This window comes from Lysinibacillus sp. NPDC093190 (assembly GCF_050280425.1).
In the GTDB taxonomy this organism is placed as follows: domain Bacteria; phylum Bacillota; class Bacilli; order Bacillales_A; family Planococcaceae; genus Lysinibacillus.
The window spans coordinates 230,686-288,356 of sequence record NZ_JBNNVG010000001.1; the positions used below are offsets into that span (position 1 = coordinate 230,686).

The window sequence follows — 57,671 nt, forward strand, 5'->3', positions numbered from 1 at the left end:
TACAAGGCCGTATTGTTTCTGTAACAAGTAAAGATGGCGTTATTTACTACGTATTAGACAATGACAAAAAATTAACAGATAAAGATTTTACCGTAATCAGCGAATAAAGGTGGAGAAGAATGATGGATAAGTTTTCACTTCATCGTGTACCATTGCATCCATCTATTCGCCAGACACAACCTAAGCCAATAAACGCACAGCAATCGTTTAAAGCTCATTTACAAGAAGCTACCAATCAACAAGAGTTAAAAGTGAGCAAGCATGCGCATGAACGCATTATCGAGCGTAAGATAGCGATTTCTGATCAAGAATGGCAGGCTGTATCGGACAAGGTATTTGAAGCGCACTCAAAAGGTGTCAAACAACCATTAGTCTTGATGGATCAAGCAGCTTTAATTGTCAGTGCTAAAAACGCAACTGTCATTACAGCGATGGACCGCACGGAAGCAAAGCAGCAAATATTTACAAATATTGATGGCACAATCGTGCTGTAAAGGCTGGACCTGTAATAGGAGGCCTAGGTGTGCTGATTGATAGAAGCATACAATTAATAGACGAAGGGAGAACGACATTATGTTACGTTCTATGTATTCTGGTATTTCAGGTTTAAAAAACTTCCAAACGAAGCTGGATGTAATTGGGAATAATATTGCTAACGTTAATACAGTTGGTTTTAAAAAGGGGCGTGTTAATTTTAAAGACTTAATGTCTCAAACACAGGCAGGCGCATCAGGGTCTACTGCAACGCGTGGAGGTGTAAACCCGCAACAAGTAGGTTTAGGTTCACAATTAGCAGCTATCGATACTATCCACGGTGGCGGATCCTTACAAAGTACAGGGCGTGGCCTAGATTTTGCTGTTGAAGGCGATGGTTTCTTTATGGTGGCTGATGCGAATGGCGCTCCAGACGAAACTACAGGATTTATTGATGAAGATGGATTCAATAACACGTTATTTACACGTAATGGTATTTTCTACATGGACAACAATGGCTACCTAGTTAATGCCGATGGGAAATATTTAGTTGGTGTAACGGCTGGCGATGAGATTGTTATTGAGAAGGATGATACAGGTATTGCACCGGATGATGCACCAAATGTATCTGGAGATGATGGTGAAAACTTATTTGATGATGCTGGGGAGTTAACACCTGCTGAGGGTGATTTAGGACCAATTCGTATCCCGACAACAGCTAAAGAGGTAAATATTGGAGCTGATGGTAAGGTAACTTATGTAGATTTAAATGGTGATCTACAGTGGGCTGGACAATTGGTGATGGCTAAATTCCCGAACGCTGGAGGTCTTGCTAAAGTAGGAGGCAATTACTATCAACAAACTACAAACTCGGGTGCAGCTTATGCACAAGTAGCTACAGTAGCAGGTATGGGTAAAGTTGTTCAAGGAGCGGTAGAAATGTCTAACGTAGACCTTTCAGAGGAGTTTACAGAGATGATTGTTGCACAACGTGGTTTCCAAGCAAATACACGTATTATCACAACTTCTGATGAAGTTCTTCAAGAGCTTGTAAATTTAAAACGCTAAGTAATTTGTAAGTAAGAAATACCAGTTAAGATTTCAAGGTGCTCAAAACTAACAACATAATTTCATATGAGGGAGGGTCGGGCCGGCTCTCTTGCTAGACCCGGCCCTATTTCAATGATTGAACTAACACGTTTAAATGGCAAAGCATTTACATTGAATGCTTTATACATAGAAACGGTCGAATCTTTTCCAGATACGACCATTACATTAACGACTGGAACAAAAATCATTGTTTTACAAAGTGAAGATGAGGTGCGACAAAAGGTAACAGCCTTTTATAAAAATATACAAATACTATCAAACCCGCATCTACGAGGTGAAGAAGATGAAGAATAACAAAATGTTAACGATGATTATCATCGTGCTAGTAGCAATCATACTTATCGGGGGTATTTGCTTTGTATTGTTTACCCAATTTAATAAACCAGCAAAGTCTCTTGAGCCAACCATTGATGAAATCGTAGAAGCTTTAGTTGAAATTCCAGAAATTACAACTAATCTAGCTGATAACAAAATTGTACGCTTTTCGTTAAAAATTCAAACATCAAGTAAAGATGCAGCTGCTGAATTAACGAAGCGTGATTTCCAAGTGAAAAATATTGTTATTGAAGAGCTTTCCGAAATGGAGCAAAAAGATTTAGAAGGTAAGCAAGGGAAGCAAGTCTTCCAAAAATCATTAAAAACAAAAATTAATGAATTGATGCAAGAGGGAGAAGTTCAGGAAGTTTATTTTACCTCCTTCATCACCCAATAAAATAGAAACTGCTTGAAATGGAGGTGGGCAAATGGCAGGAGATGTGTTATCTCAATCCGAGATAGATGCGCTGCTTTCCGCAATATCAACCGGGGAAATGTCAGCGGACGACATAAAAAAAGAGGACGAGGGGCGCAAGGTTAAAGTGTATGACTTTAAACGAGCACTACGTTTCTCAAAAGATCAAATCCGAAGTTTGACCCGAATACATGAAAATTTTGCACGATTACTGACAACTTTCTTTTCTGCACAGCTGAGAAGCTATGTGCAAATTACTGTTGCATCAGTAGACCAAATACCATTTGAAGAGTTTGTACGTTCGATTCCGAATATGACACTCATTAATGTGTTTGAAGTGCCACCATTAGATGGTAATATATTGATGGAAATAAATCCGAACATTGCCTACTCGATGTTAGATCGTTTAATGGGCGGTAGTGGGGCGAGTCATAGTAATGTAGATAACTTAACAGAAATAGAAACTAAAATTATGACAAACCTTTTTGAACGTTCATTCGACAATTTACGCGAGGCGTGGGAAAATGTTGCGGAAATTGATCCAATTTTAGTAGAGCTTGAGGTCAACCCTCAATTTTTACAAATGATTTCACCAAATGAAACGGTTGTCGTTATTTCCTTAAACACGATCATCGGTGAGACAAGCGGTATGATTAATATTTGTATTCCGCATGTTGTATTGGAGCCAATTGTTCCAAATCTTTCTGTTCGCTACTGGATGCAGACAAATACAAAAGAGATGTCTCCAGAGCAAACAAAAATGCTTGAAACACGTGTGAAACAAGCACAACTACCTGTTTCCGTTGAACTAGGTATTACAGACATTACCATTGAGGATTTCCTCACAATGCAAATTGGGGATGTCATTCAATTAGAACAAAAAATTGAAGACCCATTACTATTAAAAGTTGGAACATTACCGAAATTTACAGTTCAACCAGGAAAGCAAGGCAAAAAATTAGCAATCCAGATTATCGACCCTTTGAAAGGAGGAGACGAAGATGAGTGATGAAATGCTCTCCCAAGAAGAAATTGAAGCGTTATTAAGGGGCGAGACGTTGGAAGATAAAAACAGCGACACTGAAGCTTCAACAAATGAGGATATTAATGATTTAAAAGTAGAGGATTACCTTGATTCGTTTGCGCAAGATGCGTTAGGTGAGGTAGGGAATATATCATTTGGTAGCTCTGCCACAGCCCTTTCAGCGTTATTAGGTCAAAAAGTAGATATTACTACCCCAAGTATTTCAATGATTAACCGTAATAAATTAGAAGAGGAATTTCCTCATCCTTATGTAGCCGTACAGGTTGAATATACAATCGGGTTAACAGGTATGAATTTACTTGTTATTAAGCAATCCGATGCAGCGATTATTGCTGATTTAATGTTAGGTGGAGATGGCTTAAATCCGAAACCAGACTTAGGTGAAATTCAGCTAAGTGCTGTTCAAGAAGCTATGAATCAAATGATGGGTTCTGCAGCCACTTCAATGTCGACAGTATTTAATAAAAAAGTGGATATTTCTCCACCTACTATTGATTTAATGAATATTTCTCAAAATGAAGGACGAGAAAATATTCCTGAAGATGATTTACTCGTAAAAGTATCCTTCAGATTGAAAATTGGTAATTTAATTGATTCGAATCTAATGCAATTATTACCGCTGAAATTTAGCCAAAACATTGTGAAGTCTCTATTAGGAGAAACGGAATCAATCGAGGAACCTGTTGCTGCAACAATAGCACCTGAAGCGCCAGTAGCGCCGACGCCTGTACAACCACAGGCGTCTATGCAACCACAAGCACCTGTAACACCACCGCCTGCGCAGCCAGTATATCAACAGCAGGCAGCGCCTGTGCAGCAACCAATGTATCAAGAGCAACAACAGATTCCACAAGCAACAAGACCTATTCAACCGGTCAATGTTCAACAAGCACAGTTTGCTAGTTTTGATCCAAATGTTATCTCGCAATCTGAAGCTAGAAATTTAAATATGCTACTTGATATTCCATTGCAAGTTACTGTAGAGTTAGGACGTACAAAGCGTTCTGTAAAAGAGATATTAGAACTATCTAGTGGTTCGATTATTGAACTAGATAAATTAGCTGGTGAACCAGTTGATATTTTAGTTAATAGCCGTTTAATCGCTAAGGGTGAAGTCGTTGTTATTGACGAAAACTTCGGTGTCCGCATTACAGATGTTTTAAGTCAAGCAGAGCGTTTAAATAATTTAAGATAGTTTCAATTGGAGGAGTTAACCATGTCTAAAAGAATTTTGATTGTAGACGATGCTGCATTCATGCGCATGATGATCAAGGATATTTTATCGAAAAATGGATTTGAAGTTGTTGGAGAGGCAGCTGATGGTTTACAAGCTGTTGAAAAGTACAACGAATTAAAGCCAGACTTAGTAACAATGGATATTACCATGCCAGAAATGGACGGTATTGCTGCTCTTAAAGCAATTAAGGGTTCAGATCCAAATGCAACTGTAATTATGTGTTCAGCAATGGGACAACAAGCAATGGTAATCGATGCAATTCAAGCTGGTGCGAAAGACTTTATTGTTAAGCCTTTCCAAGCTGATCGTGTAATTGAAGCGATTCAAAAAGCTCTAGGATGATCGAATGAAAATGTTAAAATCATTTCGTCAAACGATGATTTTCGCATTTCTTGTATCCTTCCTGTTTTTGTACCCTACATCGACTCCTGTGTATGCAGACTCTAACACGAATATGGTAAACGACTGCATCACTAAAGGAGATTGTAAAGAAGATAATGCTCCAGCTGCTAAGCAAGATTCAGATTCACAAGCAGCTGGAGACATATCTGCATGGGAATACATAAAAATGGTTTTGGCGCTTATTTTTGTTGTAGCTTTATTTTATGGGTTAATGAAGTTTTTAAATAAAAGAAATTTAAACTTTCAGCGTAATCAATTAGTACAAAATTTAGGCGGTTTATCGTTAGGTGCTCAAAAGTCAGTACAACTATTACAAGTAGGTAAAACACTCTATTTAGTGGGGATCGGTGAGGATGTCCAACTATTACGTGAAATTACTGATCCTGAGGAAGTTGCAGCACTTTTAGCACTTTATAATGAACGACAAGAACTTGCAACAACATCACCGTATATTGCAGAAGTATTTTCTAAGTTTAAGAGAAAAAATAATGAGAGTTCACCAACACAGCAAAAACAAGGCTCTTTTGGTGAGCTATTTGAAAAAAAGATTTCCGAAATTAAACAGGAGCGCAGTGAAGAACTGGGGAAATGGAAGCAAAAGGAGAATGATGATAAATGAATGATGTAATCAGTGTTTTTTCCAACAGCGATCCGACCAATGTCTCTAGCGCTGTGAAGCTTCTCTTATTGTTAACAGTTCTATCACTGGCACCGAGTATTTTAATTTTGATGACATCGTTTACACGCATTGTTATAGTGCTTTCGTTTGTTCGTACTGCGTTGGCGACACAGCAAATGCCACCAAACCAGGTCATTGTAGGTCTTGCCTTGTTTTTAACTTTCTTTATCATGGCCCCAACATTTCAAGAGGTCAATAAAGAGGCATTGCAGCCATTATTTTCTGAGAAAATCGGAATTGAAGAAGCGTATGATCGTGCCAGTGTGCCGTTTAAAGAGTTTATGAGTAAGCATACAAGGCAAAAAGATCTTGATTTATTTTTAAAGTATAATAAGGCAGAAAAGCCAGCATCTGTAGAAGAAATTCCTCTTACAATGTTAGTGCCTGCTTACGCATTGAGTGAGATTAAAACAGCGTTTCAAATTGGCTTTATGATTTTTATTCCATTCCTAGTAATCGACATGATTGTCGCAAGCACTCTAATGTCGATGGGGATGATGATGTTACCACCGGTTATGATTTCATTGCCGTTTAAGATTTTATTATTTGTACTCGTTGATGGTTGGTATCTAGTGATGAAATCATTACTACAAAGTTTTTAGGGGATGATACAGTATGACAGGTGAATTGGTTATTTCAATTGCAGAGCGTGCCATTATGATTATCCTTCTAACAAGCGGTCCGCTACTATTAGTTGCTTTAATCACTGGTTTAGCGGTAAGTATTTTTCAGGCAACAACATCGATTCAAGAGCAAACATTAGCATTCGTTCCAAAAATCATCGCTGTATTAGCTGCTATCGTATTTTTCGGTCCTTGGATGTTATCACAAGTGACTAGCTATGCGAGAGACATTTTTGAGAATTTAACGCGTTATATAGGGTGAGTAGATGAATGAATTAATCCCGCATTTTACGGTTTTCTTATTAGTACTTGTGCGCGTATCGGCATTTTTTGTCACTGTGCCTTTTTTCTCGTACAGAACGATTCCGCCACAAGTTAAAATAACTCTCGCATTAGTTTTAGCTTGGATGATGTATTATACAATTGACGTCGAACCATTTGTATTTAATGGTGATTACATACTTTTAGTGATGAAAGAAGCGCTCATTGGACTGTTACTCGGTCTAGTAGGCTATATCATCATGTCGGCAATTCAAATTGCCGGAAGCTTTATAGATTTTCAAATGGGTTTTGCCATTGCCAATATTATTGACCCGCAAACAGGTGCACAAAGTCCATTGATAGGACAATTTTTTAATACGCTAGCAATACTCTTTCTTCTTGCTATAAATGGACATCATATGATTCTCGATGGAATTTATTATAGTTATCAATTCTTACCGATGAATCAAGGATTTCCTAATTTCGCAAATGACAATTATATAGAGTTTATCATTACAACATTTACAGCTGTTTTTGCGATTGCCTTTCAAATGGCGGCTCCTGTTGTAGCAACTTTGTTTTTGGTCGACTTGGCGCTAGGAATCACAGCGAAAACTGTACCACAATTAAATATATTTGTTGTTGGTTTTCCTATTAAAATTGGCGTTAGTTTTCTAGTGTTATTCACAATGATGGCTGTAATGGTTCAAGTGATACAAAAGCTAATTACAATTATGATATATGCTATGCGTGACTTAATGGCTATTTTAGGTGGTGGATAAAATGTTGCTACTGCTGGATTTAGATTTACAGTATTTTGCGGGAGAAAAAACGGAAAAGGCGACGCCCAAAAAACGACAAGATGCTCGAAAAAAAGGTCAGGTTGTCAAAAGTCAGGATATTTCCAGTGCGATTGTCATGCTCATGGTATTTATCTTTTTATATTTCTTTGCAGGTTCACTGCGAGACGATCTTTTAGCTTTTTTTAGGCAAACTTTTATTCATAACATACACGTAGAATCACTAACAATTGATAGTGTGATGCGCTTATTTACAGAAACATTGGCGCAAATGGCTTTTATTATTGTTCCAATTATGGGAATTGCATTTGTTGGAGCATTGGCAGGGAACTTGCTACAATTCGGTTTTCTATTTACATTAGAGCCGATGAAGTTTGATTTAAAAAAAATGGACCCGATCAAAGGGTTGAAAAAAATATTTTCTGTTAAAGCCATTATAGAGCTTCTAAAGTCAGTATTAAAGATTGGCTTCATCGGTGGCGTTACGACAATTATAGTTTGGACGAATTTACCAGAAGTTTTGGCGTTATCCTTTAAAAGTCCATGGATAACTCTTATTACAGTGGGTAAGCTTGTCGGTATCATGGGGATTGCTGCTTCGCTCGTCTTACTTTGTGTATCCCTTTTAGACTGGATGTATCAAAAACATGATTACGAAAAAAATCTTAAAATGTCTAAGCAAGATATTAAAGATGAATATAAAAATAGTGAGGGCGATCCGCTGATAAAATCGAAAATCAAGCAACGCCAACGCGAAATGGCGATGCGTCGAATGATGTCAGAGATTCCAAACGCCGATGTTGTCATAACAAACCCAACTCACTATGCGATTGCCCTCAAATATGATGAGGAAAGTATGGATGCCCCACGCATTGTTGCCAAGGGTACAGACTTTATCGCTCAAAAAATTAAACTGATTGCGAAAGAACATGACGTAATTATGGTTGAAAATAGACCATTAGCACGAGCAATGTACGATCAAGTAGAAATCGGCGATCAAGTACCAGAAGAGTTTTTCAAAGCAATAGCAGAAGTGCTTGCTTATGTTTATCGAATTAAGCGGAAAATTTAAAGCTTTTTGTAGGAGGGACACAAATGAAAGTTCGCGATATAGGGGTTTTAGGTGCGGTTATTTTAATCGTTGCGATGCTCATCATTCCTCTTCCTCCGTGGATGTTAAGTTTCTTAATCGTCATTAATATTACATTAGGATTAATAGTACTGTTAACAGCAATGAGTATGAAGGAAGCGTTAGACTTTTCTATTTTCCCCTCAGTTATTTTATTGTTAACTTTGTTCCGACTCGGACTGAGCGTTTCTACAACACGTGCCATTTTAGCCAAAGGTGATGCTGGTGCTGTTGTTGAAACGTTTGGTGATTTTGTAGTCGGCGGGAATGTACTAGTTGGTTTAGTTGTATTCTTAATTCTTGTGTTAATTCAGTTTATCGTTATTACAAAAGGAGCGGAGCGTGTAGCTGAAGTAGCAGCACGTTTCACACTGGATGCGATGCCGGGTAAACAAATGAGTATTGATGCTGATTTAAATGCAGGAATTATTTCTGAACGGGAAGCACGTGAACGACGCGAAAAAGTAGCGGGTGAAGCGGACTTCTATGGAGCGATGGATGGTGCCACAAAGTTCGTAAAAGGGGATGCCATTGCCTCAATGGTCATGGTTATTATCAACTTATTATTTGGTATCATCATCGGTGTTGTGCAGATGGATCTTCCGTTTGCAGATGCAGCAAATCATTTTTCTAAGTTAACGGTTGGGGATGGTATTGTCTCGCAAATTCCTGCGCTACTTATCTCTACAGCGACAGGGATTGTTGTAACACGTGCATCCTCTAAAGGTAGCCTTGGTGAAGATATTACAGGACAGTTATTTGCTCAAGCAAAACTACTTTATGTAGCGGGTGGAACAATACTTTTACTTGGATTTTTCACACCTATACCCCTCTGGATAACACTTCCAATTGGTGGTTCACTAATTGCTGGTGCTTATATGATGGATCATAAAAAACCAGAGGATGAAGAAGAATTACTTGAAATTGAGGAAGAAGTGGCAACAGACGGCATGAAGAGCCCTGAAAACGTTGTGAATTTATTAAATGTGGACCCAATCGAGTTTGAATTTGGCTATGGTTTAATACCGTTAGTAGATGCTGCTCAAGGCGGCGATTTATTAGATCGAGTCATTATGATACGTCGACAGTTAGCATTAGAATTAGGGATTGTCATTCCGGTTGTCCGTATTCGCGATAATATTCAATTACAACCAAATGAATACCGAATTAAAATAAAGGGTAACGAAATGGCACGTGGGGAACTTCTGCTTGATCATTATTTAGCAATGAGTCCAGGAGATGATGATTCCATCGAAGGAATTGACACAGTTGAACCGTCATTTGGCTTACCTGCAAAATGGATTACTGAGCAAGTTAAAGAGGATGCCGAAATGTTCGGCTACACAGTTGTTGACCCACCGAGCGTTGTGTCGACTCACTTAACAGAAATGATTCGTGCAAATGCTTATGAATTACTCGGTCGTCAAGAGACGAAGCAGTTAATTGATCATTTACGTGAAACGCATCCAATTTTAGTCGAAGAGTTGACGCCTACACCGTTATCGACTGGGGAAATTCAAAAAGTACTGGGTAAACTTCTACGAGAAAATGTTTCTGTCCGAAACTTACCAATTATTTTCGAGACGCTAGCAGACTATGCAAAATTAACGAGCGATACCGATGTATTAACTGAGTATGTCCGTCAAGCATTGGCACGTCAGATTACTTCTCAATACGTAGGGGACAGCACATCATTAAAGGTCATAACTGTTTCGGGTAGAGTAGAGAAAATGATTGCTGATAGTATTCAACAAACTGATCACGGAAATTACTTAGCGATGGATCCACAAGATTCTCAAACTGTCTTGGAGACTATTGCTGCAGAAGTAGAACGCGTTTCCTTTATGGAACAATCTGCTATTATCTTATGCTCTCCAGCAGTTCGTATGTATTTACGTCAACTAACGGAGCGTTATTTCCCGCAAATTCCAGTTCTATCATACAATGAACTTGATGCTACAGTTGAAATTCAAAGTGTTGGGGTGGTGAATGTTGAATGAAAATGAAAAAATATTATGCATCCTCCATACCAGAAGCGATGAAGCTTGTGCGTGCTGAATTAGGTGAGGACGCTGTCATCTTGAATTCAAAAGTAGTAATTACAAAAAAGTTTTTTGGAATCATTAAAAAGAAAAGTTTTGAGGTTGTTGCAGGGATTGATTCAATGGAGCCAAGTAATGCGGCTCCAGCACCTGCAGTTTTACCTATAACAACATCTAAAAAAGAAAATGTAAGGTTACAAGAGATTACGAATGCTGTGCAAGCTAAAGTACACCCAGTACAGCCACAGAATGATGCGCCCTTACATGAGGAAACCGGCATTTCTGAAGATTTGAGAAAGGAAATTGCAGATTTAAAATCTTTAATGCATTCCATGCATAAGAAGACTATCCAAGATCAATATCCCGATGAACTCTTACCCTTCATTGAATACTTAAGACAGCAGGAGCTAAGTGAGGAGCTCATCACAACGATTGGTGATGAGCTTTTTACGCATTTCAAAGAAGCGTCAGAAATCAATTTCTCTCAATGTAAGATGATTACGAAAAATTTATTGCGCAAAGAGCTAGAGGATCTCCCAATCGGGGGCTTATCCTATGAAAAAAAATATATTAATGTTTTAGGTCCAACGGGTGTCGGAAAGACTACGACCATTGCTAAAATGGCAGCTAGAGCAGTTTTAGAAAAAAAGAAAAAAATAGGATTTATCACGACAGATACTTACCGTATTGCTGCAATTGAGCAATTAAAAACGTATGCTGGACTGTTGCAGGCTCCTGTTGAAATTGCCTATAATGCAACAGATTTTGAACAAGCAATCCACCGATTGGCCCATTTAGATTTAGTGTTTATAGATACAGCAGGCCGCAATTATAAAGAGGTAAAATATGTAGACGATTTACAGCGTCTCATAAAATTTGATGATCAAGCAGAGTCCTTCTTAGTACTTGCTATGACAACGAAAGAAAAGGACATGGCAAACATTGTAGAGCAATTTAAGCAATTACCAGTTGAAAAATTCATTTTTACAAAGATTGATGAAACAAATTCTATTGGCACAATGATTAATTTAATGATTAAATATAATAAAGGACTTGCTTACTATACTAATGGTCAAGAAGTACCAGAAGATATTGAAGAGGCTGATCTAGAAGCAGTACTAAATTTATTTTTCCAAGGTGAAGAAAAATGAGAGACCAAGCTGAAACATTACGCTTGAAAATGTTGGGGCAGCAGGGCGAATTAGGTAGGGCAATTGCGGTTGTAAGCGGCAAAGGTGGGGTTGGTAAAAGTAACTTCACTATGAATTTTGCAACTACATTGGCCAATAAAGGGAAAAAAGTTGTCATCGTTGATATGGATATTGGTATGGGCAATATCAATATTTTAATTGGAAAAAATGTTTCTTATAGTTTGAAAGATTACTTGGAAGGAAATAAGTTACTAGATGAGGTAATATTTGAAGGTCCTTACGATTTAAAGTATATTTCAGGTGGGTCTGGTATGTCGGGCGTCTTAGAATGGTCAGAGGAACTGTTTGAACGACTCATTCATGCATTTGAGCAGCTTCAAAAAAACTTTGATTACATCTTCTTTGATATGGGAGCAGGGGCTACTAGCTGGTCATTAGATTTGCTAGCTTCAATAGATGAAATCATTGTTTTATCAACAGCTGAGCCAACTTCTATAACAGATGCATATTCAATGATGAAATACATTCATATGCGAGATCCAGACAAGCAGTTCTATATACTCTGTAACCGTGCTTATAGTAAAGAAGAAGGACTGGAAACCACTGAACGCCTAAAGCGTACGATGAAACGTTTTTTGGACAAAGAGGTTACGATATTAGGCTCATTACCTGAAGATTCTGTTGTGCGTAAGGCTGTGCGAGAGCAAGTACCTTTTTCACTTGCTTATCCAGACGCACTTATTACAAAAACACTTCAACTTATAGTGGCGCGTTTTATGGAACACCGTGCGGAGGAAGTTCATGCACATGATCAGTCAGCGGGTAAATTCTTAACTAAATTAAGAAGTATTTTTTCGAAAGGACGTGATTAATTGGACTTTTTACATAAAAGCAAGCTATTAGTTGTTGATGATTCTGCTTTTATGAGAAAGCTAATTAGTGACTTTTTTGTTGACAACTCGAAGGTTGAAGTAGTTGGAACAGCACGAAATGGGAAAGATGCGATAAAAAAGATTCAATCATTGCAGCCAACAGTTGTGACAATGGATATTGAGATGCCTGAAATGAATGGGCTGGATGCTTTAAAAGAAATTATGACTATATGTCCAGTACCTGTTGTTATGCTCTCTAGTACTACTCAACGAGGAGCAGAAAATGCCTTATCAGCAATTGAATTTGGGGCAGTAGATTTTGTCGCGAAGCCTAGTGGAACGATTTCTCTTGATTTACATAAAATCCAAACCGAACTTGTCCACAAGGTTGAACAAGCATCATTGGTACCTATTTCAAAATTAAAGAAACCTTCTGGTAGTAAAAGACAACAAGAACAGACATTAAAAGCGAGTACCATTAGAAAAGAATCACTTAGTGAAGGTAGAGTGACTCCTCCTGTCAATGTTTTTCCGACAAGGGCAGAACTATCAAAGCCATATGTGGAATGGAGTAAAGTAGGTCGAAAAATTGTACTGATAGGTACTTCCACTGGCGGACCTAGAGCATTACAAGAAGTAATTACAAAAATCCCAAAATCAATTCAAGCACCAATTTTAATTGTCCAGCATATGCCAGCAGGATTTACAAAATCTCTTGCTACTCGTCTGGATCAATTGAGTGAGATTACGGTAAAGGAAGCTGAGCAAGGAGATATTCTCCAAAACGGAGTGGCGTATATTGCACCTGGTGGGTATCATTTAAAACTTAGAAAAGTAGGTACCTCCTTTGGCATAGTCCTTGATAATAATGAACCACCTAGGTCTGGACATCGCCCTTCTGTAGATGTGATGTTTGAAGATGTGAGTCAATTTACAGATTTTGATAAAGTGGCAGTTATTATGACAGGTATGGGCCAAGACGGCTCTAACGGACTAAAAGCACTAAAAAGTACTGGAAATGTGATTGCAATCGCTGAGTCAGCCGAAACTTGTATAGTGTATGGTATGCCGAAAGCAGCAGTGGAAACGCAACTTGTCGATGAAGTAGCAGATGTAGATGATATTGCACAAACAATAATGAAATATTTGCCTTAAAGGGGTGTCCTCTTATGGAAGTCAATCAATATTTAGAGATGTTTATTGAAGAAAGTAAAGACCATTTACAAGCGTGTAGTGAACATTTATTAGAACTAGAAAAAAATCCTGATGATCTGGCGATTGTTGGAGAAATTTTCCGCTCCGCGCATACATTAAAAGGTATGTCTGCGACAATGGGCTTTGAAGATTTAGCGGACTTAACTCATAAAATGGAAAATGTGTTGGATGCAATCCGAAACGAGAAAATCCATGTTTCTCCTGAAATTTTAGATGTTGTCTTTGAGTCTGTAGATCATCTAGAAGAAATGGTGATGGACATTGCGAATGGTGGAGATGGAAAACGTGATGTATCTTCTACTGTTGCTCAATTAAAGCGTATTGAATTAGGTGAAGAAGCGATTCCTGAAGTAGTAGGAACTACTGAGACACCAGCTACTGCTGTAGCAAGTATGTTAGAGTATGACGGCTTCGAACAAACAGTTATTTCACAATCTGCTGAGCAAGGTTTCAATGCATTTGAAATTTCAGTGAAATTACGTGAGGACTGTCTTTTAAAAGCAGCACGAGTATTTATGGTGTTTGAGATTTTAGAAAAAGATGGGGATGTTATTAAATCAAGTCCATCTGTAGAAAAGCTTGAAGACGAACAGTTCGATCAACAATTTTACGTAGCTTTCGTAACAAAAGAATCTGCCGAAGATATGCAGAAAAAGATTATGAAAGTTTCGGAAGTCGAAGAAGTGATTGTCTCAACTATCGAACAAAAGCAATATAGTGAAAAAGAACAAGCAAATCAAGAAGTAGTAGCAACAGCTACAGTAGAAGCGGAGGCTAAATCTGCTACTACTGCACCTGTAAAAAATACTGCAGCACCGGAACCTGAAAAAGCAGCAACTCCTGCTAAGGCTGATAAAAGCCATGCGCCTGTTGGTAATAAAACAATTCGTGTTAATATCGAGCGACTTGATATATTAATGAACTTATTTGAAGAGCTTGTTATAGATCGAGGACGATTACAGTCTATTGCAACTGAGGTTAACCATGGAGAGTTAAATGAAACAGTAGAACGCATGAGTCGAGTCATGGGTGACTTACAAACTATTATTTTAACGATGCGTATGGTTCCGGTTGAAACAGTATTCAATCGCTTCCCGAAAATGATTCGTCAGTTATCTCGTGATCTAAACAAGAAAATTAACCTCGAAATTATTGGTGCTGAAACAGAACTAGATCGTACAGTAATCGATGAAATTGGGGATCCTCTTGTTCATTTAATTCGTAATTCTGTTGACCACGGTATTGAAAATCCTACGGCTCGTCTTGCTAAAGGTAAACCAGAAGAAGGAACAGTTGTACTGCGTGCTTATCATAGTGGTAACTATGTCTTTATTGAAATTGAAGATGATGGAGCAGGTATTAACCGTGAAAAAGTACTTGCGAAAGCTATTTCTAAAGGTATTGTTACACAAGAACAATCATATACAATGTCAGATAAGCAAATCAATGAGCTTATTTTAGCTTCTGGTTTCTCAACGGCAGATGTTATTTCTGACGTATCAGGCCGAGGCGTTGGATTAGACGTTGTTAAAACAACGATAGAATCATTGGGTGGAAATATTTCAATTGAATCTACACAAGATGTAGGCTCAGTATTCTCGATTCAATTACCACTAACATTATCGATTATTTCTGTCATGCTAGTAGAAATCGAAAAAGAAATTTATGCAATTCCACTTTCATCAATTATTGAAACTTCAATTATCCGTTCATCAGAAATTATGAATGCGCATAATCAAAAAGTAATCGATTTCCGTGGCAAAGTAGTACCACTAGTATTCTTAGAAGAAATCTTTGAGGTACCTCGCAAAGAACTACAGGATGACGAATTCCATTCAGTGGTCATCGTTCGCAAAGGTGAAAAGCTTGCTGGTTTAGTTGTGGATTCATTCATTGGCCAACAAGAAATTGTTCTGAAATCATTAGGAAATTACTTAACGAATATCTTTGCAATTTCAGGTGCAACAATTTTAGGTAACGGGAAAGTAGCCTTAATTGTGGATTGTAACGCACTTATTAAATAAGGTGAATGAATAAGAGAGGTGTAAACAATGACAAACGCAGTGGAACAAGAAAGTATTAAAGTAATTGTTTTCCAATTAGCCGATAAAGAATATGCGATTCCAGTGTCACATGTACAAGGGATTGAAAAACTAATGCATATTACACGTGTACCGAAAACGGCGAAATATGTAAAAGGTGTTATTAACCTACGCGGTGTCGTAACGCCAATTGTGGATTTACGTGAACGATTTGAATTACCTGTCTCAGAGCATGAAGAAACAACACGTATTATCATTATTTCATTAGAAGATATGGAAGTAGGTTTCGTCGTAGACTCTGCAAATGATGTGTTAGACATTCCAGCTGACTCAATTGAACCACAGCCCGAAGTGGTAGGTTCACTGGAAGAAGAGTTTATTTCAGGAGTGGCTAAAATAGATAAACGATTATTAATTTTATTGCATTTAGAGAAAGTACTAAATCCACTAAAGTAGGGATCGATAATGACATATAATCAAAAGATTACATCACTACATTTAGATGTATTGAAGGAAATTGGTAATATAGGTGCTGCGCATGCTGCGACAGCACTTTCCAATTTACTTGGTAAAAAAATTGATATGCGAGTACCAAAGGTTGAAATGGTGTCATTTAATGACATGATGGAGCTTGCTGGAGGATCTGAAAATGTCGTAGTTGGAATCTATCTACGCATTGAAGGTGATGCTGAAGGTAGTATGTTCTTTATCCTGCCAATTGAACAAGCAAATCGTTTTATTCGTCGTCTCATATTTGATGAATCATTCGACTTTAAAAAACGACCTGTTTCAGAGTTAGGTTTATCAGCTATGCAGGAAATGGGTAATATTTTATCCGGCTCTTATTTATCGGCGTTATCTGACTTTACAAATTTAAAAATTTATCCAACTGTGCCAGGACTAAGTGTTGACATGTTTGGTGCTATTATTAGTATTGGCTTGATTGAATTATCACACGTTAGCGATAATGTTATCGTAATAAACACATCCATTTTTGAAGACGGTGTAGAGGATCAGGAAACAGTAAGAGGGCATTTCTTCTTATTACCAGATCCAGACTCATTTGATGCTATTTTTAAAGCATTAGGAGTTTCGTAGATGATACTAAACAGTAGTAATGGGCAAGTTATCAAAGTTGGAATTGCACAAATGGATGTAGTAAAGTTACCAAATACGATAAGAACATCAGGTCTTGGGTCTTGTGTAGGTGTTATTTTATATGATGAATCAAAAAAAATTGCTGGTTTAATACATGTGATGTTGCCGGATTCAAGTTTAGGTAGACAAGAGTCAATAAATGTGGCTAAATTTGCTGACACAGGCATTGCGGCAATGATTGACTTATTAAAGTTAGAAGGCGTTCAAAAATTCAAGCTAAAGGCAAAAATTGCGGGTGGTGCGCAGATGTTTCAATTCACTTCAGATAAAGACTCCATGCGCATCGGCCCACGTAATGTAGAAGCTGTAAAGCATGAGCTAAAGCGTCATGGAATTCGTTTAGTTGCCGAAGACACTGGTGGTAATAGTGGTAGAACAATTGAATTTAATCCTGCGACGTCGACATTACATATTCGAACGGTTAACCAAGGAGTGAGCGAAATATAATGTTTGGTTCTATTTTTTATAACCTATGGGGAGCGTTATTGGCCTTTTCTCTATACTTTTTTATTACATTTCAAAAACCCTATACACCACTAAGTATTATCATAGGGTCATTTGTGGCGGGAATATTTGTGTTTTTCGTCATGTATATTGTAAGGTTTTTAATTGCCTACGTTTTATTCACACCAGAGGGCGATGAAGAAGTCGTTGAAGGTGAGCATGAAGAAAACGAATCCAATAATCACGAGGAAGAAAATCAAGAAACACCGACGGCCAACTCTGCCGTTGAGTTTCAAGATGAAAGCACAGAAGAAATTGCTCAGGTTGTACGAACGATGATGAATCGTGAGGATGATCCGCAAATAAATACTGCTTAAAAATGGGAGTCGCGAGTAGCGGCTCTTTTTTAAAGTTATCTTATTCTTTTGCATTAGTAAGTTTTAACTATATCCAAACTAAAAAATGCCCGACACATAAATGTAAAGAATCTATGATAGAGTAGGAGAAACAAATGAAATTATAGTCGATTTTTGTTATAATAATAGGAAAGAATTACAGAATGAACTATTTAAAAAACATCAAGGTAATATAAGACAGTGGCAAACAGACGCGTAAATGCGTTTTTCTTAGAGAGGTGGATTACATGACACAACCAATTCTGAACGATGAACAAAAGCTGTGGAACCGCTGGATAAATGAACGTGATCCAGATGCTGGTAATTTACTTATAAAAAAATATATTTCTCTAGTATCTTATCATGTACAACGCATTGGAGCGAGCTTACCAAAGAATGTATCGCGAGACGATTTAACGAGCTTAGGTATGGTAGGTCTTTTTGACGCGTTGAATAAATTTGATATTAATAGAGACTTGAAATTTGATACATATGCCTCTTTTAGAGTAAGAGGAGCAATTATTGATGGTTTACGTAAGGAAGATTGGTTGCCACGCTCCGCACGTGAGAAGGCGAAAAAGTTAGATGCACAGATTGAACAGTTAGAACAAAAATATATGCGTCATGTAACACCTGAGGAACTTGCGGAACATATGGCTTTACCTGTTGAGGACGTTTACCAAACTGTACAAGAGCATTTCTTTTCAAATGTTCTTTCCATTAATGAGCAGCAAGATCAAGATGAGACTGATGGAAAGTCATTCGTTATTCGTGATGATACGACTAAAACACCTGAGCAAGCTGTCGTTAAGTCAGAATTGCTTGGGGATTTAGCGGAAAATATCCAAAAGCTCAATGATAAGGAGCAGCTGGTGCTTAGTTTATTTTATTCTGAGGAATTAACATTAACAGAAATTGGAGAAATGCTTGAATTATCAACATCACGCATTTCACAAATCCACTCTAAGGCGTTATTAAAGCTACGGAAATTATTATCCAATGAAATGATTAATGCATAATAATCCTTATATACATATCATTGAAGGAGGGAGTCACATGAGTTTAAAGGGTGTCGAATTACAAATAGCTATTCCAAAAACGTTTGAAGCAGGAAAAATGGCTGATCAGGCACAACAACAAACTTTGGCTCAGCAAGCACATGCAAATGAAGCGTTAAAAAAAGAAATAGAACGCAAGCAAAAAGTTGTGAATACTTCAGAGGGTATGGATGGGATTAGTGAAGATGAAGAAGCAGGTGTCGAGTATATAAAAGGTACTCGGAAAAAGAAAAATAAGGATGACGAGAAGCGAGAAAAGCAGGCGCAGCATCCGTTTAAAGGGAATTTCGTGGATTTTAGTGGATAGGAGTTTACTATGACAATCATACTAATTGCGGTTCTATTTATTTTACAGCTAATTTCATTTTATTTCCTTATCATATTAAATACGAAGCTAGCTAAATTTAAGGACTTAGAAAAGAAACAGGAGCGCTTAATGCGTGAAATGGATGATACCATCAGTGTCTATTTAGCTGATATGAAAGATGAAAACGATCGCCTAATTCAAGAGCTGCAAAGAGTTTCTAAGTCTGAAACTCAAACGAATGCTGTGAAACAGGAAGAACAGATTGTGAGACAAAAGGAGCAGGAGCAACCACCTTCTCTGACAAAGGAAAAAAGCACAGTAGACGGTTCTATTAGTCTAGATAATGAACAGCGTATTTATGTGCCCAAAAATATCGTAGCCAATGCTTATTCACGTCAGCAGCAAACTGGGGCTAAAACTGAAGCGAAGGTGGTACATTCGGACCAACAAGCAACTGATGCAACCAAAAAGCAAGAAGCTAAGCCATTAACAGTGGAACAACAAGTTGTTGAATTAGCGAAACAAGGTAAAACACCAGAAGAAATTGCAAAGCAGCTTCAAAAAGGAAAAACAGAAATCGAGCTATTATTAAAATTCCATCACTAAAACAGTTGCGAATGGGGTAAAGCTATGATATAGTTGCAAATGGTGTTATTAATACACACGCATTTTGATGTAGTAAGTGGTGCTCTAAGCTTAGGGTAGCTTGTTGCAAGTGATAAATGCGGAGGATAAAAACCAAACATACTAGGAGGAAATACACATGTCAGTAATTTCTATGAAACAATTACTTGAAGCTGGTGTACATTTCGGTCACCAAACTCGTCGTTGGAACCCAAAAATGAAGAAATATATCTTCGTTGAGCGTAACGGGATCTACATCATCGACTTACAAAAAACTGTTAAAAAATTAGAGGAAGCTTATGACTTCATGCGTCAAGTTGGTCAAGACGGTGGTAAAGTTCTTTTCGTTGGTACGAAAAAACAAGCACAAGAAGCGATCAAAGATGAAGCTGAACGTTCAGGCAACTACTACATCAACCAACGTTGGTTAGGTGGTACTCTTACAAACTTCGGTACAATTCAAAAACGTGTTGCACGTATGAAAGCAATCGAAAAAATGGAAGAAGACGGAACTTTTGAAGTTCTACCTAAAAAAGAAGTAATCCAACTTAAAAAAGAACACGAACGTCTAATCAAATTCTTAGGCGGTATCCGTGATATGCACGCTCTTCCAGACGTAATGTTCGTGGTTGACCCACGTAAAGAACGCATTGCTGTTGCAGAAGCTATTAAATTAAACATCCCTCTAGTAGGTATTGTTGATACAAACTGTGATCCAGATGAAATCGACTACGTAATTCCTGCTAATGATGATGCTATTCGCGCTGTTAAACTTTTAACTGCTAAAATGGCTGACGCTTTAATCGAGTCAAAACAAGGTGAAGAAGAAGCTCCAGCTGTAGAAGCTGCTGCTGAGTAATTCACGTTTACAAAAAGGTGATAAGTGGCTCAGGACCCTTATCACCTTTTTTAGAACCTATCACTAAAATTTGTACAACCAATTTGAGGAGGAAACACTAAATGGCAAACATTACTGCACAATTAGTAAAAGAATTACGCGAAAAAACTGGCGCTGGAATGATGGATTGTAAAAAAGCGTTAGTACAAACTGATGGCGATATAGATGCTGCAATCGATTTCCTACGTGAAAAAGGTCTTTCTTCAGCTGCTAAAAAAGCTGACCGTATCGCTGCAGAAGGTACAACTTACATTTTAGAACAAGGTAACGAAGCAATCATCATTGAAGTAAACGCTGAAACAGACTTCGTTGCTAAAAACGATAAATTCCAAGTATTAGTTGCTTCTTTAGCTGAGCAATTACTTGCTGCTAAACCTGCAACAGTTGAAGCTGCATTAGAGCTTGCAAATGCTGAAGGTGTGAAAATTGTTGACCAAATTTCAACTGCAGTTGCAACAATCGGTGAAAAAATCACTCTTCGTCGTTTCGAAGTGAAAACAAAAACTGATGCAGATGCATTCGGTTCTTACTTACACATGGGCGGCCGCATCGGTGTATTGGTTGCTTTAGAAGGTTCTACAGATGCTTCTGCTGCAAAAGATGTTGCTATGCATATCGCAGCTATTAACCCTACTTATGTTTCTCGCGATGAAGTTTCGGCTGAAGAAGTTGAACGTGAGCGTAAAGTATTAACTGAACAAGCTCTTAACGAAGGTAAACCAGAAAACATCGTAGCAAAAATGGTTGAAGGTCGTCTTGGTAAATACTTCGAAGATGTTTGCTTACTTGACCAAACATTCGTTAAAAACTCAGATCAAAAAGTACGTGACTTCGTTGCTTCAACTGGCGGTTCAGTAAACGGCTTCGTACGTTACGCTGTAGGTGAAGGTATCGAAAAACGTGAAGATAACTTTGCTGAAGAAGTAATGAGCCAAGTTAAAGGTAACTAATTTAGCTTGCGTTTGATCCTAATCAAATAATATCTAGATTTTCTAGACAAAAAATGGGGAACACAACATAGCGTGTTCCCTATTTTTCCGAAATGAGCAAAAAAAGATATAATTGGTTCATCCACCAATAGTTGAGAATGGAATTGGTGATGAGCCATATAATTTTCTATTCTGCCTTATTCATAACTAGCAATTATTGTTATTTATACTATAATGGAAAAGGGAATAGAGATGTTTTAAATAAAGTCTGACGGAGGTTTACAATGAGTGTGCCACAATATAAACGAGTAGTTATAAAATTAAGTGGTGAAGCGTTAGCTGGAGAAGCGGGCTTCGGTTTATCACCAAAAATAATCAAGTCTGTTGCAGAAGAAGTAAAAGAAGTAGTAGATCTTGATGTAGAAGTTGCTGTTGTTGTAGGTGGCGGTAATATATGGCGTGGAAAAATCGGTAGTGAAATGGGGATGGATCGTGCAGCAGCCGACTATATGGGTATGCTAGCAACGGTTATGAACTCATTAGCTTTACAAGATGCACTGGAGAAATTAGGGATTGAAACACGTGTGCAATCTTCTATTGTAATGACACAAGTAGCAGAGCCATATATTCGCCGTAAAGCAGTTCGTCACCTAGAGAAAAAACGCGTAGTAATTTTTGCAGCAGGTACGGGTAACCCATTCTTCTCTACTGATACTACAGCTGCGTTACGAGCAGCTGAAATCGACGCAGATGCGATTTTAATGGCAAAAAATAATGTAGATGGTGTTTATTCTGCAGATCCGAAAGTAGATGCAACTGCCATAAAATATGATACACTCACATACTTAGACGTTATTCAACAGGGCTTACAAGTAATGGATTCAACAGCTTCTACTTTATGTATGGATAACGATATTCCGTTAATTGTCTTCTCAATTACGGAACCAGGTAATATTAAACGTGCCGTACAAGGCGAGAAAATTGGAACAATTGTTAGGAGGAATGCATTATGACTAAACAAGTTTTAGAACAAGCTAAAGAAAAAATGAACAAAACAATTGCTGCTTTTACACGTGAACTAGCTTCAATCCGTGCAGGTCGTGCAAATGCTGCTCTATTAGATCGCATTACGGTTGACTATTATGGTGCACCAACACCAATAAATCAGCTTGGTGGTGTTTCGGTACCAGAAGCACGTTTATTAGTTATTACACCTTACGATAAAACGATTTTAGGTGAAATCGAAAAAGCGATTATGAAATCAGATATTGGTATTACACCAACAAATGATGGATCTGTTATTCGTTTAATGATTCCTGCTTTAACAGAAGAGCGTCGTAAAGATCTTGTGAAGCAAGTGAAAAAAGAAGCAGAGGATGCAAAAATCGCTGTACGTAACGTTCGTCGCGATGCTAATGATGATCTAAAAAAACTTGAAAAAGCTGGCGAAATCACAGAAGATGATCTACGTGGCTACGGTGAAGATATTCAAAAATTAACGGATGAATTCATTGTTAAAGTAGACCAAGTAACGAAAGATAAGGAAAAAGAAATTCTAGAAGTGTAAGCAACTATTCGCTTTGCATATCCATGATGGAACTTTTTGATGAGATGAAGGCGTCCTATAAATATCAGGACGTCTTTTCTCTTTACTTTTAAATTATTATGTAAAAGATGTAGTAAAGTCTTATACATTAAACTTTAACTTCTTTCATCAGAAGTCCCCCACCTCTATGGGTGGTGAGATGAATGCGGATTTAAGCTACTTTTCAGCGGATATCCAAACACCTGATGAAAGAAGTTAAAGCCTCCGGCGGATGTCACGGAATCGGAGAGGAGTTCATAAAGGATGTTAGCCTAAAATCATCGCATCCATGCGATAACGGCTAACTGACCTGCATCACGCAGGCCTAAGCACAAAGCCGATTCCGGACGCAATTATGCCGAGGCATAATTGATTAGTTTTAGGGAAATACCTTTCATCTATTTTTGCTTTCTTTTAAGATTAAGAAGAACTGTTCTTTACTTAAGCGAAGCGTCAGCAACAAAGCGCCCAGTCGGAACGGAAATCAACCTCACGTTAAGGTGATAATCCTAAAATGTGTGTAGTTCTAAAATAAGATAGTTCATACATAGTCAATTTAGAGGGAAAAAAAAGACAAAATGCGCTTTTGTTTGTTATGATAGGTTAGTATACGTCCGATTAGTTGTAGTGGGGGAGTTAGCATGTTTAAAAAGCTATTAGGTAAACAAATAAATATGGATTCACTATCATTGGAGGAACGTGTTGCCCTTGCTAAAAACGAGCCGATTCCTGCCCATGTAGCGATTATTATGGACGGAAATGGACGTTGGGCGAAGAAGCGTGCCATGCCACGTATTGCTGGGCATAATGAAGGTATGAAGACGGTACGAAAGGTAACTAGATTTGCATCAGATCTAGGTATTAAAGTTTTAACGGTGTATGCGTTCTCTACAGAAAATTGGAAGCGACCAAAAACAGAGGTCGATTTTCTAATGCGTTTACCGGTAGAATTTTTAGGTTCCTTTTTACCTGAAATGATGGAACGTAATGTACGTGTTGAAATGATAGGCGATCCATCTTTGTTACCAGCACATACGCAAAAAGCGTTGTACGAGGCGATGGAGGAGACGAAGCATAATACAGGGTTAATTCTAAATTTTGCTCTGAATTATGGAAGTCGTTCGGAAATGGTTAGCGCCATGAAAATGATGCTTCAAAAGGTGCAAGACGGTCAATTAACGATGCAAGACTTAACGGAAGAATGCTTGACATCTCATTTAATGACGGCTCATCTGCCAGAGCCAGATTTATTAATTCGTACAAGCGGTGAAGTGCGATTAAGTAATTTTATGTTATGGCAGCTCGCCTATACAGAATTTTGGTTTACAGATACATTGTGGCCAGATTTTAGTGCGGAAAACTTGCTGGAAGCGGTGGAAAACTACCAGAAACGTAATCGCCGTTACGGTGGGTTGAAGGGAGAAGAAACAACTTGAAACAACGAATTATCACAGCAATAATTGCAGCAGCGCTATTTATTCCATTTGTTATCTATGGAAAAGTGCCATTTACAATACTTGTACTTGCAATGGCTGTTGTCGGCTTTTATGAAATACTAAAAATGAAAGGTATTTCACTTTTTTCAGTGCCTGGTTTTTTAGGGCTACTAACATTAACACTGCTTGTTATACCAAAGGACTGGTCAAGTAAGGTAGTAGATGCAATTGGCTATTCTTCCGATTTAATGGTTGTGTATGGTCTAATGATGCTATTGCTCATATACGTAGTCCTTGTAAAAAATAAAATTACATTTGATGAAGTTGCTTTTATTTTATTAGGTGCGTTTTATGTCGGGTTAGGCTTCCATTATTTAATCGAAACACGATATTACGGTCTAGAGTTTGTCGTATATTGTTTACTTGTAGTTTGGACAACTGACTCAGGTGCATATTTTGTCGGAAGAAAACTTGGCAAAAATAAGCTATGGCCTGAAATCTCACCGAAGAAAACCGTGGAAGGTTTTGTGGGAGGGATTGTCATTGCAGTAATTTTTGCAGTCGCGATGCAAGCAATTTATCCATTTGCAAAGGGTTATGTCTCACTTATTTTCATCACAATCTTTGCGTCAATTATTGGCCAAATGGGTGATTTAGTGGAATCTGCTATAAAGCGTCATTTTGACGTAAAGGATTCAGGAAATATTTTACCTGGGCATGGCGGTATATTAGACCGCTTTGATAGTCTTTTATTCGTCGTGCCTTTACTACATTTTTTACATTGTTTTTGGTAGCTAGGAACAATAGCGTTCAGTCGGAACCGAAATCAACTCTACGTTATGGTGATGTGCCATAACAATAGCATTTTCCTCTAAACAGAGTGATAATCGTGCTATATCATTTGCTGAGATAGAAAAAGGGGACAATTTGTCGTGAAAAAAATTAGTTTACTTGGTGCAACTGGTTCAATCGGTTGGCAAACCTATGATATTTTAAAAGAACAACGCGATGCCTTTCATTTAGTGGCATTTTCTTCAGGAAAAAATATCGAAAAAACTCGTGAAATGATTGAAACTTTAAAGCCTGAGCTTGTATCTGTTCAATTAGAAGAAGATGCAATTATGCTCGCTAAAGAATATCCACAAGTATACTTTACGTTTGGTGCAAAAGGGCTTGTAGAGGTCGCTACACATCCTGATTCAACGGTGCTTGTAAACGCGGTTCTTGGAAGTGTTGGACTAGAATCAACATTAGCTGCAATTCGCATGGGCAAAACAATTGCCATCGCCAATAAAGAGACACTTGTAACCGCTGGACATTTAGTGATGGCTGAGGCCAAGAAATATAATGCAACAATTTTGCCGGTTGATAGTGAGCATTCTGCGATTTTCCAATCGATGAATGGTGAGAATCCGAAAAATATTGAACGTTTAATTATTACAGCTTCTGGTGGTAGCTTCCGTGACAAAACACGCGAGGATTTGAAGCATGTAACGGTTGCGGATGCACTAAATCACCCGAACTGGTCAATGGGTGCGAAAATTACGATAGATTCAGCTACAATGATGAATAAAGGACTAGAAGTCATTGAAGCACATGTCTTATTTGATATGCCTTATGATAAAATTGATGTACTTTTGCATAGAGAAAGTATTATTCACTCCCTAGTTGAGTATCATGATACTAGTGTCATTGCACAGCTAGGTACGCCAGACATGCGTGTACCTATCCAATATGCATTAAGCTACCCAGATCGTATGCCGCTGCATAACGGACAACGACTTAATTTAGCACAAATTGGTCAGCTACATTTTAAAGAAATGGATTTTGAACGTTATCCAGCATTGCGACTAGCATATGAGGCTGGGCGCACAGGCGGTACAATTTTAACAACGATGAATGCAGCGAATGAAGCTGCAGTTGCGTCATTTTTACAAGGGAAAATAACATTCCTTGAAATTGACGAAACGATTGAGCGTGTAATGCAAGCACATAACAACATATTAGTGCCAGATTTGCAAACAATTTTACATGTAGACAGTGAAACAAGAAAAACAGTGTTAGACATGGTAAAATAAAGAGAGAAGATATCGTTAACTATTCGCTTTTAAAGGTGGGGTATTATGCAAACAGCTATTGCTTTTATTTTAATATTTGGCCTACTTGTATTCTTCCATGAATTTGGTCACTTTTTGTTCGCGAAACGGGCAGGAATTATGGTTCGAGAATTTGCAATTGGTATGGGACCAAAAATTTATGGAAAAACACATGGTGAAACAATCTATACGATACGTTTATTGCCGATTGGTGGTTACGTGCGTATGGCTGGTGAGGACATGGATGGCGCCGAATTACAGCCGGGCTATCGAGTAGGGCTTATTGTAGATGAAGATAATGTGGTAAAGAAAATTATCTTTAATCAAAATAATAAGCAATTACCAGATCTATTATTTTTAGAAGTTGAGCGTGCTGATTTAGAAAAGGATTTGTTTGTAGAAGGCTATGATGAAGAAGAAAAATTAGTTCGTTATAATGTTGCAAGAGATTGTATTCTTGTAGAAAACGGTAAAGAAACGTTAATTGCACCATATGATCGTCAATTTAACGCTAAAACAGTCGGTCAACGAGCAATGACAATCTTTGCAGGCCCGTTGTTTAACTTTATATTAGCTTTTATTATTTATATGCTGATTGGATTGATTCATGGTGTGCCTACGTATGAACCAATCATCACAGAAGTAGTAGAAAATGATCCAGCCGCACAAGCAGGAATGCTTGCAGGCGATAGAGTAACTGCCATCGATGGACAAGTAGTTGATAAGTGGCAAGATTTAGCTGCTTTTGTACAAGATCATCCAAGTGAAGATATTACTGTAACAGTTGATCGAAATGGTCAACAAGTTAACCTAAATATGAAGGTAAAAGAAAATATAGAACAAAATGGCGAAAAATATGGTCAAATAGGGGTTAAGTATGAAAGCCCGCGTGAATTCAATCCATTAAAGGCTGTTGTTTATGGCGCTCAAGAAACTTATAATATGACTGCTCGAATATTTGAATTGCTTGGTATGTTAATTACCGGTAAATTCACGATAGATGCTCTATCTGGTCCAGTAGGAATTTATAAAGCGACAGAGCAGGTAGCTCAATATGGATTCATCAATTTAATGAATTGGGCTGCGATGTTAAGTATTAACCTTGGCATTATGAACTTACTACCGCTTCCAGCACTTGACGGTGGTCGTCTATTATTCTTTGGCTTCGAAGCAGTAAGAGGTAAACCAATCGATCGTCAAAAAGAGGGTCTTGTGCATTTTGTAGGTATCGTACTATTGATGATCTTAATGGTCGTAGTTACTTGGAACGATATACAACGATTTTTCTTTTAACTTATTTCATCAGATGCCAAACATCCGCTGAAATAGAGGAACTCAGGCTAAGAACTTCACATCCTGTGAAAACGCCTGAGTGACCAACATCGTGCTGTTGCCGCTGCCGCTACGCTTTCGCGCAAAAAACATCTGCCGCTGCCGCTACGCTTTCGCGCAATAAACATTTATTGGCCTAAAGCCTCCGGCGGATGTCACGGAATCGAAAGGGAGTTCATAAAGGATGTTAGCCTAAAATCATCGCATCCATGCGATAACGGCTAACTGACCTGCATCACGCAGGCCTAAGCACAAAGCCGATTTCGGACGCAATTATGCCTCGGCATAATTGATCTAAATAAATGAAGTGAAGTTAAGTTTTTCAAGTAAAACATATTTAGAAGAAGCCATGGCGTCTGTTGCAATTACGCCAAGGTGAAAATTGATTGAAATAACATAGCTTTGAGCGCAATTTTTTTGAAACATTGCGTTCAAAGCTAAATTTGTTTATGCTAATTAGAGTATAAAAACTTATCTATTAAAAAGGTGGAACACTGAATGAAGCAAAGTAAAACATTTATCCCAACGCTACGTGAAGTACCTGCTGATGCAGAGGTAAAATCACATAAGCAATTACTACGTGCAGGGTTTATTCGTCAAAATACAAGTGGGGTATACTCGTATTTACCGCTAGCAAAACGTGTGTTAACAAAAATAGAAAACATTATTCGTGAAGAGATGGAAGCAATCAATTCAATTGAGCTTTTAATGCCTTCATTACAATCTGCGGAACTTTGGCAGGAATCAGGCCGCTGGGAAAAATATGGTCCAGAATTAATGCGTTTAAAAGACCGTCATGATCGTGATTTCGCATTAGGGCCAACACATGAAGAAGTGATTACAACTTTAGTACGCGATGAAATTAAATCATATAAAAAATTACCATTAACACTTTATCAAATTCAAACTAAATTCCGTGATGAAAAGCGTCCTCGCTTTGGTTTACTACGAGGCAGAGAGTTTATTATGAAAGATGCATACTCTTTCCATGCATCGCGTGAAAGTTTAGATGAAACATATGATGATATGTATCGTGCCTATTCAAATATTTTCTCTCGTCTTGGTTTAAACTATCGTGCAGTTATTGCAGATGCAGGCTCAATTGGTGGGAAAGGTACACATGAATTTATGGTGCTTTCTGAAATTGGAGAAGATACAATTGCATACTCTGACACGTCTGATTATGCGGCGAACATCGAAATGGCAGAAGTTCTTGTAGACTATCAACCATCAGATGAAGCATTAAAAGAACTTGAAAAAGTGGCAACACCAGATCAAAAAACAATTGAAGAAGTATCAGCTTTCTTAAATGTTGAACCTTCAAAAGTCATTAAATCATTAGTGTTTGACGTTGACGGTGAATTAGTGGTTGTACTCGCTCGTGGAGATCATGAAATTAATGATATTAAACTAAAAAATGCGCTTAATGCCGGTTCTGTTGAACTTGCTAGTGAAGCGGCAATCCGTGATTTATTAGGCTGTGGAGTTGGTTCAATCGGTCCTGTTAAATTACCAGTAGACGTAAAAGTAGTAGCTGACAATGCTATTAAATCGATTCGTAACAGTGTAGCTGGTGCGAATGAGGATGGTTTCCACTTAGTAAACGTTAACCCTGAGCGTGATTTTGCAGTGAATGAATACGTAGATATTCGTTTTATTCAAGTGGGTGATCCATCTCCAGATGGACAAGGAATTATCAAATTTGCAGAAGGTATCGAGGTTGGTCATATTTTCAAATTAGGAACAACTTACTCTGCAAAAATGAATGGTACATTCTTAGACGAACAAGGTAAGGCACAGCCATTTATTATGGGATGCTATGGTATTGGTGTATCACGTATTTTAGCTGCTGTTGCGGAGCATTTCCAAGATGAAAATGGTTTTGTTTGGCCAACACAATTAGCTCCTTATGATATCCATGTTGTACCTGTTAATACAAAGGATGAAACACAGGTTGCCTTAGCTGATGAGCTTTATGGTTTATTGAAATCATACCGTTATGATGTGCTAATAGATGATCGTGCTGAGCGCGCTGGGGTTAAATTTGCAGATGCTGATTTAATTGGCTTACCTGTCCGTGTAACAGTAGGTAAAAAAGCAACTGAAGGTGTTGTTGAAGTGAAATTCCGTCAAACAGGTGAAACGTTCGAGTGGAAAAAAGAAGAGGTCATTGATCGCTTAAATGAATTTTTTCGCAAAAATTAACTTCTTTCAGCGAGAGTCTCCCATCTCTATGGTGGTGAGATGAATGCGGGTTTTAAGCTCCTTTTTAGTGGGTGTCCAAACACCCGCTGAAATAGAGGAACTCAGTCTAAGAACGCCACGTCCTGTGGCAACGACTGAGTGACCAACATCTTGTTGCTGCCGCTGCGTTAGCACTACGTTTTCGCACAAAATACATCTGTTGGCCTAATGCCTCCGGCGGATGTCACGGAATCGGAAAGGAGTTAATAAAGGATGTTAGCCTAAAATCATCGCATCCATGTGATAACGGCTAACTGACCTGCTTCGTGCAGGCCTAAGTACAAAGCCGATTCCGGACGCAATTATGCCGAGGCATAATTGATTTTTTCCTTTAGAATGGCTTGTCCCAAAAAGTATGTAAATGGCATTAAATAGATAAAAGATTCGCGCCACTTCTCGGGGACAGCGAGCCAAGCATGAATTCATAGATGTTTAGGATTTGTGAGGCTTGACGGTCGCCCGTGGAAAGGGAGCGAATTTTTTTCTTCAAATAGTAAATGTTGGTGAGGAATTAAAACAAGGGGCTTTAAGATTGCCTCTTTCTGAAAGTAGGTGTCAATAGATTGGAACAGCAACAAGAAGCAAGAACGAAGTTTCAAATGCTCTTGCAACAACTAGAGTTAACAGATGATGTGTATATGTCCTTTTTTGAGGAAGGTGAATTATCACGGTTAACTGTACACAAAAAGAATAGGCTATGGAATTTTTCCATTAAATTACGAGATGTACTTCCTTTTCCACTATACCAACTATTTCGTACTCGTTTGACTGAAAAATTTTCAGCTATCGCTCAAATCCACACAACTTTTGATACGGTAGAGCAAAATGTTACGGAGGAACTTGTCCAACAATATTGGTTAACTGTAGTAGAGCAAATAGATGAGATGGCGCCAACTTTAAAACATTGCCTAGCATCGCAAATGCCTATGTGGAATGGGCAAAAAATTACTTTATCCTGCATGCAAGAAATGGAATTTATGATGCTGAAAACAAAGTATGCAGAAAAGCTTTCCGAAAGCTATAGTCAATTCGGTTTTCCCCACATTGTGATAGATTTCGTGCTTCAAGATCAAACGGAAGAAATGATTGCGGCACAGGAAGCTTTCATGGAGCAGAAGCGTTTAGAAGAGGTAGCTTTAGCTCAGCAAGCGATACAAGATTACCAAAAACGTGAGCAGGAGAAGAAAGAAAATCCAGCTATTGCCAACCTTGGCGACCGCCCATTCCAGCTTGGTATGTTAATTAAAGACGATGAAACTATGGAAATTAAACGCATTGTTGAAGAAGAACGTCGTGTTATCATTGAGGGCTTTGTATTTGATGCAGAGATTAAAGTGCTGAAAAGCGGTCGTTCTTTATTACAAATTAAAATTACCGATTATACGGATTCCATCGTTGTAAAAATGTTCTCACGTGATAATGATGATGCAGAGCTAATGCAGCATTTGAAAAAAGGTATGTGGGTTAAAGTTCGTGGTTCTGTACAAACTGATACGTTTATCCGTGATTTAATCGTGATGGCAAATGATATTAATGAAATAAAAAAAGCAACTCGTCAGGATCAAGCACCAGAAGGCGAAAAAAGGGTGGAGCTACATCTTCATACACCAATGAGTCAAATGGATGCTGTGACACCAGTTGATAGACTTGTTGCGCAGGCAGCAAAATGGGGTCATCCAGCCGTGGCTATTACCGACCATGCTGTTGTGCAATCTTTCCCAGAGGCCTATGCAGCAGGGAAAAAGCATGGCATAAAGGTTATTTACGGCTTGGAAGCTAATTTAGTAGATGATGGTGTACCGATTGCTTATGCATCTGAGCACCGATTATTAGCTGATACTACCTATGTCGTGTTTGACGTAGAGACGACAGGACTATCAACTGCTTACGATACTATAATTGAGCTTGCTGCGGTGAAAATTAAAGATGGAAATGTGATAGACAAATACGAAAGCTTTGCCAATCCACATCACCCACTTTCAGCAACAACCATTGAACTGACAGGCATTACAGATGATATGGTACGAAACGCGCCAGAGGTGGAGCAAGTCATTAAGGAATTTCATGCATTTATCGGAGATGGCATAGTAGTAGCCCATAATGCATCGTTTGATATGGGCTTTTTATACACAGGCTATAAAAAATTTGGGCTGGAGGGAACAATTCATCCAGTTATTGATACGTTAGAGCTTGCCAGATTGCTTTATCCAACGATGAAAAACCATCGTTTAAATACACTTTGTAAAAAATTCAATATTGATTTAACCCAACATCACCGAGCTATATATGATACAGAGGCAACAGGTTACTTACTTTTACAGCTGTTAAAAGATGCAGATGAATTAGCTATTAAATACCACGACGACTTTAATAAGCATATTGGTGGTGGGGATGCTTATAAAAAGGGACGACCAATGCACTGCACAATATTAGCAGTAGATAATGTTGGTCTAAAAAATTTATTTAAAATAGTTACCCACTCCCATACAAAAACTTTCTATCGTGTACCTCGTGTAACACGGGCGGTCCTAGAGCAATATAGAGAAGGGTTATTAGTTGGATCAGGTTGTAGTAATGGTGAATTATTTGAGACCATGATGAATAAATCCCCGGAGGAAGCAGAGCAAGTTGCGAGATTCTATGATTATATTGAGGTTCAACCTAAGGCAGTGTATGCACCGTTAATTGAGCGCAATGTCGTACGTGATGAATGGACGCTTGAAGATATTATTCGCAAGTTAGTTAAGCTAGGGAAGAAAATCGATAAACCTGTTGTTGCAACCGGTAATGTGCATTACTTAGATCCGACAGATGGAATGTTCAGACAAATATTAATTGGCTCTCAAGGTGGTGCCAACATATTAAATAGATCAAAGCTACCTGAGGTTCATTTTAGAACGACGGATGAAATGCTTAAAGAATTTGATTTTTTAGGACCAGATCTTGCGAAGGAAGTAGTTGTTACCAACTCTCAAAAAGTCGCAGATATGATTGGTGATGTTAAGCCAATTAAAGATGATTTATATACACCAAAAATTGAAGGCTCAGATGATGAGGTCACAAATTTAACCTATGAAATGGCTCATCGTATATACGGGGAAGAGTTGCCAGAAATCGTGAAGGCCCGAATTGAAAAGGAACTAAAGTCAATTTTAGGCCATGGTTTCGGAGTAATTTATTTAATTTCTGCGAAGCTTGTGAAAAAATCATTAGCTGATGGCTATTTAGTAGGTTCCCGTGGTTCTGTTGGGTCTTCATTAGTGGCGACCTTTATGGAGATTACTGAAGTAAATCCACTTCCACCTCATTATGTTTGTCCAGATTGTAAGCATTCCGAGTTTTTTAATGATGGTTCAGTAAGCTCGGGCTTTGACTTACCAAATAAAGATTGTACGGAATGTGGAACGCCGTATAAAAAGGATGGACAGGATATCCCATTCGAAACGTTTCTTGGCTTTAAGGGAGATAAGGTACCTGATATTGATTTGAATTTTTCGGGGGAATATCAACCACAGGCTCATAACTATACGAAGGTATTATTCGGTGAAGATTATGTATATCGTGCCGGGACAATCGGTACTGTTGCGGAGAAAACAGCTTATGGCTATGTAAAGGGCTATGCAAATGATAACAATCTACATTTCCGCGGTGCTGAGGTAGATCGATTAGTACAAGGCTGTACAGGCGTTAAACGTACATCAGGACAGCACCCTGGAGGAATTATCGTAGTACCAGATTATATGGATATTTATGATTTCTCACCAGTGCAATTTCCTGCGGATGCACAGGATGCAGAATGGCGTACAACGCACTTTGATTTCCATTCCATTCACGATAATATTTTAAAGCTTGATATTCTTGGGCACGATGATCCGACTGTGATTCGGATGTTGCAGGATTTATCAGGGATAGATCCAAAAACCATTCCAACAGATGATCCAGTCGTTATGAAAATCTTTAGTTCTCCAGAAACTTTAGGTGTAACAGAAAAACAAATTGGCTGTAAGACAGGAACACTCGGTATTCCTGAGTTTGGTACCCGTTTTGTTCGCCAGATGCTTGAAGATACAAAGCCATCAACATTCTCAGAGCTTGTGCAAATTTCAGGACTTTCACACGGAACAGATGTATGGCTTGGTAACGCGCAAGAGTTAATTCAAAACGGTACATGTGTGCTGAAGGAAGTAATTGGCTGTCGTGACGATATTATGGTGTATTTAATTTATCAAGGTCTAGAACCGTCACTGGCGTTTAAAATAATGGAGTCCGTGCGTAAGGGGAAAGGTTTATCTGAAGAGTTTGAAGCAGAGATGCTAGCGAATAAAGTACCAGGCTGGTATATCGAATCATGTAAAAAGATAAAATATATGTTCCCGAAAGCCCACGCTGCTGCTTACGTGTTAATGGCAGTTCGTATCGCTTGGTTTAAGGTGCATTTCCCGATTCTTTATTATGCAGCGTATTTCACAGTACGTGCAGATGATTTTGATTTAATTGCGATGGTACAGGGCTCGCAAATGATTCGTGCAAAAATTGATGAAATCAATATAAAGGGCTTAGATGCTTCAACAAAAGAAAAAAACCTATTAACGGTGATGGAACTTGCACTTGAAATGTGTGAGCGCGGTATGAGCTTCCAAAAGGTGGACTTATATCGTTCGCAAGCTAGTGAATTTGTAATTGATGGGAACTCTTTAATCCCACCATTTGATGCGATTCCTGGACTTGGTACGAACGTTGCTAAACAAATTGTGGCAGCACGTGAGGACGGAGAATTTTTATCGAAGGAAGATTTACAGCAACGAGGTCGAGTATCCAAGACATTAATAGAATACATGGATCAATTGGGTTGTTTAGAAGGAATGCCTGATGCTAATCAGTTATCACTTTTCTAAAATAAGAAGGTTAGTCTGAAGACATCATCATCATAACGAATAACTTATAAGCCTTATGCTCAAATTAAGGCTATAAAGTTGAGGATGACATTTGTTAAAATGTATACCATGTATAAAAGTTGATTGGAGTGGAGGCTAATCGACTCCTTGGGGATTAGCGTCACAGATGAGACCCTGGAGCGAGCACATAGGGGAACGAAGGCTAAATGCATCACGTCCTGTGATAACGCCTTCGTGACCAACATCGTGTTGGCTCAAGCGGCTCCTCGGACGCCCCCAGGAAAGCGTCTAGCCGGAACGGAAATCAACTCTCACGTTATGGTGATGAACCCTAATTTAAGCAAAAAATTCAAATTCCAGACACAATTATGCCGAGGCATAATTGATTAGATGTCTAGAAAAAGGAAATTTGCATTGTGCTGTAAACTATGCTATTCTTATGGTAATAATTTGTTGATATTTTTCCAGCAAAAGAGTGGGGCCCTCCCGCTCTTTTCTGTTGTTATACCGTAGCAAAACAAATTTTTGACTAACAGCAGGTAAGACCGTTAAATTTCACCAAAGCTACTGGTGGAATTTCTGTTTTATTACGCCAGATTTTGATAGATACAGGAGGAAACAATGAGCAAAGTACCATCTTTAATTGAAGAGCTCGCCAAACCGATTGTTGAAGAGTTGAATCTTGAGCTTGTGGATGTTGAGTTCGTAAAAGAAGGACGTAACTGGTTTTTACGTGTTTATGTGGATACACCTGAGGGTGGGATTGACATTGACCAATGTGCTCAAGTAAGTGAACGACTAAGTTTGCTGTTGGATGAAAAAGATCCAATTACACAAAACTATTATTTAGAAGTTTCTTCACCTGGAGCAGAACGTCCATTAAAAAAGGATACTGATTTTGAAAAAGCGGTTGGCAAATTTATTTTTGTTAAAACCTATGAGCCCATCAAGGACATGAAGGAATTCCAAGGCTACTTAACGTCATACGATGAACATACAATAGTGATGGAAGTACGCATTAAAACGCGAAAAATTACAGTAACAATTGAACAAGAAAAAATCGCATTGGCACGACTTGCCATCGATTTTTAAGCATAATGCATATTTAGGAGTGAAAACAAAAATGAGTAGTGATTTGTTAGATGCGCTAAATGCGCTAGAAGAACAAAAAGGAATTTCAAGAGATGTGTTAATTGAAGCAATAGAAGCGGCATTAGTTACAGCTTACAAACGCAACTTCAATCAAGCACAAAATGTCCGTGTTGACTTAAATTTAGATAAGGGCTCTATTCGTGTCTTTTCACGTAAAGATGTTGTTGAAGAAGTAGAAGATGACCGTTTACAAATCTCTGAAGAAGATGCTAAGGCTATCAACCCTGCATACCAGTTGGAAGATGTGGTTGAGCAAGAAGTAACACCTCGAAACTTTGGTCGTATTGCTGCACAGACAGCGAAACAAGTTGTTACACAACGTGTACGTGAAGCTGAACGTGGCCTAATTTACGAGCAATATGTGGACCGCGAAGATGATATCGTGACGGGTGTAGTTGAGCGTTTAGATGCTCGTAATATTTACGTAGGTCTAGGAAAAGTAGAGGCTGCATTACCACAAAACGAACAAATTCAAGGTGAAACATATCATCCACATGATCGCATTAAGGTCTATATTACAAAGGTTGAACGTACAACACGCGGACCACAAGTTATTGTTTCACGCACACATCCTGGTTTATTACGCCGCTTATTTGAAATGGAAGTACCTGAAATTTATGAAGGTATTGTAGAAATTAAATCAATAGCTCGTGAAGCAGGGGATCGTTCTAAAATCTCTGTTTTTGCACATAACGAAGAGGTAGATCCAGTAGGTTCATGTGTAGGAGCAAAAGGCGCTCGTGTGCAAACAATTGTAAATGAATTACACGGCGAAAAAATCGATATCGTTGAATGGTCAGAAGATCCAGTTGTATTTGTAGCAAATGCTCTTAGCCCATCTAAAGTTTTAGATGTTCAAGTCAATGAAGAAGAAAAATCTACTACTGTTGTTGTTCCAGACTATCAATTATCACTAGCAATTGGTAAACGTGGTCAAAATGCTCGTTTAGCTGCTAAGCTAACTGGCTGGAAAATTGATATTAAGAGTGAAACAGATGCTCGTGAGTTAGGTATTTATCCATCTGCTACAAGCACTTTCATACCTGCTGAGGATGAAGAAAGTGATTTTGATGATGTGGCAGTTGACTTATATCAAGACGACGAAGAATAAGTAAGAAAGCCCGTGTGACTAGTTAGCTGCCATTATTCAGTGGACGTTGGGCTGCGTCGACTGAATAATGGCAGAGCCTACATTGGAAAATATCATGGTTAAATTCCAAATATATATACAAACGATGTGGTGCATGGCTAGTCCACCTCTTACGACAAGCTTCAGAGAGGAAAGGTGATTCTTATGGCTATTAATAAAAAAGTACCTCTTCGAAAATGTGTAGCTACTGGAGAAATGCTACCAAAGAAAGAAATGGTTCGTGTCGTTCGTACGAAAGAGGGCGAGGTAAGTGTTGATATCTCCGGAAAAAAACCGGGACGTGGTGCCTATGTCTCTAAATCGGAGGAGGCGATTGAAATCGCCCGTAAGAAAAATGTTTTAGGGCACCAACTTGATATAAAAATCCCTGAAGAAATCTACGATGAACTTATTTTGTTGATTCGTAGGGAGTCTATTATATGATCAATCAAGCAGTGCATAATTTGCTTGGAATAGCGGCAAGAGCCCGTAAAGTAATTTCAGGAGAAGAGTTAGTAGTAAAGGAAGTCCGTAATGGTAATGCTAGGCTAGTACTGCTTGCAAACGATGCTTCTAAAAACTCTAGTAAAAAAATTCAAGATAAATGTACGTACTACAACGTTGAGTATCATGTAATTGGTGATCGTTATGATCTAGGACATGCTACAGGTAAGGAGGCCCGCGTGGCTTTAGCTATTACCGATAAAGGTTTTGCAAGCAAATTGTCTAGTCTACTCAACGAAAAATAATCGGGGGTGAGCAGATGACCAAAATCAGAGTTCATGAATATGCGAAACAAGTGAATAAAACGAGTAAAGAGGTTATTGAAGCACTAAATAAAATAAATGTTAGCGTAACAAACCATATGTCAATGTTAGAAAAAGACATAGTGGCAAAGTTAAACCAAACATTTAAAAATATAAAAGAAGTGAAGCAACCTACTCAAAACGTATCGCAAAAATCACAGCAATCGGTGAAAAAGCAAGACGGGCAAAAGCAGCAATCTGCTACTTCTAAGCCTAAAGCCAATAATCAGCAACAAACGCATCAAAACTCAAATTCGTCTAACGAAAAATCTAAGAATACAAAAGGTAGTCTAAATCGAAATATGACAAATAATAATAATAATAATAATAATAATAATAATAATAATAAAAATAATAATAATCGCAGAGGCGGCGGAGGTTACAACCAACGTCCAAAACCAGGAATTCATGGCGGAAAACGTCGCCATCCAAAAACACATCAACCAAGTCTACCAGTGAAACAGAAGGAATTACCAGAAAAAATTACTTTTGTTGAATCACTTTCTGTAGCGGAATTAGCTAAAAAATTACACCGTGAGCCATCAGAAATTATTAAAAAATTATTTATGCTTGGTGTAATGGCAACAATTAACCAAGAATTAGATAAGGATGCAATTGAATTAATTTGCGCAGACTATGGTGTAGAAGTTGAAGAAGAAATCCGTGTAGATATTACGGATTTAGAAACACACTTCGAACAAACAGAAGAAGTTAACGAGGCAGAATTATCAGAACGTCCTCCGGTAGTAACAATTATGGGTCACGTTGACCATGGTAAAACTACATTGTTAGACTCTATTCGCAATACTAAAGTTACAGCTGGAGAAGCTGGTGGTATTACTCAGCATATCGGTGCTTATCAAGTAACTGAAGGCGACAAAAAAATTACGTTTTTAGATACACCAGGACACGCTGCGTTTACAACTATGCGTGCGCGTGGTGCGAAAGTAACGGATTTAACGATTTTAGTAGTAGCTGCGGATGATGGTGTTATGCCACAAACAGTAGAAGCGATTAACCACGCAAAAGCAGCAGAAGTACCAATTATTGTTGCAGTCAATAAAATGGATAAACCTTCAGCTAATCCAGACCGTGTGATGCAAGAGTTAACAGAGCATGGCCTAGTTCCTGAAGCTTGGGGTGGCGAAACTATTTTCGTACCAATCTCTGCATTAAAAGGTGAAGGCATTGACACATTACTTGAAATGATTTTACTTATCGCTGAAGTTGGAGAATTGAAAGCAAACCCTGATCGCTTAGCACTTGGTACAGTAATTGAAGCACAGTTAGATAAAGGGCGAGGCTCTGTTGCAACACTTTTAGTACAAGATGGAACATTAAAAGTTGGAGACCCAATTGTTGTCGGCCATACTTATGGGCGAGTACGTGCTATGGTGAATGATAAAGGCCGTCGTGTGAAAGAAGCTGGACCATCAACGCCAGTAGAAATCACAGGCTTAAATGATGTTCCACAAGCTGGTGACCGTTTCGTTGTCTTTGAAGACGAAAAAACAGCACGCCAAGTTGGAGAAACTCGTGCAATGTCAGCAATTCAAGCACAACGCTCAGAAAAACAACGCGTAACGCTTGATAACTTATTCGAACAAATGAGTCAAGGCGAAATGAAAGAGCTAAACTTAATTGTTAAAGCTGACGTTCAAGGTACTGTAGAAGCTATGGCTGCATCATTAATGAAAATTGATGTTGAAGGCGTAAACGTGAAAATTATTCACACTGGCGCTGGTGCGATTACAGAATCAGATATTTCTCTTGCTGCGGCTTCAAATGCAATTGTTATTGGCTTCAACGTTCGTCCAGATGTCAATGCAAAACGTGCAGCAGAAGAAGAGGGCGTAGATATTCGTCTACACCGCATTATCTATAAAGTAATCGAGGAAATTGAACAAGCAATGAAAGGTATGCTTGATCCAGAATTCGTAGAAAAAATTATTGGTCAAGCAGAAGTTCGACAAACAATTAAAGTATCAAAAGTTGGTACAATTGCTGGTTCATACGTAACAGAAGGTAAAGTAACTCGTGATTCTGGCGTACGTGTAATCCGCGACAATGTAGTAATTTTTGAAGGTGAATTAGATACACTTAAACGTTTCAAAGATGAAGTTAAAGAAGTTGCAAGAGGTTATGAATGTGGTATTACAATTACAAACTTCAATGATATTAAAGAAGGCGACATTATTGAAGCCTATATTATGGAAGAAGTTAAACGTGCATAATGATTGTTTATGCAGAGGTTGAATTCATGATTCAAACTGCCCATTCGTTGAAGGAAAAACGCGCTGTCCTACAGCGTATGCTTACCCGCACTAAGCAAAAATTTAATGTATCCATTGCTGAAATTGACCATCAAAATGTATGGCAACGCACGAAATTAGCGCTTGTTGCTGTTTCTTCTTCAAAAGAAGCAGCTGAGCGTGAAATTAATCACGCGCTTCACTACTTACAGTCAAATCCGGCTTGGGAACAGTTAAATGTGTGGCGAGACTATCTATAAGTAACATTAGAAGTTGTGTTGTATGATTTAGTCATACCTTGCATGTAAATATATGTGCAAGTAAGGACATAACTTTCTGTACTTCGAAATTGAGGTGACAAACTATGTCTCTACGCTCAAACCGTGTCGCTGAGCAAATGAAAAAAGAGCTCGGTGATATTATTGGACGTAAAATAAAAGATCCGCGTGTTGGTTTCGTTACTGTTACAGGTGTTGAGGTGACAGGTGATTTACAGCAAGCGACAATTTATATTACAACTCTAGGCAATGAACGTGAAAAAGAGGAAACACTAAAAGCTTTATTAAAGGCTTCTGGTTTCATTCGCTCAGAAATCGGTTCACGAATCCGTTTACGTCGTACACCAGAACTAATCTTTGAATTCGATTCATCGATTGAATATGGAAACCGTATCGATTCATTGCTACGTGGTTTACACGAAGAATAAGCTTAACTAAAAAAGTCTGCCATATGCATGTTCATGCAGGCAGACTTTTTACATTCATCGGAAATGCAGCAGAACATTTTGCGGGTCTATCATTTTTAAAATAAACTAAAAACGAATTGATTTTAGGAGGGAATTTATGAACGGTATTTTACCGCTTTGGAAGGAACGTGGCATGACAAGTCATGATTGCGTCTTTAAATTACGAAAAATTTTACGTACTAAAAAAGTTGGCCATACAGGCACACTTGATCCAGGTGTTGAGGGAGTTCTTCCTATTTGTATTGGTCAGGCAACACGCATCGCAGAATACTTAACTGATGCAGGAAAAACCTATGAAGCTGTTATTTCAATTGGCCGTACAACGACAACTGAGGATGCAGAAGGAGAAACGGTTGAGCAAGATAGTACGAATAAAAAGTTCACACGTACTCAATTGCAAGAGGTTTTAACCTCGCTAACAGGTGTTATTCAACAAACGCCACCGATGTTTTCAGCAGTCAAAGTAAATGGTAAACGTCTCTATGAATATGCACGAAAAGGCGAAATTGTCGAAAGACCTACACGTCAAGTTACTATTTATGCATTAGAGCTACTAGATGATGTAGAAATATATGAAGGACAAGAAATTACATTCCCTGTACGTATAGCGTGTAGTAAAGGGACGTATATTCGAACACTAGCTGTGCAAATCGGAGCAGCACTTGGCTATCCTGCACATATGAAAGAGCTCGTACGTACAGCCTCAGGTACATTTACACAAGAAAATTGCTTTACATTGGCACAAGTTGCTGAGCTGATGGAAGCTGAACAAATGGATACATGCATTTTACCAGTTGAGTATGCATTAACAGATTATCCATATATTGAGATCGTTTCTGCAAACGAAAAAGAAATTTTCAATGGACAAGTGCTTCCCGCAGATGCATTATTAAAGATACATGATAAAATTGTTTTTGGAATCAGTGGGAAAGCAATTGCGGTTTATCATGCCCATCCTACAAAGGAAGGGTTTATGAAGCCACATAAGATGTTTCCGACGATAGAGTAGGAGGATTTTTAGTATGGAGGTTATTCATTTAAAATACCCACACCAACTACAACAACGAGAAAGCATGCAGCCATATTCATTGGCACTTGGTTTTTTTGATGGTGTACATAGAGGGCATCAGGAAGTTATTAAGGCAGCGAAGGAAGAAGGAGACAAACGTCAAATTCCAACGGCTGTTATGACATTCGATCCACATCCTTCTTTAGTGCTTGGCGGACGTAACGAAAAAGTATTTTATATAACGTTATTACAGCAAAAATTACAGCTTTTTGAAGAACAAGGTGTTGATACAGCATTTGTTGTACATTTCACATCTGATTTTGCAAAGCTTTCACCTGCTGCATTTATTGATACATTTATTCGTGGGTTGAACATTCAGCATGTTACAGCTGGCTTTGATTATTCTTTTGGTGCATTTGGTAAAGGCGCAATGGAAGACATGCGTGCATTGAGTAATGGAGATTACGGCGTAACGGTTGTTGAAAAGAAAACCGACGATATCGAAAAAATTAGCTCTACACGTATCCGTAAGCTTTTGCAAGAGGGAGATATGGAAGCAGCAAGATTGCTCCTTGGACGACCATTTGAAATTACGGGTATCGTTGTACATGGTGATAAGCGAGGACGCACAATAGGTTTCCCAACTGCAAATATCCAAGCGTTGGAGGGAACCTATATCCCAGCAAGTGGTGTATATGCGGTTCGATTACTTGTCCAAAATAACTGGTATGATGGTGTATGTAATGTAGGCTATAAACCAACATTTAAAGATCCAAATGACAAGCAATTATCCATCGAAGTCCATATATTAAACTTCGAAAAAAATATCTACGGTGAAGAAGTACATGTCGCTTGGTATAAACGTATAAGAAGTGAACGAAAATTCGATGGGATCGAAGCTTTGAAAGCGCAAATCGAAAAGGATAAACAAGAAGCAATTGAATATTTTAAGGTTATTACCAAAAGTTAAAACATATACCATGAATATAAGTTGATTGGAGTGGAGGCTGGGCGACTCCTTGGGGATCAGCGTCACAGATTAGACCCTGGAGCGAGCACATAGAGGAACGAAGGCTAAAAGCATCACTTCCTGTGATAACGCCTTCGTGACCAACATCCTGCTGCTGACGCTACGTTAACACTACGCTTTCGCGCAAAAAACATCCTGTTGCCCCAAGCGGCTCATCGGACGCCCCCAGGAAGCTCTGCGCGAAAGCGAAGCGTCAGCGGCAAATATTTTATCTGTGCGAAAGCGAAGCGGCAGCAACAAAGCGCCCAGCTGGAACGGAAATCAACCCCACTTTATGGTGATGAACCATATTTTATCGGGTTAATGCAAATTAAATATGCGTTAGCATTTGAATAGGCTTACGTTAACGCTTGCTTGACCTTTTGATTTATGGTAACATTCATAAGTGCATAATATGCTTAACCTTAGCTCGGTATATCGATGACTCCAACGTTTACTGTGCTAATGGGGATTAACAATTATTTAGGAGGTCCATACAAATGGCTATTTCAAAAGAACGTAAAAACGAAATTATTGCTGAGTACCGTACTCACGAAAGTGACACTGGTTCTCCAGAAGTACAAGTTGCAGTATTAACAGAGGATATTAACGCTCTAAATGCTCACTTACGTACACACAAAAAAGATTTCCACTCTGAGCGTGGTCTTCTTAAAATGGTAGGTCGTCGTCGTCACCTATTAAAATATCTTCGTGAGACTGACGTACAACGTTACCGTGAACTAATCACTCGTTTAGGCTTACGTCGCTAATTGTCAATCGAAAAGCGGGATTAATCCCGCTTTTTCTTTATGTTTATAAACATTAAGAAGACGGATTGAGAAAAAAGCATATATGACATGAATTTCAAGCAAAAAAACATCGTTTCAATCAAGTATAGAAATAAATCCTAAATAAATTGGCAATAACTGAATTTAAATGTATGATTATTTAATGAAATATTTAGCATAGAACAAGCATTTTTGGTACACTTACTATTAGTACATACAGACGAAGTAAGTGTTTTTATAATAGAGAGGGGTTCATTGAATGAACGAAAAGAAAGTCTATTCCTATGAATGGGCTGGCCGTCCACTAGTAATCGAAGTTGGACAGTTAGCAAAACAAGCAAATGGGGCCGTATTAGTACGCTATGGTGATACATCAGTACTTTCAACAGCAACAATGTCAAAATCACCGAAACCACTTGATTTCTTCCCATTAACAGTAAACTATGAAGAACGTTTATACGCAGCAGGTAAAATTCCTGGTGGCTTTATTAAACGTGAAGGCCGTCCATCTGAAAAAGCAATACTAGCAAGCCGTTTAATCGATCGTCCAATTCGTCCGATGTTCCCAGATGGTTTCCGTAATGAAGTACAAGCGATTTCGATGGTCATGTCTAACGATCCGGATTGCACGTCTGAAATGGCTGCGATGGTTGGTTCATCATTAGCGTTAGCTATTTCGGATATTCCATTTGATGGACCGATTGCAGGTGTACAAGTTGGATATATTGACGGTAAATTTATCGTGAACCCAACAGTGGAACAATCTAATCAGTCAACAGTCCATTTATCTGTAGCAGGTAACAAGGATGCTATCAACATGGTTGAAGCTGGTGCACTAGAAGTACCGGAAGAAGTAATGCTTGAAGCCATTATGTTCGGTCATGAAGAAATCAAAAAAATTATTGCTTTCCAAGAGCAAATTGTTGCAGAAGTAGGGAAAGAAAAATTACCTGTAACATTATTTGAAATTGATGAAGCGATTCAAGCAGATATAAAAGCAGCTTGTGAGACTGACATGCATGATGCTATTCAAACAGCTGAAAAACATGCACGTGATGAGGCTATTAAAGCAGTAAAAGATCGTGTTATTGCTTCTTATGAAGAGCAAGAAGCGGATGAAGTAACAATGAAGCAAGTTTATACAATTCTAGATAAAATGGTTAAAGACGAAGTACGTCGTCAGATTACAGAAGATAAAGTTCGTCCAGATGGTCGTAAGTTAGACGAAATTCGTCCACTTTCTTCTGAAACAGGCTTATTGCAACGTACTCACGGTTCAGCATTATTTACGCGTGGACAAACACAGGCCCTTTCTATTTGTACATTAGGGGCACTTGGTGATGTGCAAATTATCGACGGTTTAGGTGTAGAAGAATCGAAACGCTTTATGCATCACTATAACTTCCCGCAATTCTCTGTAGGGGAAACTGGCCCAATTCGTGGACCAGGTCGTCGTGAAATCGGTCATGGTGCATTAGGAGAGCGTGCTCTTGATGCGGTTATTCCAGATGAATCTGTATTCCCATATACAATCCGTTGTGTATCAGAAGTACTCGAGTCAAACGGTTCTACATCTCAAGCTTCTATCTGTGCTTCAACATTAGCGATGATGGATGCTGGTGTTCCATTAAAAGCACCTGTAGCAGGTATTGCAATGGGTCTTATTAAAAAAGGCGAACATTACTCTATTTTAACTGATATTCAAGGTATGGAAGACCACCTTGGAGATATGGACTTTAAAGTTGCAGGTACAGCTAAAGGTGTAACAGCACTTCAAATGGACATTAAAATTGATGGTTTATCACGCAATATTTTAGAGGAAGCATTAACACAAGCTAAAATTGGTCGTATGCACATTTTAGAATCAATGCTTGCTACTCTTGCAGAACCACGTGAAAAATTATCTACATTTGCACCGAAAATTGTGATCGTGAAGATTAATCCTGATAAAATTCGCGATGTTATCGGACCTGGTGGTAAACAAATTAACAAAATTATTGAAGAAACTGGCGTAAAAATTGATACTGAGCAAGATGGTACAATTTACATCTCTTCTGCAGATGAAGAAATGAACGCTCGTGCAAAACAAATTATCGAAGACATCGTACGTGAAGCAAAAGTTGGCGAGTATTACTTATCAACAGTTAAACGTATTGAAAAATTCGGGGCGTTCTGTGAAATATTCCCAGGTAAAGATGGCTTACTTCACATCTCTGAAATTCAAGAGGAACGTACAAAACAAGTTGAAGATGTCTTAAAACTTGGCGATCAATTACTTGTAAAAGTTATTGAAATTGACAAGCAAGGTCGTGTGAATTTATCTCGTAAAGTAGTGATCCAAGAAGAAAAAGAACGCGCTGAGCAAGGTAAATAATAAATTGTAGAAAAGGCTGCGTATAATGCGCAGCCTTTTTTAAATCAGCTAAGGAATATGGTTCTATAATATTTGTGGGAAGCTCCACATTGTGACTCACCCTTAGATATAGAACCAGAAATATAATTGGGGGAGATTTTTTGGTACAAGTACATACATGTCAGAATGGTGTGCGTATAGTGTCTGAGCAAATCGATCATGTAAGGTCTGTTGCGCTAGGCATTTTTGTTAATGCAGGATCTCGTTATGAGCTACCTGAGGAAAATGGCATTACGCATTTTATAGAACATATGCTTTTTAAAGGGACAAAAACTCGAACAGCTCGCCAAATTGCTGAAGAATTTGATCGAATTGGTGGAGAGTTAAATGCCTTTACATCCAAGGAAAACACTTGTTATTATGCAAAGGTTTTAGACCATCATGCTGAGCTTGCAGTTGCAATATTAGCGGATATGTTCTTTAATTCTACGTTTGCAGAGGAAGAATTAGAGAAGGAAAGACAAGTTGTACTAGAGGAAATATTAATGAGTGAAGACGCACCTGATGACGATGTTCATGAAAAACTATGGGGAGTCATGTATCCGAATGATGCACTCGGTCGTCCAATTCTAGGAACGGCGGCTACTTTAAAAACATTTACAGCAGATATTATACGTAACTATATGGCTAAACATTATGGTCCAGAATCAGTTGTTATTTCAATAGCGGGAAATATCTCTACAAAGCTTATGCAAACAATTGAAGACTTATTTGGTCAATATCAGCCATCTCCACTTGTGGTTGAACCGGTACTATCGAATCCTCATTTTTATCCAGGAGAGATTTCAAAAACTCGTGATACAGAGCAAGCGCATTTAGCCATTTCTTATCCAGCAATTGGTGTAAAAGATCCGGATATGTATAGCTTTATTGCACTTAATAATATTATTGGGGGTAATATGAGCTCTCGTTTGTTCCAAGAAGTACGCGAAGAACGTGGTTTAGCCTATTCAATATTTTCTTATCAATCTTGTTATGCTGATGTTGGAGCATTTACGATTTATGGTAGCACAAGTCGTCAGCAATTATCACAGCTCCAACATACAATTGATGCGACATTACTTGATATCGTAGCAGGTGGCGTGACAGAGGAAGAACTTATGAATGCGAAGGAGCAGCTTAAGGGGAGTTTTGTGCTCGGTCTAGAGGGGACAGGCGCTCGTATGAATCGCAACGGTACAAGTGAGTTAGTGCATCGTAAACATCGTTCAGTAGACGAAGTATTAGCGTCAATTGATGCCGTATCAATGGAATCGATCGATCGTTTAATAGCAAAAATCTTGAAAGCTGAGCCAGCCATTTCAATTATTGGCCCAGAAGCTTAAAATACAAGGAGCACAAAACTATTGCTATAGTTTGTGCTCCTTTTTTAATTGAAAAATCTTATGTTTATCACTGACATCCTTTTTTAGTTGAAAATGCTCATTATCAGTTAGAAGTTGATATTCTCAATAAAGTTTGATAGTATAATTGATATTGAAAATCATTATCAATTAAATCGGAGGCAAGTATTAGTATGAAAAATTGGTTAGGTATAGGGCTTCTAGCATTATCACTTACTTTAGTTGGATGCTAATACCGCATATGGCTCGAATGCTTGTAGGCTCAGATTATAAATATCTACTACCCATGAGTATGGCAATGGGGGCTATTGTGTTACTTATTGCTGATACTGGTGGACGAACATTGTTTGCGCCACTCGATATTCCAGCGGGTATTCTAATGTCTGTCATTGGTGGGCCTTACTTCTTATATTTAATGCGAAAGAAGGCGTTTTAATGTTAAAAATTGAACAGCTATCTGTCCGCTATGAACAAAAGGAAGTTGTCCATAATTTTTCTTTTGAAGTTGCAAAAGGTGAGGTGCTATCCATTATCGGACCCAATGGCTCTGGAAAATCTACTATTTTAAAGACTATTGCACGTATGCAGCCTTATAATGAAGAAACAATTATCTTTGATGGCGAAAATATACGTCGACTCTCGTCCAAAGACATTGCAAGAAAAATGTGCATGTTGAGTCAAAAAAATCAGGCTCCAACTGATATATCTGTTAAAAACCTAGTGGCATATGGTCGATATCCACATAAAAAGTGGTTTGAGCGCTTAAATGCAGAGGATGAGGCTATTATTGATTGGGCTCTAGAGAAAACACATCTCACACATTACAGAGAAAAACCTATTGCAGCTTTATCGGGAGGGAAGCACAGCGAGCTTGGATAGCAATGGCTTTAGCGCAGCGACCGCAAATTTTATTATTGGATGAACCAACGACATACTTAGATATCGCACACCAGCATGAAGTTCTAGAATTAGTGAGAGAGCTAAATTATGAAATGGGTATGACGGTTGTGATGGTGCTCCATGATTTAAATCAGGCATCTAGCTATAGTGATAAAATCGTAGTTGTAAAAGATGGTCAACGCGCCCAAGTTGGCACACCCGTAGAGGTAATGACCGAACAGATGATTCAGCAAATATACCGAATGGATGCAGAAATTCAATATGTATCATAAGATAGTGCTCCATGGATTCAATTAAAAAGTACTGTCAAGGCGTAGGAGGAAACGGAATGCAAAAAGAAATTGATATTGAGCAAGTAAAGCAGGGCTACGAAACATTTATTCAAGGAAAAAAAAGCTGTGTGTTAAGTCTAGTGGATGGTGAAGGGAAACCTTTTTGTAGTACTACTCCATATGTGCGCGTGAATGGTAAATTTTACGTCTATATTAGTCGTATCGCAGAGCATTTCCAACTCATGGAGCAGGCTCAACTTGTAGATGTACTTTGCGTGGCAGATGAGGCGGTAACACCAAATCCATTTGCAGCAGAACGAGCGCGTTGGCAATGTAAACCAAAGCATTTAGGGAATGAAGGATATGAGGACGTATTTGTAGCCTTTAATAAATTGCATAATGCTAAAATGATGGAGCTGTTACGTACACTTGATTTCTCGCTATTTGAGCTCACACCATTGGATGGCCGCTACGTGGTAGGCTTCGGTAAGGCATTTACAATTGATGTAGCGAATGATACGTTAGTCCATGTAGTAATTGATAAAAAATAGGTTGCCCTTTTTCGGCAACCTATTTTTTTCTATTCTTTAAAAAAACTCTCATGCTAAATATAATGTCCCCTTTTGAAATTGGCAAAGTATTTGCATATTTATCCCAAATGCTTTGTTCCAGCACGAAGGTCTATGTTTTTATTTGACGTTGAATCGACATTAAATCTTTTAAGATAAGACCAGCAATGTTCAAATACTACCTTTCACATTGAATAGCATGACATCTTCTATTGAAGGCTGTAATTCAATTTATAGAACTAAGGCTTCTATAACAAAGTTTCCATTGCGTTTTCTTATAATGGTATGTTCTGGTATTGCACTTACTTCCTCTTTATTGTCTTTAAATATTCCGTACTCGTAGAGCAGTACGTCTTTACCTTCACTAAATAAAATTTCCTTATTATAAATGAATGTAATGTATATTCAGCAATCTTTTCTAAACCACTTGTTATGTGTTACATCCTGCATAAATGTTTAACACCACGAATTATAGGATCTAGACTACTCGTTGATCATTTAAAATTAACCATTTTGGATGACCACGACAATGCTAATGCGATGGACAACTTCATCCTCATTCCTCAGGGTAATTCTCTTCTCCCCCTCAGGAAGCGAATCGTTCAAAATAATAACATAAATATGAATTCCACATTTTTGATACTTTTTCATAAATATGTCGAGCTACGTCGCATTAAGCTTTTTAGACATATGTAAATCGTCAAAAACCACACCGATGTCGTTTTTTATCGATAATCTATGTTCGACAACATCTTTGCTGAATAGCGAAATTTCCACATATTCTTTTTTGTAAGTTGAGCATGTTGTCCTCCTCCAAAATGAAAGGAGACGTAATAATTCCTGACGTAGAAAATCTTGATTTCGTTCTGTAGATAAATCCACCTCGCTCTATTTCAGCGGATGTTTGGACACCCACTGAAAAGTGACTTAAAACCCCATTCATCTCACCACCTATAGAGGTGAAGACTTCTGTAACTAACGCTTCGCTTGTGTTACAAAAGACATGTGTAGCTGACGCTTTGCTTTCGCTACACAAAACACTTGCTTAAATGAATATGCATGAATTTCTCACCTCTGTGTATATACGCTATACACAGTCAAACGGTAAATGCAATATTTTCATACTTTGGGTAAGGGTCACGAATTGCAAAAACTCGGCATATATTGGGGTAACGGTTCAAGGAGGGAGATGAGGAATGCTACTATCAGAGATGGTGGATAAAGAGTTAATTCAAGTTGAGGGTGGCGTACACTTTGGCATATTGGCACATACGGAATGTTTATTAGATGTGCAAACAGGAAAGATTCATGGTTTTGAGATTGTTAAAGATAAATTGCCATTCCAAAAAAAGAAAGTGAAAGTTAGTGAAATGATACCTTGGCATGAAATTATACTAATTGGTGAAGATCGGATTTTATTTAACAAAACAACGACAGTGCAGTCAGACTTTTTACAGTGAGGTGAGCTTTTGGAAAATGAAAAATGGCTTGTTATCGGTGAGGATCTAAGATTAAAGGAATTAGCTACAATGCTAAGAAGCCCATCGAGAACGGTATTTTATAAAAGAACATCAGTTTGGAATGAAGAGTTAAATAAGCTTGTATTAGAATTCCAACCGAATAGAATTATTCTTCCCATTCTTCCACTTAAAATTGAAGTGGAACAGCTTTATGGGATATCCCAAGTTAAGTTTTATACAGGGCGTTTGACTATGCATTGGAAGCATTTGCTTGAGAAAAATGAAACTAATTGCTATTTACAACAAGAATCTTTTATTTGGCAAAACGCAAGATTAACAGCGGAGGGATTTATCGCCACATTTTACGGACTCGAGCAAAAATGTATTTACGGACAAAACTTTACTATCGCAGGTTTTGGACGCACAGCCAAAATGCTCGCTTCTTTACTCGTCAAGATGGGCGCTAATGTCCATATAGTAGCGCGTTCAGTTGTACAAGTGAGTGAAGCTAAGGCATATGGTTATAAAGCTACGGATTTAGATGACCGTAAATGGTCAATTAATGATGGGATTTTTATCAATACGATTCCAGCTAAATGGATTACAGAATCATTCCAAGATCATGTCCCAGCTGTCCTATATGATTTGGCTTCAGAGCCTGGATGTTTGGATATAGACGCTGAGCAATTACAAACGTACGTGCTATTGCCATCATTACCTGGGAAATACTTTGCACATGATGCAGCTACAATATTGTGCAAGGCAATAGAGGAGGAAGAAAATTGCTAACGGGTAAACGAATAGGTTTAGGTATTACAGCCTCTCACTGTACGTATGAGGATGTAGTACCTAAAATTCAAAACTTTATAGATGTAGGAGCAACGGTTGTTCCAATAATTACGCATTCCGTGTTACATGCGGCTACGCGTTTTGGTACCGGGGAGGAATGGATTGCAAAAATAGAGGAATTGACTCGAGAAAAGGTTATTTCCTCTATTAAAGAGGCAGAACCATTCGGACCATCCAATCCATTGGATGCGATGGTTATAGCACCGATGACAGGCAATAGTATTAGTAAATTTGCTAATGCAGCAACAGATAGTCCGGTATTGATGGCTGCTAAGGCAACATTGCGTAACGGTTCGCCTGTTGTCCTAGGCATATCAACAAATGATGCTCTTGGCTTAAATGGCATGAATATTATGAGGCTGCTAAATGCTAAAAATATTTACTTTATTCCATTCGGGCAGGACTCACCACATTCAAAGCCAAATTCCTTGATTGCAGATTTTGATCAAATGGTCGCGACTGTTCATGAAGCGATTACGGAGAAAAAGCAATTACAACCGCTGTTGATACAATATTTCAAATAATTCACGAATTACACACAATTTTCAGTATTTTTGTGATACAATAGCACACATTATGTAACATGTATTCAAGGAGAGATGACAGATGACAAAGCAGTTAACAGTTGCGGTTGTTGGAGCAACAGGGGCAGTAGGCACAAAAATGATGGAGCAACTCATTAAACGGAATTTTCCAATCGGAGATATTAAGTTCTTAGCTTCTGCACGTTCAGCAGGAAAACCAATTGAATTTAATGGTAAGACATATACAATTGAAGAAGCGACACCTGAAGCTTTTGAAGGCGTCAATGTCGCTTTATTCTCAGCTGGTGGTTCTGTATCAGCGGTGTTGGCACCAGAAGCGGCAAAACGTGGTGCAGTAGTTATCGATAATACGAGCCATTTCCGTATGGATCCAGAGGTACCACTAGTTGTGCCTGAAGTAAATCGTGGCGATCTTGCTAAGCATAAAGGGATTATTGCGAATCCAAACTGCTCTACAATTCAAATGATGGCTGCACTTGAACCTATTCGTAATGCATTTGGCTTAACAAAAATTATTGTATCGACATACCAAGCGGTTTCAGGTGCAGGTATTTCTGCTGTTCAAGAATTAAAGGCACAAAGTGAAAATTGGGATGCAGGTAAGGATGTAGAAGCAAATATTTTACCTTCTGGTAGCGACAAACGTCATTATCCAATCGCTCGTAATGTCATTCCACAAATTGATAAATTTACAGACAATGGCTTTACATATGAAGAAATGAAAATGATTAATGAAACGAAGAAAATCATGCATGCACCAGAGCTAAACGTAGCTGCAACTTGTGTTCGCGTGCCAGTCGTTTCCGGACACTCTGAATCTGTTTATATTGAAGTAGAAAAAGAAGCAACGGTACAGGAGATTTTTGAAGTATTACGCAGTGCACCAGGTGTAGTATTACAAGATGATATCGCAACACAAACTTACCCAATGCCTATCTATGCAGAAGGGGAAGACAATACTTTTGTAGGCCGTATCCGACAAGATTTAGACAATAAAAAAGGATTCCACCTATGGATCGTTTCTGACAATCTTTTAAAAGGCGCTGCATTAAACTCTATCCAAATTGCAGAAGCAATGCTGGAGGATAACTTACTATAAGAGGGGTGTAAGGATGAATTTAGGTCGAATTGGAACGGCGATGATAACGCCGTTCAAAGAAGATGGCACGATTAATTATCCAGAACTAGAACGTATTATTAATCATTTGATTGATAATGGTACAGATTGTATTGTCGCATGTGGCACAACCTCTGAAAACCCAACTATGTCCACAGAAGAAAAAATTGAAGTTGTACGCTTTACAGTAGAAAAAACAGCAGGTCGTGTACCCGTTATTGCAGGTACAGGGGATAACGAAACTGCTTACTCTATTGCAATGACACACAAGGCTGAAGAAAATGGTGCTGATGGTATCATGCTTGTAGCACCATATTATAATAAGCCAAATCAACGCGGTATTTTTGCGCATTTTGAAACAATTGCAAAAGAAACTAGTTTACCTGTCATGCTTTATAACGTGCCAGGACGTACAGGCGTCAATGTTGCCTATGAAACTTCTGTTGCCTTAAGTAAAATTCCTAATATTTCATGGATTAAAGAAGCGAGTGGCAATTTAGATCAAATGGGCGATATTATTGAGAATGTTGATTCAGATGATAATTTCTTAGTGTATAGTGGGGATGATGGTTTAACTCTTCCACTACTAGCAATCGGCGGAGCAGGAATTATCTCAGTTGCTGCTCATGTTGTTGGAAATGATATGCAATTAATGATTAAGGCGTTTGAAGAAGGAAATCACGAGCTAGCAGCCAAAATTCACCGAGCATTATTACCACTTGTACGTGCGCTGTTCGCACAGCCAAACCCATCGCCTGTAAAATACGCGATGACCAAATTAGGCTTTGATACACTTAATGTTCGTCTGCCAATGATGGAAATGACAGATGAAGAAAAAGCAAACTTTGACCGAATTTGGGATACGTATCAAGAAAAAGCAAGAAGCTTTAGAAAAATAAGTACCTTTAGTTAATTTAATTAAACCCTCCGACCGTAAACAAACTCGAGATTTTTTAGTTTGTTTACGGTCTTTTTTTATTATATAGAAGAATAAGGTCGTTACTTTCCACAATTCAGGTATTTCGTAGACTTATATTCAATAAGAATGTCGGAACCTTTTCGTGAAATATCGGTATCATTTCTGAATTTATCGGAATACTTTTTATCTCGCTCTATTAGTACACATGAGTTGTTTTGTAAAAAATTTCTGTTTCCACCATGAAAGATGTATTTTTAATTTGTGCAAAAGCTTTGCAAACCGTATAATAAATCTTAAGTGGTTGCTGTTCGGGATATTTTTTAGGAGGAAATAAATTGACAAAAAAGAAAAATGAATTAATTCGCATCATTCCACTTGGTGGCGTGGGCGAAATTGGGAAAGCAATGTACGTAGTAGAAATTGACGAAGAGCTATTTGTAGTGGATAGCGGCTTGATGTTCCCTGAAGACGAAATGCTGGGCATTGATATCGTAATTCCTGATATTACGTATTTAGAAGAAAATAAAGATCGTGTGAAAGGGATATTCTTAACACATGGTCATGAAGATGCAATTGGTTCGATTGCTTATGTATTACAAAAAATAAAAGCGCCGGTGTACGGATCAAAATTAACAATTGCACTTGCAAAGGAGCAATTAAAAGAATTGCCTGCACCACATCAGGTGAAATTCTTTGAGGTTACGAACCGTAGTCGTATGAATTTTAACTCAACGTATGTGACATTCTTCCATACAACACATAGTATTCCCGATTCGTTAGGGGTAGTGTTCCATACATCTGAAGGAGCAATTGTTCATACAGGTGAGTTTAAATTTGATCAATCAGCGACAGGTAAATTTAAACCTGATTTAGCAAAAATGGCTCAGCTAGGGGAAGAAGGCGTATTTATTCTGTTATCTGAGTCGTGTGAAGCTGAGCGACCAGGTTATACGACATCTGAGATTGTGATTGAAGAGCAATTATCAAAAACATTCCATTCAGCACCAGGTCGTATTTTAGTTGCTGTTTATGCATCGAATTTTATTCGTATTCAACAAGTATTTACACAAGCTCAAAAGTCGTTCCGTAAAGTAGTCATTGTAGGAAAACCTTTAGAAAAAGCTGTGGATTTAGGTGTACAGCTAGGCCACTTAACGGTAGAGGAAGAAACAATCATCCCTATCTCAGAAATGCAAAAATACCAAGATGATGAGATTATTATTATTGCTACAGGTAATAAAGGGGAACCACTTGATGCATTAGAAAAAATCGTCCGCAAACATCACCGAGACATTAAAATTAAGAAAGATGATACGGTATTAATTACATTTACACCGTCTCCAGGTATGGAAGTACAGATGGCTAATACGATGAATTCTATCGCAAAAGCAGGTGCTGAAATTCTAACATCTAGTAAAAATGTACATGTGTCGGGTCACGGTAGCCAAGAGGATTTAAAATTAATGCTAAACTTAATGCAACCGAAGTACTTTATCCCTGTGCAAGGTGAGTATCGCATGCTGATTGCTCACTCTAAGCTTGCTCAACAGCTAGGTATGCAAAAATCACAAATTTTTATCGCCGATAAAGGGGATATTGTAGAATATAAAAATGGTAAGATGCGAATGAGTGGCCGTGTACAAGCTGGTAATGTATTAATAGACGGTATTGGTGTTGGCGATGTAGGTAACATCGTACTTCGCGATCGTAAGTTATTATCGCAGGATGGTATTTTCATTGTTGTAGTAACACTAAATCGTGCTCAGAAGAAAATTGCATCTGGTCCTGAAATTTTATCACGTGGTTTCGTATATGTACGCGAATCAGAAGAATTAATGGTGGAAGCTTCTGATATTGCAAGAAATGTTATTGAAAAATACGTTGGTAAAGATACATTTGAATGGACAAATATTAAACAAGAAATTCGAGATACATTGAATACGTATTTATTCCAAAAAACGAAGCGCCGCCCAATGATTATCCCAATCATTATGGAATATTAAAAATGAAAGCTCATCGTTAAATGAAAAAGGATTTTCTAGCCGAATGTGAACGGTGGAAAATCCTTTTTTTGAATAATCAAGTTCTACATGTTATTATTCGCTACATATAAAGAATGGATTACAAAAGAAGGTGAAATAGATGGCGACTAGTAAAAAAAGAAAAGTCACTAAAGCAAAAGCGACTACAGAAAAAAAAGAAATGCATCCGCTTATGTATGAAATTTTAGGGCTTATCTTAATCGCATTAGCGGTTATTATGATTTTTGAATATGGTATGACTGGGCGTATTTTACAAACGATAGCAATGTTTCTTTTAGGAAATTTACATTTTGCTGTGCCATTTATGCTTATATTTGTTGCGTTGTTACTGATGATTGGGCAGAAAAAAGTAAGTATTTATGATCGTCTAATCTTAGGTATGCTCCTCATTGTTATGAGTTTAACAATTTTTAGCCATGGCATTCTGTTTGAACAATTATCAAAATCTGGTGGTTTATTATCAGACTCTGTTTTGCGAGAATCTTGGCGAATTTTAATTAATTCAGAGGGTATTATCCATCGGAGTAATGCACTTGGTGGAGGTATGGTTGGTGCACTGTTATTTAGTGCTCTACATGTATTATTTGAGGCAACAGGTGCGAAGGTCGTCGCTTGGGTTATTTTCTTTATCGGAGTAATTTTAGTAACAGGAAAGGCACTTGTTCCATATTTAGCGGGAAAAATGCCCGACCTTTTTGGTAAATGGCAAAAGAAACAGCGTGAAAAGAAAAAAAATATGCCAAAGAAACTTAAAAATCGTCGTTCAAAAGTAGACAGCAAGGATGAAATTGCAGCTGTCGATCAGGCGCCTGAGGTACAAGAGGAAGAAGAAGTGTCTCATGAACCAATTATCTCTGCCTTCACTCAAAATGTGTCTCATGAACGAGAAGCATTTGCAGCAGCTGAAAATGAAGATATTGAACATGGAGAAATTATTGATGATGTCCATATCGAAGGGGCAGATGCTGTGGAAAATGCAGATTATCAACTGCCTTCTTATAATCTATTACAATTACCGCCACAGCATGACCAAAGTGGCGAATATTCTGTCATTCAGGCAAATGCGAAAAAGCTTGAGCAAACTTTGCAAAGCTTTGGTGTAAAGGCAAAAGTAACGCAGGTTCATTTAGGCCCAGCTG

The 57,671-nt window shown here is 38.2% G+C and carries 58 protein-coding genes (2 of these 58 only partly in view); all 58 read left to right on the forward strand.

What is annotated here, in order from left to right; genetic code table 11:
• A protein-coding gene (gene flgD / locus ACQKOF_RS01080; protein WP_427552841.1) for a flagellar hook assembly protein FlgD crosses the window boundary here: on the forward strand, positions 1 to 107 show its end. Its footprint begins 574 nt before the window's first position; the window shows 107 of its 681 coding nt (coding positions 575–681); its start codon lies off the left edge, out of view; it ends in the stop codon at positions 105 to 107.
• 15 nt (positions 108 to 122) lie between these two features.
• The gene (locus ACQKOF_RS01085) at positions 123 to 494 is read left to right on the forward strand and encodes a TIGR02530 family flagellar biosynthesis protein (protein ID WP_427553149.1); all 372 of its coding nucleotides are present in this window, start codon (positions 123 to 125) and stop codon (positions 492 to 494) included.
• A 79-nt stretch (positions 495 to 573) separates the two neighbouring features.
• Entirely contained in the window at positions 574 to 1,542 is a 969-nt protein-coding gene (locus ACQKOF_RS01090; protein WP_427552844.1) for a flagellar hook-basal body complex protein, read from the forward strand.
• 114 nt (positions 1,543 to 1,656) lie between these two features.
• Positions 1,657 to 1,878 (forward strand): flagellar FlbD family protein, encoded by a 222-nt coding sequence (locus ACQKOF_RS01095; protein WP_049668748.1) that lies wholly within the window; start codon positions 1,657 to 1,659, stop codon positions 1,876 to 1,878.
• Positions 1,868 to 2,296: a flagellar basal body-associated protein FliL gene (gene fliL / locus ACQKOF_RS01100; protein WP_427552847.1), complete on the forward strand. Its 429-nt coding sequence runs from the start codon at positions 1,868 to 1,870 to the stop codon at positions 2,294 to 2,296. The genes ACQKOF_RS01095 and fliL overlap by 11 nt, the downstream gene beginning before the upstream one ends.
• 31 nt (positions 2,297 to 2,327) lie before the next feature.
• Positions 2,328 to 3,323: a flagellar motor switch protein FliM gene (gene fliM, locus ACQKOF_RS01105; RefSeq protein WP_427552850.1), complete on the forward strand. Its 996-nt coding sequence runs from the start codon at positions 2,328 to 2,330 to the stop codon at positions 3,321 to 3,323.
• Positions 3,316 to 4,554 carry a flagellar motor switch phosphatase FliY gene (fliY, locus tag ACQKOF_RS01110; protein ID WP_427552853.1) on the forward strand — a complete coding sequence of 413 codons (1,239 nt, stop codon included), beginning with the start codon at positions 3,316 to 3,318 and terminating at the stop codon, positions 4,552 to 4,554. The genes fliM and fliY overlap by 8 nt, the downstream gene beginning before the upstream one ends.
• Before the next feature lie 21 nt (positions 4,555 to 4,575).
• Positions 4,576 to 4,938 (forward strand): response regulator, encoded by a 363-nt coding sequence (locus ACQKOF_RS01115; RefSeq protein WP_049668450.1) that lies wholly within the window; start codon positions 4,576 to 4,578, stop codon positions 4,936 to 4,938.
• A gap of 4 nt (positions 4,939 to 4,942) precedes the next feature.
• Positions 4,943 to 5,617 (forward strand): flagellar biosynthetic protein FliO, encoded by a 675-nt coding sequence (locus ACQKOF_RS01120; protein WP_427552856.1) that lies wholly within the window; start codon positions 4,943 to 4,945, stop codon positions 5,615 to 5,617.
• Positions 5,614 to 6,279: a flagellar type III secretion system pore protein FliP gene (fliP, locus tag ACQKOF_RS01125; protein WP_427552859.1), complete on the forward strand. Its 666-nt coding sequence runs from the start codon at positions 5,614 to 5,616 to the stop codon at positions 6,277 to 6,279. Before ACQKOF_RS01120 ends, fliP begins: the two co-directional genes overlap by 4 nt.
• Positions 6,280 to 6,292: 13 nt before the next feature.
• Complete coding sequence (gene fliQ, locus ACQKOF_RS01130) at positions 6,293 to 6,562, forward strand: flagellar biosynthesis protein FliQ (RefSeq protein WP_337991288.1); 270 nt, start codon at positions 6,293 to 6,295, stop codon at positions 6,560 to 6,562.
• A gap of 4 nt (positions 6,563 to 6,566) precedes the next feature.
• Positions 6,567 to 7,343, forward strand: a complete 777-nt coding sequence (gene fliR, locus ACQKOF_RS01135) for a flagellar biosynthetic protein FliR (protein WP_427552862.1) — start codon at positions 6,567 to 6,569, stop codon at positions 7,341 to 7,343.
• A gap of 1 nt (position 7,344) precedes the next feature.
• Positions 7,345 to 8,433 carry a flagellar biosynthesis protein FlhB gene (flhB, locus tag ACQKOF_RS01140; RefSeq protein ID WP_427552865.1) on the forward strand — a complete coding sequence of 363 codons (1,089 nt, stop codon included), beginning with the start codon at positions 7,345 to 7,347 and terminating at the stop codon, positions 8,431 to 8,433.
• A gap of 23 nt (positions 8,434 to 8,456) precedes the next feature.
• Positions 8,457 to 10,490, forward strand: coding sequence for a flagellar biosynthesis protein FlhA (gene flhA, locus ACQKOF_RS01145; protein ID WP_427552867.1), 2,034 nt, complete (start codon positions 8,457 to 8,459; stop codon positions 10,488 to 10,490).
• Positions 10,487 to 11,683 carry a flagellar biosynthesis protein FlhF gene (gene flhF / locus ACQKOF_RS01150; RefSeq protein ID WP_427552869.1) on the forward strand — a complete coding sequence of 399 codons (1,197 nt, stop codon included), beginning with the start codon at positions 10,487 to 10,489 and terminating at the stop codon, positions 11,681 to 11,683. Before flhA ends, flhF begins: the two co-directional genes overlap by 4 nt.
• The gene (locus ACQKOF_RS01155; RefSeq protein ID WP_427552871.1) at positions 11,680 to 12,555 is read left to right on the forward strand and encodes a MinD/ParA family protein; all 876 of its coding nucleotides are present in this window, start codon (positions 11,680 to 11,682) and stop codon (positions 12,553 to 12,555) included. The genes flhF and ACQKOF_RS01155 overlap by 4 nt, the downstream gene beginning before the upstream one ends.
• Entirely contained in the window at positions 12,556 to 13,710 is a 1,155-nt protein-coding gene (locus tag ACQKOF_RS01160; protein ID WP_427552873.1) for a protein-glutamate methylesterase/protein-glutamine glutaminase, read from the forward strand. It begins immediately after the preceding gene.
• A 14-nt stretch (positions 13,711 to 13,724) separates the two neighbouring features.
• On the forward strand, positions 13,725 to 15,794 hold the full coding sequence (locus tag ACQKOF_RS01165; RefSeq protein ID WP_427552875.1) for a chemotaxis protein CheW: 2,070 nt from the start codon (positions 13,725 to 13,727) through the stop codon (positions 15,792 to 15,794).
• A 27-nt stretch (positions 15,795 to 15,821) separates the two neighbouring features.
• The gene (locus tag ACQKOF_RS01170) at positions 15,822 to 16,268 is read left to right on the forward strand and encodes a chemotaxis protein CheW (RefSeq protein WP_370042849.1); all 447 of its coding nucleotides are present in this window, start codon (positions 15,822 to 15,824) and stop codon (positions 16,266 to 16,268) included.
• A gap of 9 nt (positions 16,269 to 16,277) precedes the next feature.
• Complete coding sequence (locus ACQKOF_RS01175) at positions 16,278 to 16,910, forward strand: chemotaxis protein CheC (RefSeq protein WP_132357421.1); 633 nt, start codon at positions 16,278 to 16,280, stop codon at positions 16,908 to 16,910.
• A complete protein-coding gene (locus ACQKOF_RS01180; protein WP_370042847.1) occupies positions 16,911 to 17,417 on the forward strand; it encodes a chemotaxis protein CheD in 507 nt (168 codons plus the stop codon).
• The gene (locus tag ACQKOF_RS01185; RefSeq protein ID WP_427552877.1) at positions 17,417 to 17,791 is read left to right on the forward strand and encodes a hypothetical protein; all 375 of its coding nucleotides are present in this window, start codon (positions 17,417 to 17,419) and stop codon (positions 17,789 to 17,791) included. Before ACQKOF_RS01180 ends, ACQKOF_RS01185 begins: the two co-directional genes overlap by 1 nt.
• Before the next feature lie 266 nt (positions 17,792 to 18,057).
• Positions 18,058 to 18,828 (forward strand): FliA/WhiG family RNA polymerase sigma factor, encoded by a 771-nt coding sequence (locus ACQKOF_RS01190; RefSeq protein WP_427552879.1) that lies wholly within the window; start codon positions 18,058 to 18,060, stop codon positions 18,826 to 18,828.
• 37 nt (positions 18,829 to 18,865) lie between these two features.
• Entirely contained in the window at positions 18,866 to 19,174 is a 309-nt protein-coding gene (locus ACQKOF_RS01195) for an RNA polymerase subunit sigma (protein ID WP_427552881.1), read from the forward strand.
• A 9-nt stretch (positions 19,175 to 19,183) separates the two neighbouring features.
• The gene (locus tag ACQKOF_RS01200; RefSeq protein WP_370042843.1) at positions 19,184 to 19,780 is read left to right on the forward strand and encodes a hypothetical protein; all 597 of its coding nucleotides are present in this window, start codon (positions 19,184 to 19,186) and stop codon (positions 19,778 to 19,780) included.
• Positions 19,781 to 19,937: 157 nt separating this feature from the next.
• On the forward strand, positions 19,938 to 20,657 hold the full coding sequence (rpsB, locus tag ACQKOF_RS01205) for a 30S ribosomal protein S2 (protein WP_049668466.1): 720 nt from the start codon (positions 19,938 to 19,940) through the stop codon (positions 20,655 to 20,657).
• 101 nt (positions 20,658 to 20,758) lie between these two features.
• The gene (tsf, locus tag ACQKOF_RS01210; RefSeq protein ID WP_427552884.1) at positions 20,759 to 21,646 is read left to right on the forward strand and encodes a translation elongation factor Ts; all 888 of its coding nucleotides are present in this window, start codon (positions 20,759 to 20,761) and stop codon (positions 21,644 to 21,646) included.
• Between the two features lie 263 nt (positions 21,647 to 21,909).
• On the forward strand, positions 21,910 to 22,638 hold the full coding sequence (pyrH, locus tag ACQKOF_RS01215) for a UMP kinase (RefSeq protein WP_427552886.1): 729 nt from the start codon (positions 21,910 to 21,912) through the stop codon (positions 22,636 to 22,638).
• Complete coding sequence (gene frr / locus ACQKOF_RS01220; protein WP_427552888.1) at positions 22,635 to 23,192, forward strand: ribosome recycling factor; 558 nt, start codon at positions 22,635 to 22,637, stop codon at positions 23,190 to 23,192. Before pyrH ends, frr begins: the two co-directional genes overlap by 4 nt.
• A gap of 659 nt (positions 23,193 to 23,851) precedes the next feature.
• Positions 23,852 to 24,646, forward strand: coding sequence for an isoprenyl transferase (locus ACQKOF_RS01225; RefSeq protein WP_427552890.1), 795 nt, complete (start codon positions 23,852 to 23,854; stop codon positions 24,644 to 24,646).
• Positions 24,643 to 25,440, forward strand: coding sequence for a phosphatidate cytidylyltransferase (locus ACQKOF_RS01230; protein ID WP_427552893.1), 798 nt, complete (start codon positions 24,643 to 24,645; stop codon positions 25,438 to 25,440). The genes ACQKOF_RS01225 and ACQKOF_RS01230 overlap by 4 nt, the downstream gene beginning before the upstream one ends.
• Before the next feature lie 138 nt (positions 25,441 to 25,578).
• On the forward strand, positions 25,579 to 26,724 hold the full coding sequence (gene dxr / locus ACQKOF_RS01235) for a 1-deoxy-D-xylulose-5-phosphate reductoisomerase (RefSeq protein ID WP_427552895.1): 1,146 nt from the start codon (positions 25,579 to 25,581) through the stop codon (positions 26,722 to 26,724).
• Positions 26,725 to 26,769: 45 nt separating this feature from the next.
• Complete coding sequence (gene rseP, locus ACQKOF_RS01240) at positions 26,770 to 28,035, forward strand: RIP metalloprotease RseP (RefSeq protein WP_427552897.1); 1,266 nt, start codon at positions 26,770 to 26,772, stop codon at positions 28,033 to 28,035.
• 537 nt (positions 28,036 to 28,572) lie between these two features.
• On the forward strand, positions 28,573 to 30,279 hold the full coding sequence (locus tag ACQKOF_RS01245) for a proline--tRNA ligase (protein WP_427552899.1): 1,707 nt from the start codon (positions 28,573 to 28,575) through the stop codon (positions 30,277 to 30,279).
• 602 nt (positions 30,280 to 30,881) lie between these two features.
• Positions 30,882 to 35,213, forward strand: coding sequence for a PolC-type DNA polymerase III (locus tag ACQKOF_RS01250; protein ID WP_427552901.1), 4,332 nt, complete (start codon positions 30,882 to 30,884; stop codon positions 35,211 to 35,213).
• 621 nt (positions 35,214 to 35,834) lie between these two features.
• Positions 35,835 to 36,305: a ribosome maturation factor RimP gene (gene rimP, locus ACQKOF_RS01255; RefSeq protein WP_427552903.1), complete on the forward strand. Its 471-nt coding sequence runs from the start codon at positions 35,835 to 35,837 to the stop codon at positions 36,303 to 36,305.
• Positions 36,306 to 36,336: 31 nt separating this feature from the next.
• A complete protein-coding gene (nusA, locus tag ACQKOF_RS01260) occupies positions 36,337 to 37,476 on the forward strand; it encodes a transcription termination factor NusA (protein ID WP_427552905.1) in 1,140 nt (379 codons plus the stop codon).
• A gap of 183 nt (positions 37,477 to 37,659) precedes the next feature.
• Complete coding sequence (gene rnpM / locus ACQKOF_RS01265) at positions 37,660 to 37,938, forward strand: RNase P modulator RnpM (protein WP_427552907.1); 279 nt, start codon at positions 37,660 to 37,662, stop codon at positions 37,936 to 37,938.
• Positions 37,935 to 38,243 (forward strand): YlxQ family RNA-binding protein, encoded by a 309-nt coding sequence (locus ACQKOF_RS01270; RefSeq protein ID WP_370042831.1) that lies wholly within the window; start codon positions 37,935 to 37,937, stop codon positions 38,241 to 38,243. The genes rnpM and ACQKOF_RS01270 overlap by 4 nt, the downstream gene beginning before the upstream one ends.
• Before the next feature lie 14 nt (positions 38,244 to 38,257).
• A complete protein-coding gene (gene infB / locus ACQKOF_RS01275) occupies positions 38,258 to 40,534 on the forward strand; it encodes a translation initiation factor IF-2 (RefSeq protein WP_427552910.1) in 2,277 nt (758 codons plus the stop codon).
• Entirely contained in the window at positions 40,534 to 40,812 is a 279-nt protein-coding gene (locus ACQKOF_RS01280; RefSeq protein ID WP_053483261.1) for a DUF503 domain-containing protein, read from the forward strand. Before infB ends, ACQKOF_RS01280 begins: the two co-directional genes overlap by 1 nt.
• 104 nt (positions 40,813 to 40,916) lie before the next feature.
• Positions 40,917 to 41,258, forward strand: coding sequence for a 30S ribosome-binding factor RbfA (gene rbfA, locus ACQKOF_RS01285; protein ID WP_100543905.1), 342 nt, complete (start codon positions 40,917 to 40,919; stop codon positions 41,256 to 41,258).
• Positions 41,259 to 41,394: 136 nt separating this feature from the next.
• Positions 41,395 to 42,306: a tRNA pseudouridine(55) synthase TruB gene (gene truB / locus ACQKOF_RS01290; RefSeq protein ID WP_427552912.1), complete on the forward strand. Its 912-nt coding sequence runs from the start codon at positions 41,395 to 41,397 to the stop codon at positions 42,304 to 42,306.
• Positions 42,307 to 42,319: 13 nt separating this feature from the next.
• The gene (gene ribF, locus ACQKOF_RS01295) at positions 42,320 to 43,276 is read left to right on the forward strand and encodes a riboflavin biosynthesis protein RibF (protein WP_427552914.1); all 957 of its coding nucleotides are present in this window, start codon (positions 42,320 to 42,322) and stop codon (positions 43,274 to 43,276) included.
• 539 nt (positions 43,277 to 43,815) lie between these two features.
• Positions 43,816 to 44,085 carry a 30S ribosomal protein S15 gene (gene rpsO, locus ACQKOF_RS01300; protein WP_370042827.1) on the forward strand — a complete coding sequence of 90 codons (270 nt, stop codon included), beginning with the start codon at positions 43,816 to 43,818 and terminating at the stop codon, positions 44,083 to 44,085.
• A gap of 277 nt (positions 44,086 to 44,362) precedes the next feature.
• Positions 44,363 to 46,477 (forward strand): polyribonucleotide nucleotidyltransferase, encoded by a 2,115-nt coding sequence (gene pnp / locus ACQKOF_RS01305; RefSeq protein ID WP_427552916.1) that lies wholly within the window; start codon positions 44,363 to 44,365, stop codon positions 46,475 to 46,477.
• Between the two features lie 140 nt (positions 46,478 to 46,617).
• Positions 46,618 to 47,841 (forward strand): M16 family metallopeptidase, encoded by a 1,224-nt coding sequence (locus ACQKOF_RS01310; RefSeq protein WP_427552918.1) that lies wholly within the window; start codon positions 46,618 to 46,620, stop codon positions 47,839 to 47,841.
• A 244-nt stretch (positions 47,842 to 48,085) separates the two neighbouring features.
• A complete protein-coding gene (locus ACQKOF_RS01315; protein ID WP_427553151.1) occupies positions 48,086 to 48,295 on the forward strand; it encodes an iron chelate uptake ABC transporter family permease subunit in 210 nt (69 codons plus the stop codon).
• Positions 48,295 to 48,738 (forward strand): ABC transporter ATP-binding protein, encoded by a 444-nt coding sequence (locus ACQKOF_RS01320; RefSeq protein WP_427552920.1) that lies wholly within the window; start codon positions 48,295 to 48,297, stop codon positions 48,736 to 48,738. The genes ACQKOF_RS01315 and ACQKOF_RS01320 overlap by 1 nt, the downstream gene beginning before the upstream one ends.
• Positions 48,739 to 48,740: 2 nt before the next feature.
• A complete protein-coding gene (locus ACQKOF_RS01325; RefSeq protein WP_427552922.1) occupies positions 48,741 to 49,031 on the forward strand; it encodes a hypothetical protein in 291 nt (96 codons plus the stop codon).
• Between the two features lie 56 nt (positions 49,032 to 49,087).
• A complete protein-coding gene (locus ACQKOF_RS01330) occupies positions 49,088 to 49,582 on the forward strand; it encodes a pyridoxamine 5'-phosphate oxidase family protein (protein WP_427552924.1) in 495 nt (164 codons plus the stop codon).
• Between the two features lie 1,214 nt (positions 49,583 to 50,796).
• A complete protein-coding gene (locus ACQKOF_RS01335) occupies positions 50,797 to 51,060 on the forward strand; it encodes a YlmC/YmxH family sporulation protein (protein WP_370042816.1) in 264 nt (87 codons plus the stop codon).
• 9 nt (positions 51,061 to 51,069) lie between these two features.
• Complete coding sequence (locus tag ACQKOF_RS01340) at positions 51,070 to 51,849, forward strand: NAD(P)-dependent oxidoreductase (RefSeq protein WP_427552926.1); 780 nt, start codon at positions 51,070 to 51,072, stop codon at positions 51,847 to 51,849.
• The gene (locus ACQKOF_RS01345; RefSeq protein ID WP_370042814.1) at positions 51,843 to 52,433 is read left to right on the forward strand and encodes a dipicolinate synthase subunit B; all 591 of its coding nucleotides are present in this window, start codon (positions 51,843 to 51,845) and stop codon (positions 52,431 to 52,433) included. The genes ACQKOF_RS01340 and ACQKOF_RS01345 overlap by 7 nt, the downstream gene beginning before the upstream one ends.
• An 82-nt stretch (positions 52,434 to 52,515) precedes the next feature.
• Entirely contained in the window at positions 52,516 to 53,553 is a 1,038-nt protein-coding gene (locus ACQKOF_RS01350) for an aspartate-semialdehyde dehydrogenase (RefSeq protein WP_427552928.1), read from the forward strand.
• Positions 53,554 to 53,566: 13 nt separating this feature from the next.
• Positions 53,567 to 54,484, forward strand: coding sequence for a 4-hydroxy-tetrahydrodipicolinate synthase (gene dapA, locus ACQKOF_RS01355; RefSeq protein WP_370042812.1), 918 nt, complete (start codon positions 53,567 to 53,569; stop codon positions 54,482 to 54,484).
• 341 nt (positions 54,485 to 54,825) lie between these two features.
• Positions 54,826 to 56,493 (forward strand): ribonuclease J, encoded by a 1,668-nt coding sequence (locus ACQKOF_RS01360; protein WP_427552931.1) that lies wholly within the window; start codon positions 54,826 to 54,828, stop codon positions 56,491 to 56,493.
• Between the two features lie 139 nt (positions 56,494 to 56,632).
• Positions 56,633 to 57,671, forward strand: partial view of a DNA translocase FtsK gene (locus tag ACQKOF_RS01365; protein ID WP_427552934.1) — the 5' end (the start) only. Its footprint extends 1,250 nt past the window's final position; only the first 1,039 of its 2,289 coding nucleotides appear in the window; the start codon lies at positions 56,633 to 56,635; its stop codon lies off the right edge, out of view.

Excerpts from the sequence above, each read along its gene's own strand:
- truB (WP_427552912.1), top strand. The coding sequence starts at position 41,395 with ATGAACGGTATTTTACCGCTTTGGAAGGAACGTGGCATGACAAGTCAT.
- fliM (WP_427552850.1), top strand. The coding sequence starts at position 2,328 with ATGGCAGGAGATGTGTTATCTCAATCCGAGATAGATGCGCTGCTTTCC.
- ACQKOF_RS01270 (WP_370042831.1), top strand. The coding sequence starts at position 37,935 with ATGATCAATCAAGCAGTGCATAATTTGCTTGGAATAGCGGCAAGAGCC.
- ACQKOF_RS01200 (WP_370042843.1), top strand. The coding sequence starts at position 19,184 with ATGACAATCATACTAATTGCGGTTCTATTTATTTTACAGCTAATTTCA.
- fliP (WP_427552859.1), top strand. The coding sequence starts at position 5,614 with ATGAATGATGTAATCAGTGTTTTTTCCAACAGCGATCCGACCAATGTC.
- ACQKOF_RS01095 (WP_049668748.1), top strand. The coding sequence starts at position 1,657 with ATGATTGAACTAACACGTTTAAATGGCAAAGCATTTACATTGAATGCT.
- ACQKOF_RS01180 (WP_370042847.1), top strand. The coding sequence starts at position 16,911 with ATGATACTAAACAGTAGTAATGGGCAAGTTATCAAAGTTGGAATTGCA.
- flhA (WP_427552867.1), top strand. The coding sequence starts at position 8,457 with ATGAAAGTTCGCGATATAGGGGTTTTAGGTGCGGTTATTTTAATCGTT.
- pyrH (WP_427552886.1), top strand. The coding sequence starts at position 21,910 with ATGAGTGTGCCACAATATAAACGAGTAGTTATAAAATTAAGTGGTGAA.
- ACQKOF_RS01350 (WP_427552928.1), top strand. The coding sequence starts at position 52,516 with ATGACAAAGCAGTTAACAGTTGCGGTTGTTGGAGCAACAGGGGCAGTA.
- ACQKOF_RS01325 (WP_427552922.1), top strand. The coding sequence starts at position 48,741 with ATGGCTTTAGCGCAGCGACCGCAAATTTTATTATTGGATGAACCAACG.
- fliQ (WP_337991288.1), top strand. The coding sequence starts at position 6,293 with ATGACAGGTGAATTGGTTATTTCAATTGCAGAGCGTGCCATTATGATT.
- flhF (WP_427552869.1), top strand. The coding sequence starts at position 10,487 with ATGAAAATGAAAAAATATTATGCATCCTCCATACCAGAAGCGATGAAG.
- rimP (WP_427552903.1), top strand. The coding sequence starts at position 35,835 with ATGAGCAAAGTACCATCTTTAATTGAAGAGCTCGCCAAACCGATTGTT.
- rseP (WP_427552897.1), top strand. The coding sequence starts at position 26,770 with ATGCAAACAGCTATTGCTTTTATTTTAATATTTGGCCTACTTGTATTC.
- ACQKOF_RS01190 (WP_427552879.1), top strand. The coding sequence starts at position 18,058 with ATGACACAACCAATTCTGAACGATGAACAAAAGCTGTGGAACCGCTGG.
- ACQKOF_RS01175 (WP_132357421.1), top strand. The coding sequence starts at position 16,278 with ATGACATATAATCAAAAGATTACATCACTACATTTAGATGTATTGAAG.
- rpsB (WP_049668466.1), top strand. The coding sequence starts at position 19,938 with ATGTCAGTAATTTCTATGAAACAATTACTTGAAGCTGGTGTACATTTC.
- fliR (WP_427552862.1), top strand. The coding sequence starts at position 6,567 with ATGAATGAATTAATCCCGCATTTTACGGTTTTCTTATTAGTACTTGTG.
- ACQKOF_RS01330 (WP_427552924.1), top strand. The coding sequence starts at position 49,088 with ATGCAAAAAGAAATTGATATTGAGCAAGTAAAGCAGGGCTACGAAACA.
- ribF (WP_427552914.1), top strand. The coding sequence starts at position 42,320 with ATGGAGGTTATTCATTTAAAATACCCACACCAACTACAACAACGAGAA.
- dapA (WP_370042812.1), top strand. The coding sequence starts at position 53,567 with ATGAATTTAGGTCGAATTGGAACGGCGATGATAACGCCGTTCAAAGAA.
- ACQKOF_RS01185 (WP_427552877.1), top strand. The coding sequence starts at position 17,417 with ATGTTTGGTTCTATTTTTTATAACCTATGGGGAGCGTTATTGGCCTTT.
- frr (WP_427552888.1), top strand. The coding sequence starts at position 22,635 with ATGACTAAACAAGTTTTAGAACAAGCTAAAGAAAAAATGAACAAAACA.
- rpsO (WP_370042827.1), top strand. The coding sequence starts at position 43,816 with ATGGCTATTTCAAAAGAACGTAAAAACGAAATTATTGCTGAGTACCGT.
- ACQKOF_RS01085 (WP_427553149.1), top strand. The coding sequence starts at position 123 with ATGGATAAGTTTTCACTTCATCGTGTACCATTGCATCCATCTATTCGC.
- fliY (WP_427552853.1), top strand. The coding sequence starts at position 3,316 with ATGAGTGATGAAATGCTCTCCCAAGAAGAAATTGAAGCGTTATTAAGG.
- nusA (WP_427552905.1), top strand. The coding sequence starts at position 36,337 with ATGAGTAGTGATTTGTTAGATGCGCTAAATGCGCTAGAAGAACAAAAA.
- ACQKOF_RS01320 (WP_427552920.1), top strand. The coding sequence starts at position 48,295 with ATGTTAAAAATTGAACAGCTATCTGTCCGCTATGAACAAAAGGAAGTT.
- flhB (WP_427552865.1), top strand. The coding sequence starts at position 7,345 with ATGTTGCTACTGCTGGATTTAGATTTACAGTATTTTGCGGGAGAAAAA.
- ACQKOF_RS01195 (WP_427552881.1), top strand. The coding sequence starts at position 18,866 with ATGAGTTTAAAGGGTGTCGAATTACAAATAGCTATTCCAAAAACGTTT.
- infB (WP_427552910.1), top strand. The coding sequence starts at position 38,258 with ATGACCAAAATCAGAGTTCATGAATATGCGAAACAAGTGAATAAAACG.
- ACQKOF_RS01170 (WP_370042849.1), top strand. The coding sequence starts at position 15,822 with ATGACAAACGCAGTGGAACAAGAAAGTATTAAAGTAATTGTTTTCCAA.
- ACQKOF_RS01120 (WP_427552856.1), top strand. The coding sequence starts at position 4,943 with ATGAAAATGTTAAAATCATTTCGTCAAACGATGATTTTCGCATTTCTT.
- rnpM (WP_427552907.1), top strand. The coding sequence starts at position 37,660 with ATGGCTATTAATAAAAAAGTACCTCTTCGAAAATGTGTAGCTACTGGA.
- ACQKOF_RS01155 (WP_427552871.1), top strand. The coding sequence starts at position 11,680 with ATGAGAGACCAAGCTGAAACATTACGCTTGAAAATGTTGGGGCAGCAG.
- ACQKOF_RS01115 (WP_049668450.1), top strand. The coding sequence starts at position 4,576 with ATGTCTAAAAGAATTTTGATTGTAGACGATGCTGCATTCATGCGCATG.
- ACQKOF_RS01090 (WP_427552844.1), top strand. The coding sequence starts at position 574 with ATGTTACGTTCTATGTATTCTGGTATTTCAGGTTTAAAAAACTTCCAA.
- pnp (WP_427552916.1), top strand. The coding sequence starts at position 44,363 with ATGAACGAAAAGAAAGTCTATTCCTATGAATGGGCTGGCCGTCCACTA.
- ACQKOF_RS01225 (WP_427552890.1), top strand. The coding sequence starts at position 23,852 with ATGTTTAAAAAGCTATTAGGTAAACAAATAAATATGGATTCACTATCA.
- ACQKOF_RS01315 (WP_427553151.1), top strand. The coding sequence starts at position 48,086 with ATGCTAATACCGCATATGGCTCGAATGCTTGTAGGCTCAGATTATAAA.
- ACQKOF_RS01335 (WP_370042816.1), top strand. The coding sequence starts at position 50,797 with ATGCTACTATCAGAGATGGTGGATAAAGAGTTAATTCAAGTTGAGGGT.
- ACQKOF_RS01165 (WP_427552875.1), top strand. The coding sequence starts at position 13,725 with ATGGAAGTCAATCAATATTTAGAGATGTTTATTGAAGAAAGTAAAGAC.
- fliL (WP_427552847.1), top strand. The coding sequence starts at position 1,868 with ATGAAGAATAACAAAATGTTAACGATGATTATCATCGTGCTAGTAGCA.
- ACQKOF_RS01245 (WP_427552899.1), top strand. The coding sequence starts at position 28,573 with ATGAAGCAAAGTAAAACATTTATCCCAACGCTACGTGAAGTACCTGCT.
- rbfA (WP_100543905.1), top strand. The coding sequence starts at position 40,917 with ATGTCTCTACGCTCAAACCGTGTCGCTGAGCAAATGAAAAAAGAGCTC.
- tsf (WP_427552884.1), top strand. The coding sequence starts at position 20,759 with ATGGCAAACATTACTGCACAATTAGTAAAAGAATTACGCGAAAAAACT.
- ACQKOF_RS01280 (WP_053483261.1), top strand. The coding sequence starts at position 40,534 with ATGATTGTTTATGCAGAGGTTGAATTCATGATTCAAACTGCCCATTCG.